Origin of the sequence: Ilyomonas limi, assembly GCF_005233845.1 — a bacterium.
In the GTDB taxonomy this organism is placed as follows: Bacteria; Bacteroidota; Bacteroidia; order Chitinophagales; family Chitinophagaceae; genus Ilyomonas; species Ilyomonas limi.
Genome location: NZ_SZQL01000017.1, coordinates 1 through 57,671, shown reverse-complemented (window position 1 = coordinate 57,671; position 57,671 = coordinate 1). Strand labels below are relative to the sequence as shown.

At 41.0% G+C, this 57,671-nt stretch carries 52 protein-coding genes (1 of these 52 running past the window's edge); 22 read left to right on the top strand and 30 right to left on the bottom strand.

Features of this window, described 5'->3' with window-relative positions; all coding sequences use genetic code 11:
• Together FC093_RS18555 and FC093_RS18550 are read right to left on the bottom strand one after the other, a co-directional pair.
• Positions 1-1,125: the 5' portion of a cation:proton antiporter gene (locus FC093_RS18555; RefSeq protein ID WP_137263308.1), read on the bottom strand. Its footprint begins 1,044 nt before the window's first position; only the first 1,125 of its 2,169 coding nucleotides appear in the window; it begins with the start codon at positions 1,123-1,125; its stop codon lies off the left edge, out of view.
• A 9-nt stretch (positions 1,126-1,134) separates the two neighbouring features.
• Complete coding sequence (locus FC093_RS18550) at positions 1,135-1,725, bottom strand: hypothetical protein (RefSeq protein WP_137263307.1); 591 nt, start codon at positions 1,723-1,725, stop codon at positions 1,135-1,137.
• Positions 1,726-2,177: 452 nt separating this feature from the next.
• On the opposite strand from FC093_RS18550, the gene FC093_RS18545 reads away from it, so the two are divergent.
• Entirely contained in the window at positions 2,178-2,825 is a 648-nt protein-coding gene (locus FC093_RS18545; RefSeq protein WP_137263306.1) for an HAD family hydrolase, read from the top strand.
• A 187-nt stretch (positions 2,826-3,012) separates the two neighbouring features.
• Here the strand turns inward: FC093_RS18545 and bglX are convergent, their stop codons facing one another.
• The 11 genes from bglX to FC093_RS18490 all read right to left on the bottom strand — a co-directional run bounded on the left by bglX (position 3,013) and on the right by FC093_RS18490 (position 14,397).
• Positions 3,013-5,295, bottom strand: a complete 2,283-nt coding sequence (bglX, locus tag FC093_RS18540) for a beta-glucosidase BglX (protein ID WP_137263305.1) — start codon at positions 5,293-5,295, stop codon at positions 3,013-3,015.
• A 99-nt stretch (positions 5,296-5,394) separates the two neighbouring features.
• A complete protein-coding gene (locus FC093_RS18535) occupies positions 5,395-6,132 on the bottom strand; it encodes a tyrosine-protein phosphatase (protein WP_137263347.1) in 738 nt (245 codons plus the stop codon).
• 162 nt (positions 6,133-6,294) lie between these two features.
• Positions 6,295-7,311 (bottom strand): Gfo/Idh/MocA family protein, encoded by a 1,017-nt coding sequence (locus FC093_RS18530; protein WP_137263304.1) that lies wholly within the window; start codon positions 7,309-7,311, stop codon positions 6,295-6,297.
• A gap of 153 nt (positions 7,312-7,464) precedes the next feature.
• A complete protein-coding gene (locus FC093_RS18525) occupies positions 7,465-8,169 on the bottom strand; it encodes an acylneuraminate cytidylyltransferase family protein (RefSeq protein WP_137263303.1) in 705 nt (234 codons plus the stop codon).
• A gap of 91 nt (positions 8,170-8,260) precedes the next feature.
• Entirely contained in the window at positions 8,261-8,767 is a 507-nt protein-coding gene (locus tag FC093_RS18520; RefSeq protein WP_137263302.1) for a UpxY family transcription antiterminator, read from the bottom strand.
• A gap of 376 nt (positions 8,768-9,143) precedes the next feature.
• On the bottom strand, positions 9,144-9,809 hold the full coding sequence (rsmI, locus tag FC093_RS18515; protein WP_137263301.1) for a 16S rRNA (cytidine(1402)-2'-O)-methyltransferase: 666 nt from the start codon (positions 9,807-9,809) through the stop codon (positions 9,144-9,146).
• 180 nt (positions 9,810-9,989) lie between these two features.
• On the bottom strand, positions 9,990-10,238 hold the full coding sequence (purS, locus tag FC093_RS18510) for a phosphoribosylformylglycinamidine synthase subunit PurS (RefSeq protein WP_137263300.1): 249 nt from the start codon (positions 10,236-10,238) through the stop codon (positions 9,990-9,992).
• Complete coding sequence (locus tag FC093_RS18505; RefSeq protein ID WP_137263299.1) at positions 10,235-11,002, bottom strand: CDP-alcohol phosphatidyltransferase family protein; 768 nt, start codon at positions 11,000-11,002, stop codon at positions 10,235-10,237. The genes purS and FC093_RS18505 overlap by 4 nt, the downstream gene beginning before the upstream one ends.
• A complete protein-coding gene (locus tag FC093_RS18500; RefSeq protein ID WP_137263298.1) occupies positions 11,002-12,291 on the bottom strand; it encodes an aminopeptidase P family protein in 1,290 nt (429 codons plus the stop codon). Before FC093_RS18500 ends, FC093_RS18505 begins: the two co-directional genes overlap by 1 nt.
• Positions 12,292-12,598: 307 nt before the next feature.
• The gene (pepT, locus tag FC093_RS18495) at positions 12,599-13,846 is read right to left on the bottom strand and encodes a peptidase T (protein ID WP_137263297.1); all 1,248 of its coding nucleotides are present in this window, start codon (positions 13,844-13,846) and stop codon (positions 12,599-12,601) included.
• A gap of 92 nt (positions 13,847-13,938) precedes the next feature.
• The gene (locus FC093_RS18490) at positions 13,939-14,397 is read right to left on the bottom strand and encodes an FKBP-type peptidyl-prolyl cis-trans isomerase (RefSeq protein WP_137263296.1); all 459 of its coding nucleotides are present in this window, start codon (positions 14,395-14,397) and stop codon (positions 13,939-13,941) included.
• Positions 14,398-14,476: 79 nt separating this feature from the next.
• On the opposite strand from FC093_RS18490, the gene FC093_RS18485 reads away from it, so the two are divergent.
• Together FC093_RS18485 and fmt are read left to right on the top strand one after the other, a co-directional pair.
• Positions 14,477-15,730 carry an exo-beta-N-acetylmuramidase NamZ family protein gene (locus tag FC093_RS18485; protein WP_137263295.1) on the top strand — a complete coding sequence of 418 codons (1,254 nt, stop codon included), beginning with the start codon at positions 14,477-14,479 and terminating at the stop codon, positions 15,728-15,730.
• Positions 15,731-15,856: 126 nt separating this feature from the next.
• The gene (gene fmt / locus FC093_RS18480) at positions 15,857-16,831 is read left to right on the top strand and encodes a methionyl-tRNA formyltransferase (RefSeq protein WP_240743361.1); all 975 of its coding nucleotides are present in this window, start codon (positions 15,857-15,859) and stop codon (positions 16,829-16,831) included.
• A gap of 87 nt (positions 16,832-16,918) precedes the next feature.
• Here the strand turns inward: fmt and FC093_RS18475 are convergent, their stop codons facing one another.
• Positions 16,919-17,950: a LysM peptidoglycan-binding domain-containing protein gene (locus tag FC093_RS18475; protein ID WP_137263294.1), complete on the bottom strand. Its 1,032-nt coding sequence runs from the start codon at positions 17,948-17,950 to the stop codon at positions 16,919-16,921.
• A gap of 37 nt (positions 17,951-17,987) precedes the next feature.
• The gene (locus FC093_RS18470; protein WP_137263293.1) at positions 17,988-19,379 is read right to left on the bottom strand and encodes a methyltransferase RsmF C-terminal domain-like protein; all 1,392 of its coding nucleotides are present in this window, start codon (positions 19,377-19,379) and stop codon (positions 17,988-17,990) included.
• 165 nt (positions 19,380-19,544) lie between these two features.
• Here FC093_RS18470 and FC093_RS18465 point away from each other — a divergent pair, with 165 nt between their 5' ends.
• Positions 19,545-20,051: a pyridoxamine 5'-phosphate oxidase family protein gene (locus FC093_RS18465; RefSeq protein ID WP_137263292.1), complete on the top strand. Its 507-nt coding sequence runs from the start codon at positions 19,545-19,547 to the stop codon at positions 20,049-20,051.
• A gap of 332 nt (positions 20,052-20,383) precedes the next feature.
• On the opposite strand, the gene FC093_RS18460 is transcribed toward FC093_RS18465, so the two are convergent.
• Positions 20,384-20,803, bottom strand: a complete 420-nt coding sequence (locus FC093_RS18460) for an acyl-CoA thioesterase (protein ID WP_137263291.1) — start codon at positions 20,801-20,803, stop codon at positions 20,384-20,386.
• A 174-nt stretch (positions 20,804-20,977) separates the two neighbouring features.
• Positions 20,978-21,418 (bottom strand): YybH family protein, encoded by a 441-nt coding sequence (locus tag FC093_RS18455; protein ID WP_170971149.1) that lies wholly within the window; start codon positions 21,416-21,418, stop codon positions 20,978-20,980.
• Between the two features lie 312 nt (positions 21,419-21,730).
• On the opposite strand from FC093_RS18455, the gene FC093_RS18450 reads away from it, so the two are divergent.
• The 3 genes from FC093_RS18450 to FC093_RS18440 all read left to right on the top strand — a co-directional run bounded on the left by FC093_RS18450 (position 21,731) and on the right by FC093_RS18440 (position 26,425).
• Positions 21,731-23,272 (top strand): sulfatase family protein, encoded by a 1,542-nt coding sequence (locus tag FC093_RS18450; RefSeq protein ID WP_137263289.1) that lies wholly within the window; start codon positions 21,731-21,733, stop codon positions 23,270-23,272.
• Positions 23,273-23,506: 234 nt separating this feature from the next.
• On the top strand, positions 23,507-24,172 hold the full coding sequence (locus FC093_RS18445; RefSeq protein WP_137263288.1) for a flavin reductase family protein: 666 nt from the start codon (positions 23,507-23,509) through the stop codon (positions 24,170-24,172).
• A gap of 399 nt (positions 24,173-24,571) precedes the next feature.
• Positions 24,572-26,425, top strand: coding sequence for a hypothetical protein (locus tag FC093_RS18440; RefSeq protein WP_137263287.1), 1,854 nt, complete (start codon positions 24,572-24,574; stop codon positions 26,423-26,425).
• A 175-nt stretch (positions 26,426-26,600) separates the two neighbouring features.
• On the opposite strand, the gene FC093_RS18435 is transcribed toward FC093_RS18440, so the two are convergent.
• Positions 26,601-26,762, bottom strand: a complete 162-nt coding sequence (locus FC093_RS18435; RefSeq protein ID WP_206106620.1) for a hexameric tyrosine-coordinated heme protein — start codon at positions 26,760-26,762, stop codon at positions 26,601-26,603.
• Positions 26,763-27,143: 381 nt separating this feature from the next.
• The gene (locus FC093_RS18430; RefSeq protein WP_137263286.1) at positions 27,144-27,725 is read right to left on the bottom strand and encodes a hypothetical protein; all 582 of its coding nucleotides are present in this window, start codon (positions 27,723-27,725) and stop codon (positions 27,144-27,146) included.
• A gap of 187 nt (positions 27,726-27,912) precedes the next feature.
• On the opposite strand from FC093_RS18430, the gene FC093_RS18425 reads away from it, so the two are divergent.
• Both FC093_RS18425 and FC093_RS18420 read left to right on the top strand, forming a co-directional pair.
• Positions 27,913-28,617 (top strand): GNAT family N-acetyltransferase, encoded by a 705-nt coding sequence (locus tag FC093_RS18425; protein WP_137263285.1) that lies wholly within the window; start codon positions 27,913-27,915, stop codon positions 28,615-28,617.
• A 304-nt stretch (positions 28,618-28,921) separates the two neighbouring features.
• Positions 28,922-29,470: a hypothetical protein gene (locus FC093_RS18420; RefSeq protein WP_137263284.1), complete on the top strand. Its 549-nt coding sequence runs from the start codon at positions 28,922-28,924 to the stop codon at positions 29,468-29,470.
• Between the two features lie 242 nt (positions 29,471-29,712).
• On the opposite strand, the gene FC093_RS18415 is transcribed toward FC093_RS18420, so the two are convergent.
• Positions 29,713-30,600 carry a dienelactone hydrolase family protein gene (locus FC093_RS18415; RefSeq protein WP_137263283.1) on the bottom strand — a complete coding sequence of 296 codons (888 nt, stop codon included), beginning with the start codon at positions 30,598-30,600 and terminating at the stop codon, positions 29,713-29,715.
• A gap of 151 nt (positions 30,601-30,751) precedes the next feature.
• Positions 30,752-31,654, bottom strand: coding sequence for a subclass B3 metallo-beta-lactamase (gene bla / locus FC093_RS18410; protein WP_137263282.1), 903 nt, complete (start codon positions 31,652-31,654; stop codon positions 30,752-30,754).
• 369 nt (positions 31,655-32,023) lie between these two features.
• Here bla and FC093_RS18405 point away from each other — a divergent pair, with 369 nt between their 5' ends.
• The gene (locus tag FC093_RS18405) at positions 32,024-33,307 is read left to right on the top strand and encodes a Gfo/Idh/MocA family protein (RefSeq protein ID WP_137263281.1); all 1,284 of its coding nucleotides are present in this window, start codon (positions 32,024-32,026) and stop codon (positions 33,305-33,307) included.
• Between the two features lie 251 nt (positions 33,308-33,558).
• Here FC093_RS18405 and FC093_RS18400 read toward each other — a convergent pair whose 3' ends face one another.
• On the bottom strand, positions 33,559-33,972 hold the full coding sequence (locus FC093_RS18400) for a hypothetical protein (RefSeq protein ID WP_137263280.1): 414 nt from the start codon (positions 33,970-33,972) through the stop codon (positions 33,559-33,561).
• Positions 33,973-34,437: 465 nt separating this feature from the next.
• Between FC093_RS18400 and FC093_RS18395 the strand changes: the two genes are divergently transcribed.
• The 7 genes from FC093_RS18395 (at position 34,438) to FC093_RS18365 (ending at position 43,396) form a co-directional block, all read left to right on the top strand.
• Positions 34,438-36,129 (top strand): T9SS type A sorting domain-containing protein, encoded by a 1,692-nt coding sequence (locus FC093_RS18395; RefSeq protein WP_137263279.1) that lies wholly within the window; start codon positions 34,438-34,440, stop codon positions 36,127-36,129.
• Between the two features lie 802 nt (positions 36,130-36,931).
• Positions 36,932-38,146, top strand: a complete 1,215-nt coding sequence (locus FC093_RS18390; RefSeq protein WP_137263278.1) for a DUF3179 domain-containing (seleno)protein — start codon at positions 36,932-36,934, stop codon at positions 38,144-38,146.
• Positions 38,147-38,384: 238 nt separating this feature from the next.
• Positions 38,385-39,272 (top strand): Rieske 2Fe-2S domain-containing protein, encoded by an 888-nt coding sequence (locus FC093_RS18385; RefSeq protein WP_137263277.1) that lies wholly within the window; start codon positions 38,385-38,387, stop codon positions 39,270-39,272.
• A gap of 298 nt (positions 39,273-39,570) precedes the next feature.
• Positions 39,571-41,403 carry a glycoside hydrolase family 15 protein gene (locus FC093_RS18380; protein ID WP_137263276.1) on the top strand — a complete coding sequence of 611 codons (1,833 nt, stop codon included), beginning with the start codon at positions 39,571-39,573 and terminating at the stop codon, positions 41,401-41,403.
• Positions 41,400-41,873: a hypothetical protein gene (locus tag FC093_RS18375; RefSeq protein ID WP_137263275.1), complete on the top strand. Its 474-nt coding sequence runs from the start codon at positions 41,400-41,402 to the stop codon at positions 41,871-41,873. The genes FC093_RS18380 and FC093_RS18375 overlap by 4 nt, the downstream gene beginning before the upstream one ends.
• Positions 41,874-42,093: 220 nt before the next feature.
• Entirely contained in the window at positions 42,094-42,360 is a 267-nt protein-coding gene (locus FC093_RS18370) for a hypothetical protein (RefSeq protein WP_137263274.1), read from the top strand.
• Between the two features lie 739 nt (positions 42,361-43,099).
• A complete protein-coding gene (locus FC093_RS18365; RefSeq protein ID WP_137263273.1) occupies positions 43,100-43,396 on the top strand; it encodes a T9SS type A sorting domain-containing protein in 297 nt (98 codons plus the stop codon).
• 103 nt (positions 43,397-43,499) lie between these two features.
• Here FC093_RS18365 and msrA read toward each other — a convergent pair whose 3' ends face one another.
• Positions 43,500-44,006 (bottom strand): peptide-methionine (S)-S-oxide reductase MsrA, encoded by a 507-nt coding sequence (gene msrA / locus FC093_RS18360; RefSeq protein WP_137263272.1) that lies wholly within the window; start codon positions 44,004-44,006, stop codon positions 43,500-43,502.
• Between the two features lie 440 nt (positions 44,007-44,446).
• Between msrA and FC093_RS18355 the strand changes: the two genes are divergently transcribed.
• From FC093_RS18355 to FC093_RS18345, 4 genes are all read left to right on the top strand, one after another.
• Positions 44,447-44,743: a hypothetical protein gene (locus FC093_RS18355; RefSeq protein WP_137263271.1), complete on the top strand. Its 297-nt coding sequence runs from the start codon at positions 44,447-44,449 to the stop codon at positions 44,741-44,743.
• Between the two features lie 241 nt (positions 44,744-44,984).
• The gene (locus FC093_RS24125; protein WP_206106619.1) at positions 44,985-45,197 is read left to right on the top strand and encodes a hypothetical protein; all 213 of its coding nucleotides are present in this window, start codon (positions 44,985-44,987) and stop codon (positions 45,195-45,197) included.
• Entirely contained in the window at positions 45,181-45,375 is a 195-nt protein-coding gene (locus FC093_RS24120) for a hypothetical protein (RefSeq protein WP_206106618.1), read from the top strand. The genes FC093_RS24125 and FC093_RS24120 overlap by 17 nt, the downstream gene beginning before the upstream one ends.
• Positions 45,376-45,625: 250 nt before the next feature.
• A complete protein-coding gene (locus FC093_RS18345; protein WP_137263270.1) occupies positions 45,626-48,235 on the top strand; it encodes a PKD domain-containing protein in 2,610 nt (869 codons plus the stop codon).
• 232 nt (positions 48,236-48,467) lie between these two features.
• On the opposite strand, the gene FC093_RS18340 is transcribed toward FC093_RS18345, so the two are convergent.
• The 7 genes from FC093_RS18340 to FC093_RS18310 all read right to left on the bottom strand — a co-directional run bounded on the left by FC093_RS18340 (position 48,468) and on the right by FC093_RS18310 (position 57,091).
• Positions 48,468-49,379, bottom strand: a complete 912-nt coding sequence (locus FC093_RS18340) for an alkaline phosphatase family protein (RefSeq protein ID WP_137263269.1) — start codon at positions 49,377-49,379, stop codon at positions 48,468-48,470.
• A 434-nt stretch (positions 49,380-49,813) separates the two neighbouring features.
• A complete protein-coding gene (locus FC093_RS18335; protein WP_137263268.1) occupies positions 49,814-51,055 on the bottom strand; it encodes a serine hydrolase domain-containing protein in 1,242 nt (413 codons plus the stop codon).
• A gap of 98 nt (positions 51,056-51,153) precedes the next feature.
• Positions 51,154-51,912 (bottom strand): hypothetical protein, encoded by a 759-nt coding sequence (locus FC093_RS18330; protein ID WP_137263267.1) that lies wholly within the window; start codon positions 51,910-51,912, stop codon positions 51,154-51,156.
• 467 nt (positions 51,913-52,379) lie between these two features.
• Positions 52,380-53,603 carry a hypothetical protein gene (locus FC093_RS18325; protein WP_137263266.1) on the bottom strand — a complete coding sequence of 408 codons (1,224 nt, stop codon included), beginning with the start codon at positions 53,601-53,603 and terminating at the stop codon, positions 52,380-52,382.
• Positions 53,604-53,886: 283 nt separating this feature from the next.
• The gene (locus tag FC093_RS18320) at positions 53,887-55,071 is read right to left on the bottom strand and encodes a hypothetical protein (protein WP_137263265.1); all 1,185 of its coding nucleotides are present in this window, start codon (positions 55,069-55,071) and stop codon (positions 53,887-53,889) included.
• Positions 55,072-56,197: 1,126 nt separating this feature from the next.
• On the bottom strand, positions 56,198-56,635 hold the full coding sequence (locus tag FC093_RS18315) for a carboxymuconolactone decarboxylase family protein (protein ID WP_137263264.1): 438 nt from the start codon (positions 56,633-56,635) through the stop codon (positions 56,198-56,200).
• A 93-nt stretch (positions 56,636-56,728) separates the two neighbouring features.
• Positions 56,729-57,091: a nuclear transport factor 2-like protein gene (locus FC093_RS18310; RefSeq protein ID WP_137263263.1), complete on the bottom strand. Its 363-nt coding sequence runs from the start codon at positions 57,089-57,091 to the stop codon at positions 56,729-56,731.
• A 176-nt stretch (positions 57,092-57,267) separates the two neighbouring features.
• Here FC093_RS18310 and FC093_RS18305 point away from each other — a divergent pair, with 176 nt between their 5' ends.
• On the top strand, positions 57,268-57,564 hold the full coding sequence (locus FC093_RS18305; protein WP_170971148.1) for an NAD(P)H-dependent oxidoreductase: 297 nt from the start codon (positions 57,268-57,270) through the stop codon (positions 57,562-57,564).
• Positions 57,565-57,671: the final 107 nt, after the last annotated feature.

Genomic DNA, 57,671 nt, shown 5'->3' with positions numbered 1-57,671 from the left:
ATTCAGTAGCCTGATAGGATCGCCATTGGGCGCTTCGCCAATGATAATATTGTAGCCTACCAGTATAATTGCCAGCGTAGCCGCAGCATGGGAGGTGCTTAATCCAAAAATCATATTGCCTTCTGCCGGTAGTAGTTTGAATGCTTTTTGGGTAATGCGGGCTGCCACATATTTTGTGCTGATGGCTACTACTACAATCACGCCCGCTACGCGCAGTGCTCCCCATCCTTTTACCAGCACCGTTACATCTACCAGCATACCTACACTGATGAGAAAAAAAGGAATAAATAAAGCATTACCTACAAAGTCTATACGGTTCATCAGCGGCGAAGTGTGCGGTACAAACCTGTTTAACACCAGCCCCGAAAAAAAAGCGCCAATAATGGCTTCTATACCTGCGGCTTCGGCTAAAAAAGCAGAAAGAAAAACAATAGCCAGCACAAAAATGTATTGCGATACCGCATCATCAAATTTCTTGAAAAACCAGCGGATGATATATGGAAAAACAAGAAAAACAATAAGTACAAAAACCAGGGTAGATATGCCCAATGTAATCCAGAACGAAGAAGTAACTTCTTCTTTGGTCATGCCCGAAACGGCTGCTAATATTAATAAAGCAAAAATATCGGTTATCATCGTTCCGCCAATGGTAAGCGTAACGGCTCTGTTTTTGGTAATGCCAAAGCGGCTGGCAATAGGATACGAAATAAGCGTGTGTGTAGAAAACATACTTGCCAGCAGGATAGACGACAAAAGGCCATAGCCCAATATATAATAGCTTGCCAACGTGCCAAATGTGAGCGGCAGCAAAAAAGTAGTAATGCCAAATACGATAATTTTATTTCTGTTTTTTTTAAACTCGGTGAGATCTATTTCCAGTCCGGCTAAAAACATGATATACAGCAAGCCTACTGTTCCAAACAATACAATACTGCTATCTCTGCGTAACAGGTTTAAGCCATACGGTCCCACAATTACGCCTGCCAGTATCAATCCTATTATATGTGGCACCTTTATTTTATTAAATAAAATAGGAGCAAACAGTATAATAAACAATACGAGCGAAAATATTATAACAGGATTGCGCAATGGCAAATCAAAATTCAAATCGGCTAATAATACCATGCAAAAAATTTATTTGGATGATGACTTTTGTTTGCTCAATTGCAGGCTATATATAATTCTGCAATCATTCTCCCGCACTATTTCCCGCTGACCTTCCATTGTATCGTTGCCGGTCAGCGTGAGACGTATAGTCATTTTGGTTGCTGGTTCTGTGGGGGCATCTGTTATGTTTTCAGTAAGCGTGAGCATATTACCGTCGTAGCTGCCGGTATATACTCTTACCAGTTTATCGCTGGCAATTGCTTTTGCAACAATAAAACTGCTATCGTAACCAATATTCCAGGTTTCTGTTTTTGTATCGCCCACCGCCGAGCCGGGACAAGTTGTTTCGGTGCAGGTCATCTTCACATTCCACTCGCCAATAAGCTGTTGGTTGTACACCAATGCCGTATCGGTTTTTGTTTTAACGCTGTCCAGCTTTTGCTTTAGCTCCAGCACCTCTTCCTCTCTTAAAGCCAGCGATTTTTCTCTTAACGAGAGTTGTTGCTCTCTTTGCGCCAGCTCGTCTTCTTTCTTCTGTACCGCTTCTTCACGGGCTCTCAAGCCACAACCCGAACAAAACAATACAACCATTAAATACATTGTAATAACTCTTATCATCTGCTACCGGTTTATTTAATAAAAATACAGATCAGCACCAGGGCGTATTTGTAGAATACCGAATATTTCAAAGTTAAGTAAATGAATTTGTTACGATGCTCAATGGATAATGCAGAATGTAAACAATTCAGGCTTTTGCGCTATCAAATTTTATCTGCTGCTCTTACATAGTCACACTCTACAGCCTTATTTTCTATCTTTTTAATAAGATTGTAAGGTCTTTTGCCTGTAACCTACAATTGCATCTTTAGATAATAGATAAAATCAATGCGACTGTTTGAAATGTACTCCAAAAAAATAAGCCTTTAACAGTGTGCTAATAAAGCTTTACCTTTTTACTACCTGCATCTGTTTTGTAACTAATCCCTTTTTGTTTATGTTGCCAAAAAATAACTTACAAGTACAGCACTTTTTATCCATTGCATCTATAAACAACCATTATTATAAAACAAATGCCTACAATAAAAGCAGTCATTTTTGACCTTGATGGAACATTGGCAAACACCTTACCACTTTGTATTGAAGCATTTCGCCAATCAATAGAGCCATTAATAAAACATACAATTACTGATGCTGAAATCATCGCCACTTTCGGACCTTCTGAAGAGGGAACTATTATGGCTTTAGCTCCCGGGCATTACGATAAGGGCATAGCAGATTACTTACATCATTACGAAAGTTTGCACGAGATGTGTCCACTGCCATTTGATGGTATTAAAGAAGTATTGAAAATGTTGCAAGGTAAAGGTGTGCGTATTGCCATGGTTACGGGCAAAGGCAAACACAGCACTGCTATTTCTTTAAAACATTTTGAGTTGACACCTTTCTTTGAAATAATTGAAACCGGCTCACCCGCAGGACCACAAAAGGCAAATGGTATCCAATTAATTCTGGAGGCATTTAAAGAAGTACAAAAAGAGGAAGCATTGTATGTTGGTGATGCGCCCAGCGATATTATTGCAAGCAGAAAAGCAGGCATTCCGGTAGTTGCGGCAGCGTGGGCCGAAACTACAGCGCCCGAAAGCTTAAAAGCATTACAGCCGGATGAATTGTTTTATACGGTAAAGGACTTTAGCAACTGGTTGTTTGAGAGGATATAAATCGGGTTATATAAAGTGTAATAAAAGCGCATGAAAAAGGCTCAGAACTTTTGAAGGTTCTGAGCCTTTTATTTTCTAAAACACTTGGTGCTTGCGAGTGTTCTTCGCGCCTATATGGTTTCAAAAAGTCTGATTCTATTTCACAATGTACATTTAGTTCTAAGCATCCTACTTGCAGCTTACTTAATTATTTATCCCAGTTCACCATTGCCGATTTTACGTCGCGCGAATTTGGTCCGATATGGATAATAAATGTACCTGGTTCAAAAACATACTTCAAATCGCTGTTGTAAAACTTCAAATCGTCAGAGGTAATATTAAATATTACCTGTTTACTTTCGCCGGGTTGCAGCATTATTTTTTGAAAACCCTTTAATTTCTTCACCGGCTGCGTTACACTTGCTACCGGGTCGCCAATGTACAGTTGCACTGTTTCTTCGCCGGCAACAGCACCGGTATTGGTAACCGTAACGGTTGCTTTTAATGTTTGATTACCGCTTATAGTATTGCTATCGAGGCTTACATCAGAATAGCTGAAAGTGGTATAACTTAAGCCATAACCAAAAGGATACAACGGATCGTTGGTTACATCCAGATAATCGCTTTTAAACTTGGTGCCTTGTCCTTCTATGTAGGGGCGACCTGTGTTTTTGTGGTTGTAATAAATGGGAATTTGCCCCACATTGCGCGGAAAAGTCATGGTTATTTTTCCCGAAGGATTGTAGTTGCCAAACAACACATCGGCAATGCCGTTGCCTGCTTCAGTGCCGCCAAACCACGCATCCACAATGGCAGCTACATGTTCGTCTTCCCAGGTTAATGTCATTGGCCTGCCATTCATTAATACCACCACCACTGGTTTACCGGTAGCTACCAGAGCTTTTAATAACGTTTGCTGGCTTTCGGGCAAGCTAATATCAGTCATGCTCGATGATTCGCCGGTCATATCGGCAGCTTCGCCCAAAGCTGCAACTATTACATCAGCGTTTTTAGCTATGTTTACCGCCTCATCCAGCATTTCCTGCGGCGTGCGCTGGTCTATGCTTATTTCTTCGCCAAAAGCATTCACTCTTTTTGCAAATGCTGTATCATCCGAAATGTTGGTACCTTTTGCATAAATAATATTCACGCTGTCACCACCCACATATCTCATACCACTGTCGATAGTTACCGATTTTTGCCAATCGCCCGACACGCTCCAGGTGCCCAGCATATTACGCTGGCTTTGGGCTAAGGGACCAATTAATGCGATAGTGCCGCTTTTCTTTAAGGGTAAAACACCGTTGGTATTTTTTAATAATACACAGGCATGGGCGGCATAATTTCTGGCAGCAGCCCGGTTTTCATCGGTCATTATATCGCGCAATACGCGGCTTTCATCCAAAAACCGATAGGGATTGGCAAATAAGCCAAGGTCGTATTTTGCCTCCAGTATCCTACGGCAAGCCACATTTATTTGCTGCTCTGTTACTTTGCCTTCTTTCAGCGATTGTTTCAATGTGGTGAGGAAACCTTCGCTTACCATGTCCATATCCAGGCCTGCTTTTAAAGCTAAGGCCGATACGGTTTGCAAATCGCCTGATCCATGTGCAATCATTTCGCTTACGGCAGTATAATCTGACACAACAATACCCTTAAAACCCCACTGCTTACGCAGTAAATCGGTGAGCAGCCATTTATTTGCCGTTGCGGGTATGCCATCTATTTCATTAAAAGAGCTCATCACACTGCCTACACCGGCATCCACAGCAGCTTTGTATGGCGGCAGGTAGTATTCATACATTTTAATACGGCTCATATCCACTGTGTTGTAATCCCGGCCGGCTTCGGCAGCGCCATATAGTGCAAAATGCTTTACGCAGGCCATCAGGTGTATGGCGCTGTCGTAATTACTGCCCTGATAGCCGCGCACCATAGCGGCTGCAATTTTGCTGCCCAGATAAGGGTCTTCGCCGCTGCCTTCTGCCACACGTCCCCAGCGTGGGTCGCGGGCAATATCTACCATTGGCGAAAAAGCCCAGTTGAGCCCATCAGCAGTAGCTTCTTTGGCGGCAATGGCTGCACTTTGTTCTATCAGTGCAGTATCCCAGCTACAGGATAAACCCAATGGTATTGGAAAAATAGTACGATGGCCATGAATCACATCGAGCCCGAAGAGTAAGGGAATATGCAAACGGCTGTTTTTTACAGCAATATCCTGTGCCTGCCGCACAGCCGTAGGACCGGTAATGCCAAATAAACCGCCTACCAAACCGTTGCGGATTTTATCATCCACATCCTGGCTCACTACCGAGCCGGTAACAGCGCCGCCGGGCGTTACCAGATTGAGCTGACCTATCTTTTCATCAATGGTCATTTTACTCATCAGGTTATTGATGAAAGCTGTTTTATTAGTCACATGAGGCGGCTGACTATTCGCATACGAAAAACAAGCAGTGCAGAGCAAGAGTGTAACTATTTTTCTTTTCATCAGCGGAGCAATTTTGTTTATACAAATGTATGCTGCGCAAAGCGAAATGAATGCAAGGCGGAACTACGGGCATTAAAAAGAAGTGCTACCCGTAACTGTTTACAGGAGTGTTTTGTTAAGCAAATTGGCTCCGGTTAAAAGGGTGTGAAAACTTTTTTTAGCTGCCAATTCCTGCAAGGCATTGAGGTGGTTGGTATGGTGCATATCGGTGCCGGCAAACTGTATCATATCTTGCTTAATCAGTTTTTCAGCAACGATTTTTACACCCTTTCCATAATAGCCCAACAGCGAAAGCAAATTGACCTGCAATACAGCACCGAGGTCTATAAGGCGCTGGTATTTTGCAAAATCGTTATGATAATAGAGGTAACGCTCGGGATGTGCAATAATGGGTTTTAAACCCTTCATATTCAGTTCAAAAATCACCTGCTCCATGTTGGGGGATGGCGCAATATAACTCATCTCGATAAGGATGTATTTATCGCAAAGCGTGAGTAGTTGGTCTCCTCTTTTAATACTGTTTTCAAAGTCTATATCCACCATATATTCTGCTGCGGCGTCAATTTGCACTGGTATGTTTTGCTCCCGCAAAGCCCTTTTTACTTCTTCCAGACGCGGCAAAATAGTTGCCGGGCTGTTGGGATGCAGGTCTGCAATAATATGTGGTGTGCAGATGAACTTTTGATAACCCAAGCCGTGCAATTCTTTGATGAAGGCAATGGTTTCATCCATTGTTTTTAAACCATCATCTAAGCCTGGCAGCAGATGCGAGTGCATGTCGGCGCCAATAAAGGATAAATCGGGTGCTACTTTGGAAGACCGGAAGAGGGATAGCATATCCGCAAACATACATAAATGAAGCGAGAGGGGTTGTTAATTGTAATGGCTGGTAGAAATAGGAGAGTATATTTTAACTGAATTTAAAGGCTATCCTTCTGCAGGAGTAAAGTCGTTCTGGGGCAACAGGCTTAATAAATCTGCTGTAGTATAAAGTACTTATTATATATTCAAAAGATTAGCCGCATATATTCTTTCAATAATTTCCACGGTCTTTAAACCTTCATGGGCATTGGTGCTGATAGCAGCGCCGTTTTGCAATACATCCAATACATTCTGATATACTTTATCATGGTTGCTCATGCTACCCTTGTAAGTACCGTAATCATTAGCTTTGCCATGTTCATTTACCACAGGTAAAACATAATCCTGAATGTTTTGATATTGAATAATATTGAGGTATTGTCCACCAATTTTTATGGTTCCTTTTTCTCCGAACAAGGTAAATGAGCCTTCCATATTTTCTTTATAAGTATTAACTGTATAATTTAATGTGCCTATGGCGCCACTTTGCATGTGCAGGATGACTGCACCGGTATCTTCAAAAGCAATGCCCGATGGGTGTGCCCGGTTTTGTAAATAGGATTGCACTTCTTTTACATCGCCAAGCAGCCAGTAGAGTATATCAATAAAATGGCTGAATTGTGTAAATAATGTGCCACCGTCCAGGTCTCTCGTGCCATGCCAGCTATTGCGGTAATACGCTTCATCTCTATTCCAAAAGCAATTTATTTGAAAGCTTAAAATAGTGCCAAGCGCATTTTGCATTAAAGCTTTCTTTACTTCGGCAACGGCTTTGTTAAAACGGTTTTGTTTTACAATAAATAAGTACTTATTGTATTGTTCGCTTGCTGCAATCATTTGTTTACCGTCCGGCATATGTATTGCCATTGGCTTCTCACATACTACATGATGGCCAGCTTTTAAACACTCAATTGTTTGGGGTGCATGTAAACCATTAGGCGTGCAAATAGCTATTACCTCTACTGCTGGTTCATTTACTAATAATTCTTCTAAAGAGAAGTACTTATTTACATGGTATTGATTACCCAAGGCTGTTGCCTTAGCAATATCAATATCACAAACGGCAGCAAGCTTTGCAAAGTTATTTATGTGCAATGCATGTCGTTGACCAATATTGCCGCATCCAACGATAGCAAAGGAAATGTTTGAAGTCATGTTTTATACTGAGAAATATATGCTTGGTTTAGCAAAGACTTTGCGACGACAAAATCATTAGAGCTTTAGTTTTTAGCCACTGTCATTTGCGTAAGGTATTTCAATAATTGATCAATACAACGTAATATCTAAGTTAAAAATAGCTACCGTATGCTATTCAAAAGATGGATGGCGGCTGAGTAAAAATTTTATCAATTCATAGTCTGTTTCTTCATCAATATCCAACGCTCTTTTGCTATGTATCTCATATACCCTGCATACTGCCTGACTCCAGTGCGAGTAGTTGTATAATGCTGACTTTTTTATTACAAATGCAGCATTCGAAAGGCTGAATACTGTAGGTGCATCCTGCCACCTAACAACGGGTTCATCCAATTTCTTCACTATTTCAACATAGCCTTTCTTTGTTAATTCTACCATGTTTAAATACGGATTCCTTCGGGAATGATAGCCGGTAATTACGACATCTGTTTCGGGGTGCTGCAAAGCCATTTTAACAGCACCATCTATATCTGCTGCCGTTTTAAACGGAACGGTGACATCCATATCCACGATATAGCTGACTTCTTTCCCAAATTCCTTTTCATATTTTTCTAAAACATGTAATAATACCGGCCACTTAGATGACCCCTCCATTGCCAATGGAGCTGGAAGCATAAAAGGGACTTTTGCATGGCATTGGATAGCTGTTGCTGCAATGTCCTCACTACCGGTAGATACAATTACATCATCCAGCATACTGCATTGATGCGTAGTCTCTATAGTATAAGCAATGAGTGGCTTATCATTCAGCAGCAACGCACTTTTATCTGCCATGTCTTTGTTGTTGCCTATGCAGCATATTGTTCCTAAAATCATTATGTAAGCTTTAATGTTCAAACTGCAAGTCACAAGCAGTACGTACTAAATTATATTAATTCAGCACCTGTTGCTCAAAGTTTTTTCTATGCTAAACGGATTTTACATGCTGCACCGGAAATTCTACGACCATTACCTGTCCTAAACTTTCCAGTCTTACATACAATGTTTTTTTACCACTCTTTATAATGGTTCCCGTATTTTGTATAAAAACACCTTGTGTGATCTGTACTTTTATATCTTCTTCCAGCGACTCCCACGATTGCGTAGTAATAGCTGCTTCTCCTTCCTGAAGGTACGATTTGATGAGCTGAATTTCTTCGTCTTTAATGATGGCCGGCTTGCCTAAATAATGTACATAGTTGAGTACACCATCGGTCTGTAATACTTCAATGCGCTGCCGCCCGGTAACATGCACAAACACATACGATGTAAAAAGCGGTTGCAGTATTGTTTTCTTTCTGTCGCTCCATTGCCGCACTACTTTTTGCAGGGGGCACCAGCTTTCAATAAATTTCTTTTGCAGCAATGTATCTACTCTTTTCTCCGATCTTGGGCGGGTGTACACAGCATACCAGTGTTTTTCATTCTCAGCCATAAATCATTTATTTACAAAGCTTCGCTATGAGGACAATCTTTGTTTACTGCGAATAACATGCTGAATCGCTTTGCTTTTTATGTATTTTAAAAATAACCTAACTGGCAATCTTTCTTTTGTTTATTACCATAATAGTATTTTTAAAGTAACAGCCTTAACTGTATTCATAGCTAAAATCTTTCCATTATTCCTTTTGCTACAATTACTGGTAGCACAAGTGAATTTTGCTGGTATAAAGTGTTGATAATTTAGTATGGTTTTGTAGTAATGTTTTTGCCGCGGGATTAATAGGGAAAGACCGACGTATTTTTTTATCAATATATGATGGTTTTAGGTGAACGGATGGTTGGATATAGTTGCCGTATTTTTTACTACATTATGCTTTTCCTTGCACCACTATTACGATCTCGCCTTTTACATCTTTTTGTTTAAAATAATCATGCACTTCCTGTAAGGTGCCCCTTTTATTTTCTTCAAATAGTTTCGTCAACTCTCGGCTGATGCTGCATTGCCGTTCTGCCCCAAAATAAGTAATCAATTCCGCTAATGTTTTTACAAGACGTATAGGGCTTTCGTACAAAACCATCGTGCGCTCTTCTTCAGCCAGTTTGGTAAGCAAAGTATGCCGCCCTTTTTTAAGGGGTAAAAAGCCTTCAAACACAAAACGATTAATTGGCAATCCGCTATTGACCAATGCCGGCACGAATGCAGTAGCGCCAGGCAAACATTCAACTTTAATGTCGTTTTTTATACATTCCCGTACCAATAAAAAAGCCGGATCAGAAATGCCAGGTGTACCCGCATCGGTGATAAGTGCAAAATGTTTTCCTCCTGACAACTGGTCAATCAAATGTTGTAAAATTTTGTGTTCGTTATGTTGATGATACGGGGAAAGCGGTTTTTGTATGTTGTAATGCTGCAGCAATTTGGAAGAAGTACGCGTGTCCTCGCACAATATTACATCGGCACTTTGCAATACCTCGATAGCACGTAAGGTAATGTCTTTTAAGTTGCCAAGCGGTGTAGGAACAAGATGCAGCATTAATGTGTGATTTGATTTAATTTTCGGGAAATGGCTCTTTTTGAAATACCTTTTATCTGCTCAGGTTCGTGTCTCCACGAGGCTTATTAAGTGCCTTTCAGCAAAACAAAATAATAGTTTGTATTTCAAAAACAGGTTCGTGAAGACACGAACATGGGCGAAAAAATTTATTTCAGATTATCAATTCACCATTTCAATTTCGTAAAATTCCATTACCGGATTGGCGAGCAGTTTTTTGGCAGCATCTTCTGCTACATTTCGGGCTTCACTTTCAGTGTTGGCGTCTATCTGCAACGTTATGTGCTTGCCAATGCGTACGTCCTGCACGCCTTGCAAACCCAGATTTTGCAAACTACCCATCACGGCTTTGCCTTGTGGGTCAAGTAAATCTTTCAGCGGCATTACTTTTATCTGTACGTTATACTTCATGGATTATTTTTTGGTTTAAAAAGCAAAGATAAAATGACGTAAGCAATAAAGCTAAGCGGCACTGCCAGCCATCCGAATAAAAAGCCACAAACTATGGCAACGATAGCGACAATAATGAACGGTGTGAAAGCCTTAACAGATGCATTTTTGAACTTCAACGCCAGCATGGGCAAAGTAGAAACCATCAGGTAACTAACAATGATAACCACCGCATACCAAAACCATTGATTTAAAAATAAATTGATAATAGCAGGTGTATTACTATAAAACCAAATTAACGGAAACGAGGCAATGAGCAAGCCTGCAGCAGGAATGGGAACGCCTTTAAATCCGGTACTTTGCGAAGTATCCAGGTTAAATCTTGCTAAACGGTAAGCGCCTGCACACGGCACAATAAAAGCCGGTAACAGCCAGGCTGTACTTACATCCAACCCATTGGGCTGTTGCGAAAAACTTAAGCGTAAAAACTCGTAAATAATTAAGCCCGGTGCCACGCCAAAACTTACCACATCGCACAACGAGTCTAACTGTGCACCCAAAGCGGAGGAGGCTTTGAATAAACGTGCTACAAAACCATCCAAAAAATCTATTATGGCTGCACAGCCAATAAACACCGACGCCCAATAAATATTTTCGGGTAAAATCACCAGGCTCTGACCGGTTTCATCGGTAGTAAATGTCAATCCGGATTGCAGTACGCACACAATAGCCATGCATCCGAAAACAAGGTTGAGCAGCGTCAGAATATTAGGTACTTGCTTCATTATTTTTTCATTAACGCTTCTATCTCTTCGGCCGTTATTGGGATATTTTTCATCAAGTCTTTATTACCATTTTCGGTTATCCACACGTTGTTTTCTATGCGAATGCCGATACCTTCTTCTTCAATATAAATACCGGGTTCTACGGTGAGCAACATGCCCGGCTGCAACGGTTCTGTTTTAGTGCCCAAATCATGCACATCAATACCCAAATGGTGCGATATACCATGATATAAATACCTGCGGTACGCACGGTTGTCTTTGTCTTCGTTCTTTACCTCTTCTTCGCCAATCAATCCAAGTTTAATAAACTGACTGGTAGCTTCATCGCCTGCTTTTTCATGATATTCCAGCAGCGTAATACCCGGTTTGAGAATGGATTTGCAATAGTTGTGCAGATGCAGGCAAGCATTATATACTTCTTTCTGGCGCGTTGTAAATTTGCCATTTACCGGCACGGTACGCGTGAGGTCGGCCGCATAGCCGCCATACAAAGCACCAAAATCCATCAGCACCAGCTCGCCATTTTTACATTCTTCATTATTAAATATATAATGCAAGGTCCGGGCACGGTCACCACTGGCAATGATGCTGCCATAAGCTTCGCCACGGGCGCGGTTGCGCAAAAATTCATGCATGATTTCCGCTTCAATTTCATATTCCATTACCCCAGGTTTAATGAATTGCAGCAACCGGCGAAATGCTTTTTCTGTAATGTCAATTGCCTGTTGCACTACTTCAATTTCTTCAGGGGTTTTTATAGCACGAAGCTTACGCAAAATTTTTGCACTGCGCTCAAACTGATGCAGCGGATATTGTTGTTGTATTTCGTGGATGTAGCGGTAGTCACGCGTTTGTATCGGGCTGCTTTTCCGGTCGTTTTCATTCGTATTTAAGTAAATAATATCTGCCGAATGAATCCACATTTGCAGCAATGCAGGTAACGCATCCAGCCATACAATTTTTTCAATGCCCGAAATGGTTTTCCCTTCTTCTGCACGCAGGCGTTTACCGTCCCATTTTTCTTTCATTTCATTCGGACGTACCAACACCAAGACTTCACGATATTTTGGATCGGGATTACCGGGATATAAAATCACCATCGTATCTTCCTGCTCAATGCCCGAAAGCCAGTATAAATCGCTGTTTTGCAAAAAACGGTAGAGCGCGTCACCATTAGATGGCATTTCATCATTGCTGTTGAAAATGGCAATGCTGTGAGGCTTCATTTCCTGTACAAAACGCTGCCGGTTTTTGGTAAACAACGTATTGCTTATTGGTAAGTGTTTCATATTGTAAAGCAAAAAGATAAGATTGTAAAAATAAGCGCTAAAGAGATTGGATGAGTGCTGCCAGGATTTTCATGTGAAAGTATTGTGTTATGAATGAAAACCCAGCAGATAAAGTATGATAAACAAAAGCTGTTTTTTACCGCAGAGGAAAAGGAGTTGAGGCAGAGTTTCACAGAGGTATTCACCACTTTAGTATGGGAATAAATAAGCTGTTTTTTGAACTGCAAAGACTCGAAAAAAGTTACATTAGGCATTCTTCTTATCTTCCGGATACCCTTCGTGTCCTTGCGACTTAGTGGTTTAAAAACTAACTCTTTTCCTCCCAAATCTGCACCAGATACACTAATGTCATCACAGCTTTTTCCATGTCCTTCACACCAATCCATTCGTGCCGGCTATGGATGGCTTGCATACCGGTAAATAAATTGGGACAAGGCAAACCCATAAAGCTCAACCGGCTGCCATCGGTACCACCGCGAATGAGTTCTTTTTTGGGTTGCAAACCGGCACGTTGTATTGCTTCTTCGGCATATGTAATTAGTTGGGGATGTTGACTGACTATTTCTTTCATGTTGCGGTATTGCTCTGTTACCTCAAACTGCATTGTAGCTCTTGAATATTTTGCAACAATGTTATTGGCAATATTTTTTAACCGCTCTTCGTGCTGTTGTAGATTTGCTGTTTCAAAATCACGGACAATAAAGTCAAGGGTTGCCTGCTCGGCCGCTCCGCCAATCGCAACCGGATGTACAAAGCCCTGGCGTTGTTCCGTTGTTTCCGGGCTCCATTCATTATCAGGCAAAGCCGCTAATATTTCACCCACTATTTTCAGTGCATTCACCATTTTTCCCTTTGCATAGCCGGGATGTGCTATCACGCCATTTACTGTAATGCGTGCGCTATCAGCGCTAAAAGTTTCATCTTCTATCGTGCCCTTTTCACCGCCATCGAGGGTGTAAGCAAAGTCGGCATTTATTTTATTTAAATCAATATTATTGGTGCCTTTTCCTACTTCTTCGTCAGGCGTAAATACTATTTTTATTTCTCCATGTTTTACCTCGGGATGCTCTGATAAAAAGTTGGCCATATCCATTATTTCGGCAACACCGCTTTTATCATCGGCACCCAATAGAGTCAATCCGCTGGCAGTAATAATATCGCCTCCAATATGTTCTTTTAAATAAGGATAGTCTTTTATCGAAATCACCTGAGAATTATCATCGGGCAATATGATGTCTTTACCAATATATTGCTTGTGCAGTATAGGTTTCACATTTGTACCACTGCAGTCTGGCGCAGTGTCTATGTGGCTGCAAAAGCAAACCACCGGCACTTGTTTATGGGTGTTGGAAGGAATGGTTGCATATACATAACCATACACATCCAACTCCACATCGGCAACTCCCATTTGCGTTAATTCTTCCACCAGTAAACGACCTAAAGTCTTTTGCTTTTCGGTAGTAGGCGCAGTAGTGCTGTTAGGGTCACTTTGCGTATCTATTTGCACATAACGTGTAAACCGCTCTGCAGCAGTAAAATGATATTGAGAAAACATGAACGATAGTAAATTGCTCACACCTGCCTGTCGGCAGAAAGGCAGGTGTGAGAAAAGTAGTAATGTGAATAAATGATGAAAAAATCTTTGAATTACGGCATAATAATTTTCGACTTGCCTTGTCCATTTATAGATACCAGTTCCAAATCAAAAATCAAATCTTTACCTGCCAACTGATGATTGGCATCCAGCAGTACTACATCATCTTTCACTTCAGTAATCACTACAGGAATTACCTGTCCCTGGCCATCGCTCATGTTTAAAGTCATGCCTTCTTCGGGCGTAATATCTGCCGGGAAGCGGTCGCGCGGAAACTCCATAATCATGTGTTCGTGTCTTGGACCGTATGCTTCAACCGCAGGTATATGAATGGTTTTCTTTTCACCCGGTTCCATACCGGTTACACCTGTATCAAAACCCGGTATTACTTGTCCGCTACCTACTTCAAACTCGAGCGGCTGACGTCCTTCACTGCTGTCGAAAACAGTTCCATCTTCCAGGCGGCCACGATAATGTATTTGTACGGTATCTCCTTTTTTTACCTGTTCCATAATTGGTGTTTTTATAAGTTTTAAAACGCGAAAGATAAAGTTATCCTTTTTTGTAAGCAACTATTTTTAATTTCGGCAAATGATATACAAAAGATTGCTCCTGCTCCTGCTTTCAAGTGTTTTGCTCACAACTGCTTTTTGTCAAACCGCTACAAAAGCAGATACGGCCATACTGCCGGGTGCTTATCGCACAGATGTGTATTTGCCATATTTAACAGGCAAAAAAGTAGGCATATTCGCCAATCAAACTTCAACCATCGGGCAAACGCACCTGGTAGATACTTTGCAAAAGCTGGGTGTAAACATTGTAAAAATATTTGCACCCGAGCACGGCTTCAGAGGTACTGCCGGTGCGGGTGAACATCTGAATAATGACACGGACAAACAAACCGGTATTCCTATTGTTTCTTTATATGGAAAAAAGGTAAAGCCAACGACTGCTGATTTAAAAGACGTAGATGTGCTGGTATTTGATTTACAGGATGTAGGTGTTCGCTTTTACACGTATCTTTCTTCGTTACAGTATTTTATGGAAGGTGCTTTTGAAAATGGCAAACCGTTATTTGTTTTAGACCGGCCAAATCCCAATGGTTTTTATGTGGATGGGCCCGTGCTGGAGCCTGCTTATAAAAGCTTTATAGGTATGCAGCCAATACCCGTTGTATATGGCATGACGATAGGCGAGTATGCACGAATGATAGCCGGTGAAAAATGGCTGAGCGAAACTGCCAATAAAGTGTACACTTCTTATGAACATGCTAAAGCAACTAAGGATACACCTATTCATTTTATAGTAATAAAATGTGCCAATTATACCCATGCCAGCCGGTACCAATTACCTGTAGCACCGTCGCCTAATTTGCCAACTATGCACGCTGTATATATGTATCCATCCACTTGTTTTTTTGAAGGCACCAATCTGAGCGAAGGTCGCGGTACTGCACATCCGTTTGAATATTTCGGGCATCCATCTTTGCCCGACAATTTGTTCCATTTTACACCGCAAAGCACCACTGCTGCCAAAGATCCAAAGCTCAAAAACCAATTGTGTTACGGGTGGGATATTACTGATGCAGCCCTGCTCCCGCAATTGCAACTGAAATGGTTGCTGCAGGCGTACCAGCTTTTTCCCGATAAAGACAGTTTTTTTATTCAGCCAAAAAGTAAGCAGCCTGCTGATTATTTTTTTAATAAGCTAACTGGAAACAGCACTTTAATGCAGCAAATCATTAGTGGCAAAACCGAAGCGCAAATACGCGCAAGCTGGCAGCCGCAATTAGATGCGTTTAAAAAAATAAGAAAGAAGTATTTGTTGTATGAGGATGAGAGATAAGAGATTTGAGTTACAAAGGCTCAGAGAAAATATGTTATACAAAGTGTCTTTTATATTCTTTGTATCGTTTTTTAGTTCTTTCTGTATTCGCGGTTCAAATTCTTTGATAGCGTTTACATTTGCGCTATGAACTATCAGGATTTGCGGATTGTATTTATGGGTACGCCAGCTTTTGCAGTCGCGTCTTTAGATGCACTGGTACAGGCGGGTTGTAATATTGTTGGCGTGATAACAGCGCCCGACAAGCCAGCCGGCAGAGGCATGAAACTAACTGAAAGTGCTGTAAAAAAATATGCAATGGAAAAAGGCTTGCATATTTTGCAACCGGAGAAACTGAAAAATCCTGCTTTCCTGGAAGCGCTACAAAATCTCCATGCCGATTTGCAGATAGTGGTTGCATTTAGAATGTTGCCCGAAGTAGTGTGGAATATGCCACCTATGGGAACCATTAACCTGCATGGTTCTTTGCTGCCGGCGTATCGCGGTGCGGCACCTATCAATTGGGCAATCATCAATGGTGAAAAAGAAACGGGGGTGACTACTTTTAAATTACAACATCAGATTGATACCGGTAATATTTTATTGCAGGAAAAAATACTGATAAACGATGATGAAACAGCTGGTGAACTGCATGATGTAATGAAAGAAGTTGGCGCGAAGCTGTTGATAAAAACGATAAAGGGATTGGCTGAAAACAGTATTAAAGAAGTGTTGCAGCAAAATGAAAACATAAGTAAAGCCCAACAACATGCACCTAAAATCTTTACCGAGACCTGCAAAATAGATTGGACAAAACCGGCAGATGAAATCTATAATCTAACCCGCGGATTATCGCCGTTTCCTGCTGCATTTACTTTTTTACAAAATAAGTTGTTGAAAATATATAAAGCGAAGAAAGAAATTTGTTTGCATAATGCTGAACCGGGGAGTTGCAAATCGGATGGAAAAACCTACTTGAAATTTGCCTGTGCTGATGGATATATATATGCGCTGGATGTGCAAATGGAAGGCAAAAAACGTATGTTGATAGAAGACTTTTTGAGAGGTTTTAGATTGAACCCCGAAGGCTCAAAGGACGATAAGCAATGTGAAGAAAAATAAAAACTTGAAGAGAGTTATGCCAAAGAAAAAGGTTCCGGATTTTTAATGAATTCGGAACCTTTTTCTTTGCGCTTCAGCGGTAAAAAACTATTGAAAATAAGTAACCGTAACATTAAATTTTTCATCCGAAATATTCAATGCAGCAGCAGTTGCTGTGCTAATACGAAAATCCAAACCATCATTTTCTTTTTGCGTGCCTAAGCTCCATAATACTTTTGCATACACCACATTATTATCATTAGTAACTTTTACAATAGAACCTGGTGGCGCATCATTCATCAGTATATAAAATTTCTTATCTGCCCAGCCACTTGCTGATTTAAAAGTCATGGCAGCGCCGGTTTTGGTTTGCTCGCTTCTGCCTTCTACATTTTGTTTGAACTGGGCGGTAAAAAAGCCCTCTTTAGGCGCTACTGTGGTGCTCGCAAAAGCCGGTTGTGCCACTTGTGAAGTAGTATTACTGCTTGTTGTTATTGGCGTATTGCTTTGTTTTTGCACGGGTGTTGCCGGTAAAGAAGTCGCATTATCAGCCGGAGCAGTATTTGTAACCGGCGTTTGTTTTGGTTGAACAGGAGGTGCTTGCTGCGTATTAGTTGCCGGCTGCTGTGCAGTAGTTGCAGGTGCCGTTTCTGCTCTTGTTTTTGCCGGAGCAGATGGTGGTGGTGTACCATCGCTTATCTGCAATACTTGTCCAACCTTTATTTCACCTGCATTGGTAAGATGGTTTAAAGACATCAGCTTTTCTACAGAGACATTGTATGTTTTACTGATGCGATACAACGACTCACCACTTTGCACCGTATGTGTAAGTGCTTCTTTGTTGGTTGTTGATACAGCAGCAGTTTGTGTTTTTGCCGGCGTAGTCGTAGCTCGCTGTACTGGTTCGGAGGTTGCCGGAATTTTTATTTTCTCACCAATTTTCAGTTTACTGTCTGCATGCATATCATTGAGGCGCATAATATCGCCTACAGTGGTGTGATACTCTTTTGCCAGCCCGCTTAAACTTTCGCCGGCGGCAATGGTATGAAGTGTGTAAGCGGCGGTTTGTGCCTGCACCGATGCACCTAAAAACAACATAAATAATACAGTATATACTGCACGAAAAATCCCTTGTTTCATAACGTCAAAAGAAGTAATTTTTTAGAACGGGATAAAGTTAATTTTTTAAAATTCTCCACTCGGCGGGATAGTAATTATTTATACGGTTCGGTAAAACTTTCATCCAGCCCAATGGTAATCCACAATAAGCTGCCAGTTGCCAGCCTTTAGTTAAAGTGTGTGTATCTATGGCTATATCTTTCTTTTGCAAATATTGAATAGCCTGTTCTTTAGTAAAGCTTGTTTTTGTTAACTGCTCACTTAATATAGTGCTTAACGCTAAAGCAGGATGCGGTATTATGTCCTTCCCCTTTATATTGCCCAGCAGCGTGCCCGCACTTTTGATGTACAGTTGTTTTTGCAAAAAAGCAACATCCTGATGCCATGCTTCAGGTATGGCTATTGCAGTTTCTTTTTGTTTAAATAAATACAATTGTTCCGCCTTGTACAGCCAGGGCAGCCACAAACTTTCTTCTGCTTTGGATAAAGCAGGCAATTTGTTGCTTGGTGCAAAAAAATGTTCCCCATCCAATTTAATAAATGCAGCTATGAAAAAGCCTTCCCCTTTTACTTTATCAGGATAGAAACGGTAACCACGTGCATTATGTTCTGGTGAAATCGTTTCTATAATATTCCACTCTTCAGACAGTTGGAGCGATATGGGTGAAAGTTGAAAATTATCCATCATCCAGTCCAGTATGGCTTCATCTTCCTGCGGTGAGTAAGAGCAGGTAGAATAAATAAGCAATCCGTTTTGTTTTAAACAGGCATACGCATCGGCTATAATCCGCTGCTGGCGCTGGCTGCATAGTACAACGGCTTCTTCGCTCCATTCACTGATCGCATCAGCATCTTTCCTGAACAAGCCACTGCCACTGCATGGTGCATCTATCACCATTACATCAAAATAATTTTGTAACCGCTGAAAATGGCTTGGATCATTATTCGTAACAACAACATTGGGATAACCCCACTTGGTTATATTTTCTACCAAAATATTTGCCCGAGATTTAATCACTTCATTGGCTACTACCAAACCATCTTTAAAATAAGAAGCGAGCAAGGTACTCTTTCCACCGGGTGCAGCGCAAAGGTCCAGCACTTTTAAACTTGAAGCCTGGCTGCCAAGGGTTTGTTGCAATACCTGCCACAGAAACATGCTGCTGGCTTCCTGCACATAATACAATCCTGCATGAAAAAGCGGGTCAAAAGTAAAAGAAGGCCGCTCGCTTAGGTATTGACCGTATGGACACCAGGGAACAGCATCGGCTATTGGTAGTTGTAAGTCATTAACTGAATATTGCTTACTAAACCTGGAATATTTAGCAGGATTGAAACGGATGGATGTTACTTTTTCTGCTGATACATGAGCTTGAATAAATGCAGCTTCATCAAAGCCGTTGACGCTTTGCAAAGATTGAATAAGTGAATGTGGCAGTACCTGGGGCAAACTTATTGTATTTAGCAAAGCGCCAAAACTACTGCATTATAAATAAACTGTTATTGCCTGATTAATTCAGTGACTCATCCTCATAAGCAGCAAGATTAACCCACCCGTTTATTAAATAATAAATTACTGGCACATATTTAGAAGATACACCAAAAAATATTTTTTATGGGAGATAAACAAAACCTTTCTAATCAGGATGCTGTTAAGAAAATGAAAGACCTGGCGGAGGAAGTAAAAATATGTATGTTTTGCACTTACGATGCACAACAGGTAATGCAAACAGCCCCCATGAGTGCAAACCAAATAGATGATGATGGCACCTTTTGGTTTTTAAGTGCTAAGGATAGTACACGCAACAGGGATATACAAGCTAATAGCACTACCGACCTGATTTTTGCCCAGCCGAGTAAAGAAAACTATTTATCGGTACATGGTAAAAGTGAAATAGTGTACGATAAGCAAAAGATAGCTGATTTGTGGAATCCTATTGTAAAAACATGGTTTACCGGGGGTAAAGATGATCCCAACATCAGCATCATTAAGTTTACGCCCGATGAAGCGTATTACTGGGATACAAAGCATGGAAAAATGGTATCTTTCTTAAAGATTGTAGCAGGCGCTGTTTTGGGCAAAACTATGGACGATGGCATTCAGGGCAAATTGAAAGTATGAGAGAAGTATAGCAATTCGCAACTAAAAGCAGGAGCGGGGCACAGGCATGATAACAGATTGCATTTGCCCCATATTTTTATTTAATTTAGCGTAGCCTGTTATTCCTGTATTTATACTAAACAACAATCGTTATGGGAAATATACGACCAGACTACGGGTTTTACGCACTCATTATTGTCATCATTGCAGTGCTTGTTTTTATGCGCTGGAAGAAACGCCGTGATGAAAGGAGAAGGAGACAGTAAAAGATGTACAATTGCTAATGAAAGCTTTGTTGTAACAGGGCTTCCAATGGAGGGCCCAAGGGTACATAAGAGCTGCTATTTATTATTTCAAATAGAATACTTCTCCATCATTGCTGCGGTTATAGTAGCACTTCTTCCTGTTTTTATATCAATCATTACATAGTCAAACCAACCATCGCAGCACAGTTTGTTAGTCTTTTTATTTACAATATCAAATTCTACCCTGCATCCTGTTGCTTGTAATGTAACGATGCCGGTTGTTACCAAAAAAGTATCGCCTAACGTTAGTGGACGCTTGTAATCCATATAAGCTGTTTTCACTACCCAGCCATATCCTTGCTGCAAAAATTCCTCCATAGACATGCCGTAGTATTGTTGCATTTGCTCATACCGGGCAGCCAGTACATAATCAAAGTAAATGCTGTTATGCACATGGTTAAACATATCAATATCATCCGGGCGTACCCTGAGCTCTGTAGTAAAACGGCTATATTTATTTTGTTCCATTCAAACCTTTTTGGAAAATGACAGGATAAAATTGTTACTGCTATTGTTAACATTTTTCATCAGCTAATCGGCATTTGTGGATGAAGAACAGCAGCAACCGGAGACTTAAAATTATATACTTACAAATGAAGGCAAGCAAAATTGAAATTCTGTTAAAATGAAATAATAACACGGCTAAAACGGGGTGGTAACGATGTGTTTTATCTTCCAGCCTTCGCCATCTATCCATTTCCATTTACACGTAAAGTTACCCATTGCTTTTGCGGTATCATTCTTTGTATCTACGTTGCGCTGGATATACGTGCCTTGTTGCAATGCAGAATCGCCACGAATTTGGATATTATTGGTAACAGAAGATTGCTCAATGACTTTGAACCTGGTAATCTGCGACAAAAATTGCCGGATGTTTTCTCTGCCAGTTGCTGCGTTGCCTAGTTTACCATCCGGCGTAAAAGCCTGTGCAATAGCTGCAGGGTCTTGTTTTACTATCAACGAATCGTAGTTGTTCATAGCTTGCTCTATCTCCTCCTTTGTATGCTGCCGCCGGGTGCACGATAAAACAAAAAGTATAAGTAATGAAAAACAACAGAGAGAACGGCTTATGTTCAATTTCATAATAAATAGTTTTATGCGTTTGCAGCGAGGTATGCAATATAATGGTTGCATCTGTTTTACTAAAGTATTTCCTGCATTTGCAGTAAGGATGTTTATTCTTTCAACCTCCTGTACCTGATATGTTAGATTGTTGCATAGTAAAGAATAATATATTTATCCGGTTATTACGCTTATAAAATTGGATAATATTGATGTAACCAAATGCCTTGTGACTACCACAATGTGCCTTAGCTTGCGCATTATAAGAGAAGAAAATTAGGACAGCAGGATAACGGATCTTTCTCAGTTACAAAATCAGTAAATAACTACAACATGAAGTTCCATTTCTTAGTGATGTTTGTATGTACTACATTGTTTGTTGCAGCACAGCAAAAACCTAATATTGTCATTATTATCTCAGACGACCATGCCTATCAGGCTATCAGTGCGTATGGGAGCAAACTGACCAAAACGCCCAATATTGACCGCATTGCGCACGAAGGTGTTTTATTCAAAAAAGCTTATGTTACCAACTCTATTTGCGGACCAAGCCGCGCCGTATTATTGACTGGTAAATACAGCAATAAAAACGGGTTTAAGGACAACGAAAACTCCAGCTTTGATGGCAGCCAGAATACATTTATTAAAGAGCTGCGTAAAAGCGGTTATCTCACTGCGTGGATCGGTAAATGGCATCTCGAAACGCAGCCGCAGGGTTTTGATTACTGGCAAATATTACCCGGACAGGGACAATATTACAATCCCGATTTTTTAACAATGGATGGCGGACAAAAAAAGACAGCAGGATATGTAACCAATGTTATAGAAGATGTAGCTGAAGACTGGCTGAACCAACGCGATACTGCTAAGCCTTTTTGCCTTGTTATTGGTCATAAAGCTACGCACCGCGTCTGGCTGCCCGATACCAGTGATATGGGTATGTTTGATTCCATCAACTTTCCGCTGCCAGGCAACTTTTATGATAATTACGCAGGCAGGGAAGCAGCCAAAGTGCAGGATATGACCATTGCCAATACTATGATCATGGGGTATGACCTTAAAATGTTTTCTACCGAAAAGGAGGAAAATGGAGATGGAAATATTAAACGCATGAACCCGGCACAACGTGCGAAATTCGATGCGTATTATCAACCTATTTACCAGGATTTTAAAGCCCGTCATCTTACCGGCAATGCACTTTCCGAATGGAAATATCAGCGGTATATGCGGGATTATTTAAGTACTGCTGCTTCGCTCGACCGCAATATTGGGCGCACATTGGATTACCTTGATAAACATAACCTAACTAACAATACAATTGTTATTTATATATCCGATCAGGGATTTTATTTGGGCGAACATGGCTGGTTCGATAAGCGCTGGATGTACGAAGAATCGTTTCGCACACCCCTGATGATGCGCTATCCCGGTGTAGTTCAATCAGGTATGGTCAACAGCGAATTTGTAATGAATGTGGATGTTGCACCTACATTGCTGGATGCAGCCGGCGTAGCCATACCAAAGGACATGCAGGGCGAATCGTTTTTGCCGTTGCTAACAGATGTAAATGCCAAAGGGCGCGAGGCCATGTATTATCATTATTATGAAAACGGTGAACACAAAGTATCGCCGCATTTTGGTATTAAAACAAAACAGTACAAGCTCATTCGTTTTTACAAAAGGGTAAATAGTTGGGAACTGTACGACCTGAAAAAAGACCCTAATGAAATGCACAATATTTTCAACCAAAAAAAATATGAAAAAATAGAAAGTGACTTGCATCATCAGCTATTACAATTAATAAATAAATATGATGACGATGATGCCCGGCAGGTACTAAAAATTAAATTAGCAATGGAGCCGCAAAGCTTTTAGTATATTTTTATTGAATATCTTTCTGTGGCTTTTGTGGCTCGGGTAATGAAAATTGCGGAAGCACACCTCGACATATAACTACAATTTGGAGTATGCATTTTCAACTACTTCCAAATGGTGGTTCTTCCCATATTATGTATGTTTTGCAGTATTGCTTAACCTTGAAGAACAAGAGCAAGATTCGGGTTGTATAGCGTATAACTAAAAAGCAATTTTGTTCTAAATATTTTTCTTATGCACAAAATTGTTCAACCCGCTATTTTGTATTTTGGAACACCGGTAATTTTAATAAGCACTATTAACCAGGATGGCTCGTATAATCTTGCCCCGATATCTTCGGCGTTCTGGCTTGGTTGGCGCTGCATGATAGGTATAAGTGCCTTTTCAAAAACAACTGAGAATATTATTCGCACGCGTGAATGTGTGCTTAACCTGCCTTCGGAAGAACAAGTGGCGTCAGTAAACTACCTTGCACGTACAACAGGTTCCAACCCTGTGCCCGAAGGGAAAAGGTTGAAAGGTTACAGGTACGAACCAGACAAATTTGATGTTGCCGGTGTTACGGCTACGACTGCCACTAAGGTAAAAGCGCCGCTGGTGCAGGAATGTCCTGTGCAACTGGAGGCAAAGCTGATTGCGATACACAAGCTTGCAGCAGATGATGTTTTGCAAAACGGTCGCATATTAACGATGGAATTGAAAATTGTTTGCGTACATACAGCACCATCTATTTTAATGGATGGATGCACAAACAGGATAGATCCGGATAAATGGCGACCGCTTATTATGAGCTTTCAAAAATTTTATGGTCTTAGTAACCAAATCCATTATTCAACGTTGGCAGAGATACCAGAAAATTTATACACAACGCCTGATATTGAGGAAGCTAAAATGGTATAAATTATAAGTAAAGCCTTTTCTTCTCTGCACGGCATCCTTTCGTTCCCATAAAGTCTCATGCGGTGTAACAAAAGCCTTGAAATGAAGAACCCATGAGAAATAAAAGTCAGATAGTTTGCTTTTCAAAATTTAATGTTTTCAACTTACAATGCCATAGCTGTTGCAATTTCCATTAGCGCTTCGTGCAATTAGCTAAAGAAGAAGACATAGCGGGAAGAATATACGCCTGAGCGTTTTTCTTTACTAATAAAGGTGAAAGCCGTTTGATTATTATCGCAGCATCTGCAAAAAGGATTAATGTGGCATAACAGAAACGAACCTAATACAACACATCATATAAAGAAAAATTTGGAAGTAAGCTCAAAATGAAGCTTTTTTGCAAAAGCAACCGAAACCATTATGATGAGATCTCTTTTCTTTAGCCTTGCCGCATTTTTTTTCCTGTTGTTTACTGTGTTGTCCTGTCAAAAGGAAAGCTCTTTTGAAAGCGACGCGTCCATGGGTTCCTTACAATCAGATTCAACGGGTGAGTGTCTGCCATCAGCCATAAACGGTATTTATATAGCAGATTCCGCGCTTGTTGATACTGCAAATTATATTACTCTGCAGGCAGAGATTACCAAAGCAGGTAAGTATACCATTTCTTCTGATACTGTTAATGGCATTTATTTCAGAAGTGTGGGTCACGTAAATACATTAGGACTTGTTACATTCCAGGCAGCAGGGCACGGAACGCCCATTGCTACCGGCACATTCATACTACATGTAACGTATGGTACTACCACCTGTGCCAAAGAAATCACCGTAATCAGCAGCGGCACTCCCGGCAACACCACTTCGGTATATACCGTAGCTGATGCAAACGGAAACTGCCCCACACCGGAATTTGGCGGAACTTATCAGGCTGGTGTTGCATTAGATGCATCCAATACGCTTGCCTTTGATGTACAGGTAACCACACCGGGTACTTATGCTTTCAACATAGCCACTGATAATGGTATTGCTTTTACAGGCAATGGTACCTTTGCTACTACTGGTACGCAGCATATAGTTTTGCAGGGATTGGGTACACCGCAAACGGAGGGCGATATAACGGTGACAGTAGGAACCTGCGATTTTACACTAACAATTACCCCCAACAATTTGCCCGATGCCGTTTTTGCGTTGAACTGTGGCACTGCAAAACTGAGCGGAACTTACATGGCAGGCACACCAATGACTACGCAAAACACGGTAACTGTTTCTGCAACTGTTACTAAAGCAGGTAAGTATTCATTGTCAACAACGGCTGCTAACGGGGTAACTTTTACCGGAACCGGAACGTTTGCTGCTGCCTCCTCCACGCCGCAAACAGTTACTTTAACAGCCACCGGAACACCCGTGGCAGCGGAAACAACGACTTTCAATCTTTCAGGCAATGGTGTTACTTGTTCTTTTCCGGTAACCTTTGAGGCTGCGCCTGTTGCTGCCGTATTTACTTTAGGTGGCGCGCCAAACGCCTGTACCAACACAACGATAAATGGCATTTATACTTCGGGAGCTGTCTTAAACAGTGCTAATAGTGTAGATATTACAGTGGATGTGACTTCGGTTGGCACATATATCATTGCTACCACTGAAGTGAATGGAATGAGCTTTTCAGCGTCAGGGTCCTTTACTAAAACAGGCTTGCAAACTGTAACATTACAAGCCAGCGGTACACCCGCAGTCAGTGGCACCTTCACTTTTACGCCGATTGTCGGCACGTCTTCCTGCTCTTTTGAAGTGAACGTGGTGGATGTGCCTGTTGTAGCCGGAACTTATACCTGTAAAATAGATGGCGTGTTTACCGCTTTCAACAACAGAGCGAAAGCTACAAACGAACCGGATTTGAGTGGTGCTCAGCAATTGTATCTTGATGGTTTTACTGCACCTGCCAACGGAGAAAACATTCCTGAACTGCAGATATTTATTACAAAAACAGATGGAAGCAGTGTAACTGCCGGCACTTACGATGAAAAGCATTATATACCACCTGGTACTTATCGCATAGAAGTAGATTATAAGGCAGTAAATGCAGATCATTCTGTTACTATCTGGAATACCAGCAGTAATTTTCTTACCACCAATCCGCCTTTTACAATTATTGTTACCAGCATTACTGCTACCCGTGTAAAAGGAACCTTCAGTGGCAAGCTTACGAATATAGTAGAAGGAAGCACAGGCACAAAAACAATAACAGAAGGTGTATTTGATTTACCAATTGTGGATTAAATATTCTTTTGTGCGATGTACGTTGGCTGGTAAAAATTATGAAAGGACATATTTCTACTTTGCAAAGTCTTCCATCGGAAGACCTTGCAAAGTAGCTACTTATGGGTAGCCCAACCAACCTATATTCGGTTTTGAAGAATTCTCCAATTACTAAAATGCGATTATAGTAGTTTAGTTATTTTCTCCAATAATTATTTGCAGCAGCTATTGTAGCAAATTCAACCGCAACAGTCTGACTAATAACAATCAGCATGGCAGCGTCTTCAGAATATACAGCTCTCAGCCTTTCCCGTACGGCCGCATCTGGTTGTGTAGCTTTAATGGTTAGTCTTGCCATTTTATAGCCAGTTGTCTTCCTCCTTCGGGAGAGGCTTTTAAAAGAGAATTGTCGGGAACTAATTGAGTTGTTTCTGGCATAGGTTTAATTTTGTTTTATTGTGAAGGAATATATTAAATAGCTTTAAACCGGTGATGAATTTTTTACAAAGGCTTCCTCAATAGAATTTTTAAAGCGACAATATGATCAAAACAGTATGATTAAAATAGTCAATTTTCTTTTTATTCTTGTTTTTCATATCACAGCCAATGCGCAGCATACAATGCGGTTAGGCCATTCTGATTCGGCTGGTGCTTTTTAAGATATTGAACCGGGGCACCATTGTTGGAATTTACACTATAGTTTCTGTTAATTGTATTCCCTTTTGAAAAACAACCAAACTTATCCTTTTATATATGCTTTACTCAAATCTTCGATATTCACTTTCTTTAATTTATCGTAGTCGGTATCTTTTATTGTTTTATAAAGCGCATACGTTTTACCATTCCATCTATACACCGGAAATTCCATACCTGGACCGCCAATTAATAAATCCGGATAGCCTTGATTAGAGGTCGCCAATACATCCGGAACAGTACCCGGAAAATTCAGATGCGGTGTATAACTTCCTGCCGTACTTGGTATAAACAGCACAATGCTGGAGCCGGTATTACCTGAGGTAAAAGCGTTGCCGTAAGATATAAAAATCTCCTCTTTACCGTCCTTGTTTATATCGGTTGGCAATACGGTTGCCGCAAACGGATAATCTTTGCTCTCCTTATCCTGTGCAAAAGGCTGTTCTTCATTTCCCGATAAAACAAAGCCGAGTTTTTCAGCAATACTGTTTTGCGCTGTTACAGTTAGTTTTGTTTGTATGTTTTTGAATAAGGCGGCAGCAACGGGAGTTAATTTATTTTCCTGTTGTGCAAACATTTGAGAGCAATAGCTCAGTAATAAGAGTGGAATAATAAACAGGTATTTCATAGCAGGTAGGTTTATGAATAAGGTAATGGCTGTAATTTACATAAAAGAATTGTACGCTTCTTTAAATCGTTTCTTATGTTCTTGGGTACACTGCGTTACTATCCCGAAAAACGTGAAAGAAATACACCATCCTGTTTTGTAATATTGTGGCCTTTTTTACAAACCAGTCGGCTTCCTATTAAAAATCATGACACCTGTATTGGATAATCCTGTCTGGCACGCATTAATTTCGGGCAATAAAGCTTTAGCGTTGGGTACAGATACTGTAAAAGTTTTTCCAAAAGAAATTTCTCCTATTGTAGGGTTACAAGAGTACACTACAGCCAATTTCAATATACTGTATGATATAACTTCTTTTGATCGGACTATTGTTCTCTTTTCGGCAGAAGACCAGGTCATTCCTGATTCCTGGAGGGTTTTGCACCGTATAAGTGGCTTGCAGATGGTGTATGCCGGCTCACCTCTGCCGGAGCTCCGGGATGATGAAGAAATTATATCCTTAACAGATGAACATATTTCGCAGATGCTGCTGTTAACTAAACTTACCAATCCTGGTCCTTTTGCTGCACGAACTATTGATTTCGGTTATTATCAAGGTATTTTAAAAGACGGTGAGTTGGTAGCTATGGCAGGGCAGCGTTTACATCTATACAACTATGCAGAAATTAGTGCGGTTTGTACCCATCCTCATCATACAGGAAAGGGTTATGCAAGGCAACTGCTCTTGCGCCAGATGTACCGCATGTTGGCAGCAGGAAACACTCCTTTTCTGCATGTAAGAAATGAGAACAGCAGGGCAATCAATGTGTATAAAAACATAGGATTTGAAACAAGGAAGGAAATGTACTTTTTTGTTTTAAAGAAAAATGATAACGCAAATGCCAGCCTGTAAGTAAGTGTATAAGATACGGTGAACAGTTCCGGATACAGCGGGTAATAAAAACATAGCTATAAATAAAAGCAGATTGAAATCCTGCTATATTTTACGCCGGTATGTGCCTTGAAGAATATGCCAACAGGCCGTTAAAAACAACCTGATAGGCATCACAGCATCTGCTTAGACAAAAATACCAAAGTACTAACAGAGGACCAGCAATTCATATTATAAAAAGCTCACTTCATGCAAGTATCACTTTAATTAGCCTTACAGCCGTTGTAAGTTTGCCTTTAATAACTAAACCCAAATCATTAAACCCATGAAAAAGAACATTCTTTTAGCTACTTTGTTATTGGTAGCGCTCTTTACAGGTACAGGCTGTAAAAAAGACCATACTCCTCCCGACATCCATTTTGATACGCCAGCCACGCCACCACCAACCGGTTTGCAAGGCACCTGGGCAAGCGGCTTTGCATCAATGCTCGAGCTATACGATGTGTACACCGGTAAAGTAGTAGGCCCGGCATGGAAAAGCGGTAAAGTTTTTTCATTTACTGCAGATGGCAAAAACGCAGAATTTTACTACACTATGGAGACTCAGTATATGCAGTCGGCCACCAAAGCTATAGGCACAATAGCATTTGATGAAGGCTCAACAGCAACAGAAGGGTCTTTTGTGTTTTATGCTGCCTGGGCACATTACAACGGATGGGGTACAACCACAGTAAACAGAGATGCTACTGAGGAAGAACTTTCCAATAATCTTACAGGCAGATATGCTTATAAAATGGATGGACAATGGCTTAGAATCTCGCCCGGTGAACCGCCTGCCGATCCGTATGCGAGCAGCTTCGAACCAATTAATTAACCTCTAACTTCTTACCGGTGCAGGCACACAGGTGCAGTAATGAATGCTGCATACTTGTGCCTGCACCGGTAATTATACCATTTTTAAATTGAGTTGTGGGGATTAATAAGATTACGCAACTAATTTATTTCTGTTGATTAGCCGAACTATCTACTTTGAAATGGTATAAGTTGATGATATAAATTTATTATGTATTCGTGCCTTCGTGGCACATTCTTAATTTATTTCAAATAGCGCTCTTCTTATTTCAGTTTTTCATTAAAAAAATCAATGGTACGTTGCCAGGCAAGTTCTGCAGCCGCTTTGTCGTAGCGGGGTGTCGTATCGTTATGAAAGCCATGGTTTACGTTGGGATATATGTAAGCAGTATATGTTTTGTTATTCGCTTTTAGAGCCGCCTCGTATGCCGGCCAACCTTCATTAACACGTGTATCCAATGCTGCATAGTGCAGGAGGAGCGGAGCTTGTATTTTAGGTACATCTTCGCTCGCCGGCTGACCGCCATAAAATGGAACAGCCGCCGATAAATCGGGGATTCGTACTGCCATCATATTGGCAATCCAACCGCCAAAGCAAAAACCTACCACACCCACTTTACCATTGCAATCTTTATGATTTTTAAGATAGTCGTATGCAGCTATGAAATCTTCCAGCATCTCATTTCTGTCCCGTTTACTTTGCAACTCCCTACCCTGATCGTCATTGCCGGGATAGCCACCTAATGGTGTTAATGCATCGGGAGCAATCGAAATAAATCCTGCCAGCGCGGCTCTTCTTGCTACGTCTTCAATGTGCGGATTTAATCCCCGGTTTTCATGAACCACTACTATGCCGCCAAGTTTTCCTTTCGCATCTGCAGGCATTGACAACAAGGCTTTGATAGTTCCACCGCCTTTAGGAGAAGGATAATTAACGTATGTTGATTGTAAACGGGGATCATCGTCTTTAATCTGGATGGCGCCCTGGTAATCAGGCATCAGAAAACTCATCAACGACGTTACCGTAATTCCTCCCACTGCATAGGCAGAAAGCTGTTGCACGAAGTTGCGCCTGTTAATGCGGTTATGTGCATAATCATCATACAGGTCAAATACTTCTTGTTTGATGTCTTCTTTTCTGATTTGGTTCATGTTGGTTTGTATGGGTGTTGAAATCAAATTTAAATCATTCCACGCTAATAAGTTTCTTTTTTGTAAAGCCTGCAAATTGTTGCAGCTATTTCATTCTATAGCTTTAGTGCTCCATTTAGGAGAAATTGCTATGGTGGGAAAGTTTTTATTTTTACTTCGTTACGCCAGCTTGCGTGCTATCTGCTGCCAGCTTCTCTTCATATTGCTGTTGTAGTTCGTTGAGTGCAGCATCATAGCCTTGCCTGTCTATAAAAGCCGCAGGCTGGTAGGCATCGCCGGGATGGTGTTTATCGTGCAGCTTAAACTGACTCGCATGCGATGCAAGCCATATATCAAACGAAATATCTTTCATTGCTTTTAATGTATAGGCATAGTCTTTTGCAATGTCTGGATAACTGGTTACCTCTGCAAATTTTTTCTCTGTAACAATTGTAGGCATGTTGGCGATAAGTATTTTATAAGATTGTTGATCATCTTTTACCGTAAACAAAAAACTACAAGAACCTTTGGTGTGGCCGGGATGGTGCAACATCATCAATTGCATATCTCCCAATTGGATGGTATCACCATTGTGCAATAAGCGATCTGCCCGTACAGGTTCAAAAGTGCTGCCATTGCCACCCAGTGCATAATCGGAGCTGCCGCCATCGGCCAATACAGCAGCATCTTTTTCATCCACCATCAATTGCGCACCGGTCGTCTTTTTAATAGCTGCCATAGCAGCTACATGATCGTAATGCGCTTGCGTGGTTAAGAGTATTTTAATGTCGGAAAACTTAAACCCAAGTGTCTCTATATTACTTTTTATCTGCTGTGCCGAAGCTGCAAGTCCGGTATTGATAAGTATATTTCCTTTTGGTGTTGTAATGAGGTAACATGCCAGGTCGTACGTGCCTACATAATATAGATTACCTGCGATTTTAAATGGAGGGTAAGGCTTCGACCATGTTGCATTGGTTACTCTTGGCTCTTCTACTCCTTGTGCTGCGACTGAAAAAGATGTGAATACAAATATTCCGGAAAGAGCAATTGTTGGTAATAGATGTTTAAACATATATTGGTGTAATTGAATGATAGCTGTAGTTCAAATGTATTGGTTTAGGGAATACACTTAGCTAAGTGATTCAGAACTTTGTAGTAATGGTTCATATGGCAAGTTTAATGGTGTGGACGCTTCTTCGCCACACTATCTCTTTGCATAACATTTATAGATTGAATACAGTGCATTACGCAGGAAGCATAAGACAATGAAGCGGCTACTCCTTTAAACCTTAATATGATTATCAACATAATTATAAACACTACCATACCTTTTGGATCTCTTTATATGTGCCGTAAAATGAAGTATCGTGGAGAAGAAAATATACAACTTTATCAGGTTTTTTATAACTTACCAACCTAAATAAAAATTCAACGATTGCTCATGAGTAACACATTAAACAGGAGACATTTTATAAAGCAGGGTGGCGCCGCTGCATTAAGTTTTGCATTCCTTCCGGCACTGGGTCGTACTATAGCGCCAAGCGATAAAGTAAGAGTAGCCCATATAGGTCTTGGCGGAATGGGCAACAACCACATGAAATGGTTTGCTGCTTTACCGGAGGCAGAGATTGTTGCGTTATGCGACGTGGATGAGGATCATTTAAACAGCACGTTTAAAACGCTGCAAACACTACAGCCCGGCACAAAAGCAGACCTGTATGGCGATTTCAGGCGTGTGCTTGACCGTAAAGACATTGATGCTATTACCTGTGCTACGCCCGACCACTGGCATGCGCAAATTGCCACCATGGCTTTCCAGGCAGGCAAAGATGTATATGGCGAAAAACCGCTTTCGTACGATATTGGCGAAGGGCAAATGATGCTTCGCAACCTGGATAAGCATAAACGGATTTTCCAGATGGGTACGCAAATTCATGCAGGCGATAACTACCATCGTGTGGTAGAAATCATCCGCTCGGGCGCAATAGGTAAAGTGCATACAGTGCGCTTGTGGAAAACAGGGCTTCCACCCGATTTAGGTCCGGCCCAAATACAAACTCCTCCAAAAACACTCAACTGGGATATGTGGCTCGGGCCTGCTCCTTATGCTGAATATACACCACAACGATGCCATTTTACTTACAGATACTTTCTGGACTATTCGGGCGGTGTGTTTGCAGATTTTTGGTGCCATATTGCCGATATTATGTACTGGTCTTTAGAACCTAAAAATCTGAAAACAGTGAGTGCAACAGGAGAGGCACCCAAGGGCATCAACGATGCGCCACTGTGGCTGGACGTGGACTACGAATTTGATGACCTTAATGTACACTGGACACATGTGCCACCCGATGTTCCCGGCGCTGCAGACCGTGGCATAGGCGCTTTTTTTGAAGGCGATAAGGGAACGCTGATTTGTGATTATGATACGCGTGAAATACGTATAGACGGCAAGGTATTGAATGATATACCCGAAGTGCCGAAAACCATTGTACGCTCACCGGGGCACCAGCAGAACTTTATTGATGCAGTTAAATCGCGCAAGCAGCCTGAATCGAACCTTGCTTATGCCCGCAAACTCACGCTGCCTATGCACCTTGGAATCATTTCTTATCGCTTAAACAGAAAGCTGAATTGGGATAGTGAAAAGGAGCGTTTTGTGAATGATAAAGAAGCCAATCAATATTTGCACCGGGAGTACCGAAAGGAATGGAAATTGGTTTGAGTGCTTGATATTATATTTATACATTCATATTTTATAAAGCCCTTGAGTTTATCTCAAAGGGCTTTTTTATTTTGTTTGCATGTGATATTTTTATCAGACTTTTTTGCTTAAAGTCTGTTTGAAAATATAAAGCGTATCGAGATAAATGTAGTTGTATCTAAAAGGCAGGTTTATAATCTGCCTTTTAGATACTTATGGTACATTGAAGTAATGCTTTGAAGAATACTGAAAATTAGCTTTCTAACAAATATTTATTTAGCTGCTATCAGAAACTCACATCTTGATTCATCATCAGGTGTATATGAACTATAATTCTTTAAAACAACCTTCATTGTACGTGTATATGATGGTGTAAACACAACAACTGGTTCATCATCTGAGCCGCTATCATTCATATAAGTAGTGCCATCACTATATTGCACTTCTATATCCAAATCATTTACGTTTTCATCTTCACTAAAGCCATAAATGGCATAAGTGGTATTTGCATAAAAAGTCTTGTAATAATACACCGTTTCTCCTTGTGCTATATATCCATAAATATCTTTCACAATGGTGTATTTATGGTCTTCCAGAATTTGCTTGATAACATAATATTTATCCGCGTTTGTAAAGCTGCTAACTAAGCAAAGGGAAGCAAGTAAAAGCATGGTTAGGGTTTTCATAAGAGGGAATTTTAGGTGTTGAGAAAATTTGTTGTGATAGCAAAAGCTATGGTTATTTTTTAATTAACGTTTGCTGTTTCAAATATATAATCCTTTAATTACGCTCTTCAACGTGAAAAACACCATACTGCATCACGCCTTTTTCACATGTCTGGGGTAGCTTCAGGCAGTAATGCAGGTACTGCCCGGAATTGATAATTAAAAGTGATTTATTTTAAAGGGAAGTTCTTACGGTATGTCCGCGGCTTATATCACCTACTCTATAGAAGGAGATACTGCGAAGAAAAATGTGCATTTTTCAATCTCAAAATCAATTCTTATTCGATTACTTTTTATTTAAAATAAATAGTGTTATCTTACATAATTAAACTAACTTATAGCTGCCCTGTTTTTGTGATCCTGCAAATGCCTGCTCTGAGTTTTACAACCCCGCTAAATCTTTTCTTCAACCAAAAATAAAATACCATGAAACACAAATTACTTATGCCACTTTGTACAGCGGCTTTCATTTGTTTACATGCATTTGGTCAGCCTGCCATTACCAACCAGGTTGTATCGGGGAGCAGTTCCTATGATGATTTACAAAGTATGTATCTGACAAACGATAAGGGGTTGATTGCAGGTGGTTATTCGGCTTCAAACATTTCAGGAGACAAAACGGAAGATAGCAGGGGAGGTTATGATTATTGGATAGTAAAGTATAACAGGCATGGAAAAATTCAATGGGATAAAACAATTGGTGGAAGTGCTGCTGATTATTTATCCTCTATTCATCAAACGAAGGATAGTGGTTATATTTTGGGAGGGAGTTCCTTGTCTGATAAGTCGGGTGAAAAAACGCAAAACAGCAGAGGGTTGGAAGATTTTTGGATAGTAAAACTGAACAGAAGCGGAAAAATAGAATGGGATAAAACCATTGGAGGAAGTAATTATGATTATTTATCGTCTGTTGAGCAAACAAAGGACGGGGGATATATTTTGGGCGGTACGTCTATCTCCGACAGATCGGGTGAAAAAACACAAAACAGCAGGGGTAGCAATGACTATTGGGTATTGAAAATAGACAAAGCGGGTAACATTCAATGGCAAAGAACTATTGGTGGAAGCGGTGTAGATGGATTGACCGCTATTCACCAAACTAAAGACGGTGGTTATATTATAAGCGGGCAATCCAACTCCAATGCGTCGGGCGAAAAAACAGAAAATAATAAATGCAATTGCACCGATGTCACTTATTCATATGATTATTGGATTGTAAAGCTGAACGGTAATGGACAAATTCAATGGGATAAAACGATCGGTGGGGGTGATACCGGTGGATTTACCGGTAATGATGGGTATAATACCATTCAACAGACCCGTGATGGTGGTTATATTGTAGGCGGTCTTTCCAATTCAAATGCAACCGGCGACAAAACCGAGAACAGCAAAGGCAACTATGATTATTGGATAGTAAAACTGGATACTAAAGGTAACAAACAATGGGATAAAACGATCGGCGGAAGTAGCCTGGATGGTAACGATAATCTAAGCATTCAGCAAACCAGTGACGGAGGCTACATTATGGCTTCAGAGTCCTGGTCCAATAAATCCGGAGATAAAACAGAAGATAATAAGTGCCCGGGGGCGTGTGGTGATGAATTTGGTGATCCTTACTTTGATTATTGGGTAGTAAAAACAGATAGTATAGGTAATATTCAATGGGATAAAACCATTGGTGGAAGGGAAAATGATATATGTGAGGTGGTAAAAGAAGTGCGGCCAAATGTTTATGTAGTAGGCGGATCTTCTAATTCAACAATTTCCGGAGATAAAACGATCCCCTCAAAGGGATACGATGATTACTGGATTGTAAAATTAAAATATACCAGCACGAGCACAAGTCCTATTGCTTCTGTAAACCAGAAGAAAGTAATGTTTACAGCAAGCAGCGACAGTAAGTTTTCTGCTTATCCCAATCCTGCAAAAGATATAATTCACATACAGAATGGTGGCAGGTCAGCAACATTTACCCTTACTAACCAATCGGGCAAAATATTGTTGACGCAAAAAGTTAATGGAAATAGCTCCATCAATATTACGCACTTGCCTTCGGGCGTTTATTTTCTTAAAGACAACTCTACAGGAATAACACAAAAAATTGTTGTTATTAAATAGCAACAATCGGCATGAGTTCCGTCGTAGCTGCTCTTCTCCGCATGTCTTTTCTTAGCTTATGCACAGGAGCTAAGGGACGTGCGGAATGGGGAGCACAGGAGGTACTGCCGGAGTATTTTTAGTTGCTACACATCATTTTTAGTGGTTATTATCTTTGATTATTTCAGCCTTAACTATTGCTGTTGCATGCTGACCTATAATGGTTACATTTTTGTTTATACTCATTTCAGCCGCACATTGTTTCTTCCTGCACTATTCACTTATCGTTACCACCTATGATATTTTCCTGTTCACCGCTGTGCATTCCTATTTTACCGATGCAGATTTGTGATAGCCCTGTAATAAGCTACTTTGCTCTTTAGATGGGCTTTTCTTTGCTTTCGTAACGTAGTGCCTGCTGTGAATAGTGGATAACTTGTCTTTCTGCAATTGAATAACTGTTGTGGTGAATGAGTGTAGATTTTCTACAAATAGTAAAGAAGTTCTACCGCAAAGCTTAAGTAAGATTTGGCGGCAAGAGCTTGTTTCTAAAAGTGTAATAAATGCTTTTAGGTTTTCAAAGATGAATAGTGGTGCTTTCTCTGTGGAATGGGTTTTTGTATAGCGCTTGAGGATTGTTGGTGAAAAGGACATTAAAAGCAGTGAAAATTAAAATAAGGATGATGGTAAAGCTGCCATAATTTAAAGTGCTATACTATCATAAAAAACCTGCTAAATGGAACACTTCGCTGGGCTTTGAAAATTGATATAAAGAGAAACATTGTTTACATAGCATTACAATTAGTTTATATCCATTTAAAATATGCGAGTTTTCTTTTTGGTGGCGGGGCTGCTGTTACTATTCGGTACAGAAGTATGGGGTGTATATTCTCTGATGCCTTTTACAGACATTCAGGAGAAAGAGACCACAGCTATTACTTATTTCTTTCATCATAACATTCTATGGTTACGTGTGCTTGCATTAGTGCTGATAGCTTACCCTGTATATTATATTGTGAGGTATAAAAAAATATGGCAGAAGCTTTTACTATTGCCGGTATTTGCAGGGTATGTAATAGTATTTTATTATTTTAACTATTACATGGCACCTGCACAAATATATCAACCTGTACAGGTAAAAACATTTGCACCAAAAAACAGGAATAAAATAAGCAGCGATAAACTTGTAATAGGCGTAGCGATGAATGGTATTGCCAAAGCATACCCAATACAAATTGTAGGCTACCACCACCAGGTGGCAGATACTATTGGCGGAACACCTGTTCTTATCACCTATTGCACTTTGTGCAGGTCTGCACGGGTGTACAATGCTGTAGTAGAAGGTAAGCCCGCTAATTTTGTGTTAATGGGGCTGAATAACTTTAATTCTGTGTTTGAAGATAAAGCAACAAAAAGCTGGTGGCAGCAGGAAACAGGAGTAGCCATAGCAGGCCCGATGAAAGATAAAAAGCTTGAAGAAATTCCATCGCGCCAGGTCACGTTATCCAGTTGGTTCAAAGAATATCCGGAGGCTGTGATAATGCAACCAGACTCCAACTACTTAGCTGCCTACGGTTTAGCAAATAATGACAGAGCGTACTTCAGGCTTAAATATATGCAGGCAAATGCTGAAGAATACAAATCAAAATCTTTGGTAATAGGGGTATTGTACAATGGATATGCAAAAGCATATGATTGGGAGGCGCTAACCGCCACAAGATTTTTAGAAGATTCTTTACCTGATGTATCTGTATTACTAACGCTTGAAACAGATAATGCATCTTTTCATTTATGGAATAGAAAGGTAAAAGGCTATGTTTTACATTTTGAAAGAATTGGGAATACAGGCAACATAAGAGATGTAAACACACAATCTACGTGGAATATGCAAGGTGCCTGCATTGACGGCGCTTTACAAGGTACGCAGTTGGAGGAGTTGCAATCTTATTTAGAAACATGGAAATCGTGGAACGCTTTTCACCCGAGAACGGAAATGTATAAGGATAAGGAAGCTGAAACCTCTTTCATTCGGTTGTAGGCATACTTATTCCCACTCGCTGGCTTTGCCACCAGTGCCTTCTGCCCTGGTTAGTGCTTTCACAAATCAATTCTTTTGTTAGCTAAACAGCTACACTTCCCCACCATATATTCTTCTACAGTTTATATACAAAATGAGCATTGCCTGCAAGGATGCCGTGGCATAGTTTGTGGAAGTATAAAGCTTTATCCATTAATCTATTGCGATTTGATTTTATTAAACCAAGGAGGAAAAACGAATGAGCCAGGAAACAGTAATCAACGCGCTCACACAACAGGAGTGGCTGGATAAGGTGGGCGATGCGGTTCAACCCGCTATTATCAAAACTTTTGAAGCCGGCGGTAAAACCGGCCAGGAAATTAAGGACTTTTTGCATGGAGTTTGGCTTGGCCACCCGCTTCATCCTGTATTAACAGATGTTCCCGTTGGGGCATGGACGGCCGCTGCTGTTTTAGACAGCCTTGAATTGCTCGGCGGAAAAAAATATAAAGCAGGAGCAGATGCAGCTATTGCCGTAGGGCTCGTAGGTGCGGCCGGGTCAGCCATTACCGGGCTGACTGACTGGACCGGCACATCCGGAAAAAGTCGCAAAATTGGCTTGATGCATGCCCTGTTGAACGTTACTGCGACTACTTTATATACCACCTCGTATTTCCTACGCAAACAAAAAGGTTCCCGTAAAACAGCAATTGGGTTGGCAATGCTTGGTTATGGCGTGGCATCGCTGGCGGCTTATCTGGGTGGACATCTTGTTTATGGAGAGCAGATTGGCGTTGACCACACTGCTACAGCAGCAGAATATCCGGAGGATTTTATTGCCGTGCTGCCCGAAAACGAATTGGCAGAAAATACAATGCGCTGTGTAAATGCTGGCGAAGTGCCGGTGCTGCTGGCACGGAAAAACGGCGAAATATATGCTATTGCACATACTTGTTCGCACCTGGGCGGTCCGCTTTCTGAAGGCGATTTGCTGGACGATGGCAATGTACGCTGTCCCTGGCATGGCTCCGTTTTTTCTCTGCAGGATGGCAGCGTGGTAGATGGGCCCGCTACAGCCCCGCAACCTAAGTTTGAAGTGCGGGTGAATAATGGTCAAATAGAAGTAAGATTATTGAAAAATGTGTGAGTGCACATCATAAAGCGGTTACCGATGCACCATACTTATTCACTTGTTGATAACCAGTGATATGTTTTCATAATGCCTCAGATATAGAAAAATCATTTGCTGTTATCTGCATTCCAGCAATAGAACTGTTGCTTGTAGTCTTGGAAGTAAATCTCAGGGCTTAAACAGGCAACCCGAAAAATATCTTTTCGTATTAACAGGCAATGTGCCCGATTTAAGAATGAGCATCTGTTATAGCAGTTTCCGCTTATAAGCGTAAAGACTTTAACTTAATAAAAATCCAGCTAAACTTTCCGGTATGCCCAATAAGCTTTCTGATTATGCACTCATTGGTAATGCACGGTCAGCGGCTTTAGTGAGTAACAAAGGTTCCATTGATTGGTGTTGCCTTCCGGAATTTGATTCACCCGCCATTTTTGCTGCTCTTTTAGATGAAGAACAGGGCGGGCATTTCTCCATTAATCCTAATACAGATCACTACATTTCCACGCAGGCATATATTGCGGATACCAATGTGGTTGAGACTATTTTTGAAACTGAAAGCGGTAAGGTACGGTTAATGGATGCTTTTGCAGTGAACAGCGAAGAAGAGAAAAAACATGCACTTTTTGCGGACCATGAAATACTACGCGTAGCAGAAAGCGTTTCAGGAACAGTGCAGATGAAAATGGAATTTGTACCCCGCCTATTTTATGGAAGGGAATTGCCGCATTTGAAAGATCGGCAAAAATTAGGAATACATTTCAGTTGGAAAGGAAACGCTTTTACTCTTTTGAGTACGCTGGAAGGGGCGCAGCTAAAACTAAGTTCGGGGAAAGATAAAGTAAACGCCGAATTTTCGTTGCAGCCCGGGGAGCGGGTTATTTTTTCCTTTAGCTACGCTGGCCAAAGTCCTGCTATTATTCCGGAAGTAAAAGTTACCGGTTGGAGCCGCATGCAAAACACCGTTACGTATTGGAAAAATTGGATGTGCAATTTCCGGTATTCAGGTGTATATGAAAAAGAAGTCCGGCGAAGTGTGCTGGTACTAAAACTGCTGACCCACGCACCCTCCGGCGCTATTATTGCCGCCCCAACCGCTTCCTTGCCCGAAGAAGTGGGTGGAGTGAGAAATTGGGACTACCGCTATTGCTGGCTGCGAGATGCTTCCTTTACCATCCGGGTATTGGTAAAGCTCGGGTTTGAAGAAGAGGCGCATGCCTTTATGAACTGGATTTTACACGCTACACAACTCACCCGGCCAAAGGTTCAGGTGGTTTATTCTGTTTATGGACGGGCATCCATTAAAGAAAAAACACTTGGCTGGCTAAAAGGCTATAAAAACTCCAGGCCGGTACGTATAGGCAATGAAGCAGGCGGGCAATTTCAGTTGGACGTGTATGGCGAAGTGTTGGATGCTTTTTACACCTATGCTCCGCTTGTTGAAGACTTTGACCGGGACACCCGTAAATTTCTGATAGGACTGGGCGAAACCATTTGCAAAATATGGGAGCAGCCTGATAATGGTATCTGGGAAATACGTACTTCCTTAATCCATCATACCCACTCAAAAGTGATGGCCTGGGTTGGTTTGAACCGACTGATACAACTCTCCGAAAAATTCCAATGGAACGAAGTACCTCTTGAAAAATTCAGTCTTATAGCATCTTGTATTCGCGACAAAATAGAGCGTCAGGGTTATAACAGCAACTTGAAATCTTACACCCGTGAATTGAACGGAAAGGAATTAGATGCCAGTTTATTGACTCTTTCACTCGTAGGATATTGTAATCCTGCTTCACCAGGGACGCTATCTACCACTCAGTTGATACATGAGCAGTTATCAAAAAATAATTTGATCTACCGTTATCTTAATGTAGATGATGGCATAGCAGGAACAGAAGGCACTTTCGGCATTTGTTATTTCTGGCTTGCTGAAAACCTGGCAAAATCAGGGGTACTGGAAAAAGCGAAGGAGGCATTTGAGACAATGTTGCGGCATGTCGGTTCTACCGGACTTTTTTCAGAAGAAATAGATCCTGAAACGCACGAATTACTTGGGAACTACCCCCAAGGCTTTACTCATATTGGCTTAATAAATGCCGCACTTGCTATCACAGAAGCATCTCAAAAAAAAGTATCAACTGTATGAATATTGGCAATCTGATTTTATGGGGTTTTGCCGCTACTGTTATCCTCACCACGTTAATGGCTGTATCAAGACCTTTAGGGTTAACGCGTATAGATTTCCCTTTTATGCTGGGAACTATGTTTACTTCCAACCGCAATAAAGCACCGTGGATTGGCTTCCTTGTTCATTTAATAATGGGGTGGATTTTTGCTTTTATTTATGGCGCTGCCTTTGAGAGTTCGGGCTTGCATACGTGGTGGTTTGGGCTGGCTATCGGTTTTGTGCACGGCGCTTTTGTATTGTCTGTGGGGTTAGAAATCCTGGGCTATTACCATCCAAGAATGGCTAGCCCCTTCCAGGGACCAACGCCCACTAAACAACTGGAACCCCCAGGATTTTTTGCTATGAACTATGGCAAGGGGACGCCTATTGCGACACTGCTTGGCCATTTAGTTTATGGTGGCATTTTAGGTATGTTTTATAATACATAAACCTGTTAATGGCTTATTTAAAAACATGCAATGGGAGGAGGAAATAGTAAAGTGTAAAAATGTTTTATTAGTTAATGAAGTGCACCGGCAGACCTGGAGAAGAAACTACAGTTCCGAATTTGACTTTGTTTATTGCTGCATGGACATTCATTTGCTAACTTTAATAAAATCATTAACTGCTATGTTTATTGAATGAAACGTATTTCATTTAAAGTTCGGAATGGCGAAAGATGCGATTTCTTTATGGAGAGAATACCTGCAGAAGATCCAGAGCATAAACAAATCAATCCATGCACGATTGCTCACTGATATTACCGGCCGCAACTATACCATTGTTTTGGAATTAAGCTATACAAATTATGCAGATCTTGAACCTGCCAAATGCCTGCTGACCAGGCAGGACGGATGGAAGGAGTTTTACCAGCAATTTATTCCGCTGTGCGAATTTTCAGAAAGAACACAATATAAACTGGAGATAGATTTTTAAACCTTATTGTATAAAGAGGATTAGGTATTTACTATTACGCTCTGCTTAGCGTAGTCCCCGGTTATTAGTATTCAAAACCTTAACTTTTAGTCTGGCGGGAAAATGCGCTTTATTGTGGTCACCACCGCATAGTACTACAGTGGTTTAGATGATATCAGTTTCCGGCTCTTATTCAGATTAGGGCTTTGCGATTTTATGGTCTTTTCATTAGTTGATCTCCTTGTATGCCAATAGCATTAGGCTCTTCACAGGTGTTAGCAACAGGGCACCTCGAAGCAGGGGGATAAAGGTGATTTTTCAAAATCATTCAATTATTACAATGGTTTAAACAGGGTATTTAAAAACCTGACCTTTACTCGTACATATTGATTGTCAGAATAATACAGGCTGTATATCCACTTAAAACAGCTAATAGCCGGCCATACTTATTGTAAGTGTTTGCATATATACATGCCCTATAAATTTGCTGCGCGAATTAAAAGACGATGATTGTCTTTATTGCACGAAACTCTAAACCAATCAAATAACCTGACTTTGCCGGTACCTCCCGCTTCAATAACTGCATATACAAGTTGTTATCCATTGCCTAAACCTATTTGTCACCAAAACCTATAAAATATGAAACACAGTTTCACACTTCTTACTCTTTTTCTATGCATGTTATTCCATCTTGCCCAAGCTGCCGAAACAGAGCCTGACAATACGAAGGCTGAAATACTACTTCGTTAATTGCCAAAAAATGGCTGCACCGGCAACAACAGACGAAGCCGCAGATGCAGTAATCACTACTTATCCCAACCCTGCAAACACGCAGTTTACTATTCAGCTAAATGGCAGCAGAGTGCAGGGGTTGGCATCACTGTGGTTGAGAGATATGAATGGCAGTGTAGTCTGGAACAAACAGCAGGTGCAGGCAGATGCATTAAGAAGCATGCTGGTAGATGTAAGTAAGCTCGCCCAGGGCATGTATATGCTGCAAATAGTAGATGGAAATAACGAAACAATTACCGTAAAGAAGATTATAGTTGCGAGATAGCATATCTAACAGATGCGTTTAACAATAAGACCTGCTACATAACAGCAGGTCTTATTGTTTTTCTCTAGTAATGCTATTGGCACCATCCGGCAAAAAAGGTATATTATGCTTTACTTAATTGAGGTAATTGCCAGTCGGGTCTTACAAAATGACAGGTATATCCATTAGGATGCTTTTGCAAATAATTCTGATGCTCTTCTTCTGCATCCCAAAAGTCGGATGCCGGAGCTACTTCGGTTACAATAGGTCCCGGCCAAATGCCTGAGGCATTCATTTCATTGATTAGCTCTTTTGCTGTTTTCTTTTGTTCTTCACTGAGATAAAAGATGGCGGAACGGTAGGAAGTACCAATATCGTTTCCTTGCCTGTTTTTCGTAGTAGGATTATGAATCTGGAAGAAGAATTCCAGCAGCTTGCGGTACGATAACTGTTCCGGATCAAAAGTGATGGCTATTGCTTCGGCGTGGGTACCGTGATTACGGTAAGTGGCGTTTTTTACATCTCCGCCTGTATAGCCAACAACGGTTGATGTTACACCCGGAAGTGCTCTTATCAGTTCTTCCACTCCCCAGAAACAACCACCGGCTAATATTGCTTTTTCGCTTGACATAAGTAACTGTATTTTTATTGAAGTTAAGAAAATAAACGTAAAGCCAATAGTAGTGTGTTAGTGCCGTATTGTTTGCCGAGAATAATTAAAGATAAAAGGGTAGGTTAGAAGAAGATAAGAATTCAAGTGCCACAAACAGTTGGGCAAATGAAATAGGCACAACATTAATTGAGGTACTTCTAACAGCACTTTACGCCTTTGCTTTTGGCGTACTTAAACTTACTTGCAAACTTTTTGGATAGAACCTCTATCCACTATTTCCTTTATGCCTTTTGTTGCAGCAGTTGCTTCCAAAGAAGGCCACTATGTTACGTAGCATTAAATTCGTTATTACAAAAATGCAATGGACTTCTAAAAAGTATATAATTTTGTAAGACCAACATACTGCTGGTACCCTTTATTATAGTAAACCTTATTTCTTCACTTTAAAACTACTTGCTATGTACGTCGTACGCGATATATTCCATCTTAAATTCGGGCATTACCGCGATGCCAAAGCATTAATGGATGATATAATGCAAAAGGGATTATTGAAAGACATGAAACAGCCGCGGGTGCTCACGGATTTTACGGGTGATGCATACAGATTGATATTAGAAGCTTCGTTTGATACCCTGGACGAATATGAAAAGTCACTAACAGGTAACCTGAGTCAAAATGATTGGCAGCAATGGTATATGAAATTTAAAGAACATGTTGAAAGAAGCTACCGGGAGATTTTGAAACAGGTGATGTAGTATTTGATAGCCTGAGGCTGCATGCTAAGTTGCTTTGCAAATTCAACAGATAAACTGGTATGTTTTTACCAGCATTTTATCTTAACAGATTTTGCAAAAAAGTATTGTATTATTGAGTAGATAATGGAGGCTTTGTCTCTAATCCTGAAAGTGAGCCTTTGCTTGTCGGAGTCTTCCAACTACGTCGTTCTGTCGGCGAATCCCCGGATTCGAATATACTATCTTTTGCTTATTTTGTTGTATGAGCCAAGGCTATCAGACATACGACCAAAATCAGGCATACTATCTCACTTTCCAAATTGTAAAATGGGTAGATGTTTTTACCAGAAGCGAATACAAACAAATTGTTGTAAACAGCTTCGATTGCTGCCAAAAGCACAAAAGGTTGGAACTATATGTATATGCCATTATCACCAATCATATTCACTTAGTTACCTGTGAAAGAGCCTTTTAGATTATCTGATATTATTCGTGATTTTAAGAAATTTACAGCCAACCAATTACTGCCTTTATTGCAACTGCCACAGGAAAGCCGCTTTACACCTGTTTTTACACAACAGAAGCTGAACTATACCCATAACAATCCGGTAAAGGCAGGCATTGTAGAAAAGCCGGAAGATTACTTGTTATAGCAGTGCCAGAAATTATGCAGGATTGAAGAGTGTGCCGGAGATAGATTTGTTATAAGTGTGTTTGCGCAAATCGGGAGATTACGCCGGGCAGGGTGCTACAGGACTATATAACAGCATACTCGGAAAGGTGGATACAAAACGGAGGCGCAACCTTTGCCTTTGTTGGTACGTTATATATTACTGCCGGGAAAATAGCTGTTGCACATCTCGCCGTAGCATTAGCATTATATCATCCTTTCTGCCTGTTTGTATGAAAAAATATGTCTTATTATATCTCTCCTTTTTTTGGGTACACACTGCCATAGCAGATCATATCACGGGGGGCGAGATATATTATTCTCTTACTGGCATTTCGGGCGGACAATATCAATACAGCATTACCCTTAAGCTCTTTATGGTGTGCAATACCGAAAGACAATTTAATAATCCAACTTATGTTTCATTTTTCAATAAGGGCACTGGTGAAAGAGTAAAGGATGTGAGTGTTAACCTTGCTAGAACAGAACTCTTAAGTTATACGCCCGGTGGACCTTGTATATCCAATCCGCCAACGGTTTGCTACCGCGTAGGCTATTACAATTTCAGTATCACGCTGCCAGCGTCTGAGGATGGGTATATTTTATCCTCGCAGGTTATATACCGGGTAGATGGAATGAAAAACCTCCTTGCAGGTTACGACCAGGTTGGCGCAACCTATACTGCCGAAATACCGGGCAATGCTTTAGTGCCGGATGCTCCTGCAAATAACAGCGCACAATTTACCGGTGACGACCTTGTAGTAATATGCGCCAACAATTCATTCTCCTACAGTTTTGCTGCAAAAGATAAGGACAACGATCAACTCAGTTATTCTTTTTGCAACGCTTACCGGGAAACATCAGGTGGTTTTAGTGAAGGAGGCACTCCCACTGGTCCGCCCCCTTACACTTCCCTGCCATACGGGCAGGGGTACAACGGATCATTACCGCTAGGTGCTAATGTATCTATCAATCCGGCTACAGGATTGCTTAGCGGTGTTGCGCCTGCCGAAGGTACTTACGTAATAAGCGTTTGTGTAGCGGAAATAAGGAACAATACAGTAATCGCAACACAACGGAAGGATATACAGATCACCATCACCTCGTGCAGTATTGCAGCAGCCACACTGTTGCCGGAGTATAACCTGTGTGGTGATACAAAGAACATTTCGATCAGGAATATGTCTAATAGCCCGTTGATAAAAACTTTCGACTGGCAGTTTACAAATGCCGCGGGTGCTATTGTTTATACAACCACCCAGCAACAGGCAAACTATACTTTTCCCGATACCGGCATATATAAGGTAAAACTCATCATCAATAAAAGTGATGCATGTTCAGATTCTGCCGTATCAATGGTAAGAGTGTATCCCGGCTTTGTACCCGGTTTCCGGTTTAATGGTATCTGCTTAAATAAGCCCACCCAATTCACCGACACTTCTGTTTCGGTGTATGGCAATGTAAATTCCTGGAACTGGGATTTTGGGGATAATAACAGTCTGGCAGATGCCTCCGGTTTACAGCATCCTGCATATACCTACACTACAGCCGGAACTAAAAACGTAAGACTCATAACAAGCGACAGCAAAGGCTGTACAGATACCGTATTCGGCAATGTTACTATTGTTGATAAACCTCCGCTTGCAACTGCATTTAAAGACACCCTGATCTGCAAGAGGGATTCAGTGCAGCTATTTACAACAGGCAGTGGCAACTACACCTGGTCGCCCAATATCTTCATCACCGCAACAAATATTGCCTCGCCCATAGTTTCGCCACCAGTTACCACCACTTATTATGTTGATTTAAATGATAACGGCTGTCTGAATCGGGATTCCTTAACTATACATGTTGTTGATCAGGTTGCATTACAGGCGATGGGAGACACCACCATCTGCAGTGGTGATACCATCACATTAGGTATTATTTCCAACGGTTTAAAATATTCGTGGACACCTGCATCGTCGTTAATCAATGCCGGTATAAAAAATCCACTTGCGGTTACTTCAGCTACTACAACCTACGAAGTGCTTGCCCAAATAGGGAGTTGCAGTGCAAAAGAAAATATCACGATATCAACAATAGATTATCCGGTTGCCATAGCTGGCAACGATACCATGATCTGTTTTCAGACAGGGGCTGAACTGCATGGCATTACCGACGGGAGTTCTTTCACATGGTCGCCTTCAGCAACGTTACAATATGCCAGCACGCTCCATCCGGTAGCATATCCTGCTTCCACAACGGCTTATGTGTTGAGCGCCTGGAATACAAAAGGCTGCCCTAAGCCGGGCAGGGATACCGTAACGGTTACAGTGCTTCCGCCAATACATGCATTTGCGGGGAATGACACAGCCATAGTAGCGGGACAAACACTACAGCTCAATGCAAGCGGTGGAATAAAATATAACTGGCTTCCCGCAACAGGATTGTCTGATGCCGGTATTGCCAACCCGCTTGCCTTGTATTCGTCTCCTTCAGAGGGCATACGGTATAAGGTGTATGTGTACAACGAAGCAGGCTGTGTGGACTCTGCTTCGCTTACCGTTAAGGTGTTTGGCACATTACCCACCGTATTTGTGCCCACCGGCTTTACACCAAACGGCGATGGAAGAAATGACGTACTGAAACCTATTGCAGTGGGCATGCAGCGCATGGAATTGTTCAATATTTACAATCGCTGGGGACAGCTCCTTTTCAGTACTGCTGCTAATGGAAAAGGCTGGGATGGAACAGTCAGCGGGCAAAAACAAAGCGCCGGTACTTATATATGGATGCTGAAAGCGGTTGATTATACCGGTGCACAGTATATGCAAAGGGGAACAGTGGTACTGATAAGGTGAACAGGTGCCATTGCTAATGATACTGTTGAACTTTTTACACTGCACATTACAGTATTTGCCTCATTATCCCCACCAGTAAATCTGGTTATTACTCTTCCATTACTTCCAAAAGAAGAGTCCAATACGCATCTCTTTCTTTCCTGCCATATTTCTGCCTTAAGCCCCAAAGCGTAAACTGTGAAACGTAGCGGAGAAGCGCACAGACTGATCATATTTTTACTTCGCTTGTTCCCTACTTCCAGCAGGAAGTGATGGTCGTAGCATTGGCTGCATTACCGGCATATGAGAGGCCATACATATTCTCAATGGTGCGAAGTACATTATAATGATTGATTTTGGTTATATACTGTCCTCTTTTTACCATACTACCACAAAATATAGTTACAATATGATTGCTATGGTTTTTATCATCCTCATCAAAAGTGAGTATAAAAAGGCTGTTATGTGTTTTTGCCCACTGGATATAGCCATCCATATTATTTCTTAACCAGCTATCTCCTCTGTTAATTGTGCCATCGTGCATATCGTTATTTTGATCTGGAATCACCAGGCTTACAGTAGGTAATGTGCTATAATCTGCAGGGAATGCGGTGAATGGTTGATTGGTGGCAGCAGGAATCTGATTAACACCGGTCCCCATCCAGTTTGCAGCGGGGTTATGCTTGCGTCTATATGCGTTGTAACTATCGCCATTGTATCCAATACTTGGCAGTCCATCCGAATAGGTAGCGTAAGTATGGCGAGCATCAATCAATTGCCTTCCCAGGTTAGCAGTAGTAAAAGGATCATTAGCCGGATTATTGTCGTCTGTAACTCCCTGATTTGATCCGGAATACAGATCTAAATAATTGGGTTGGCTCGGGTGCGTAACGGCATGTGATCTTTTGAAATTGGCTGCAAATGGATCATTTGCAAGTGCATTGATGTATGGTGCATTTAACGATCCTATAATTTGAGAATAGGCATGATTTTCCTCCACTACAATAACAATATGATCTGGTTTGGGTAATGTTTTAGTAGCATTCGCTTGTAAAGCGTCACTTGGTAATGAAGCAGTTGGTGATTCACTTTCTTTATTACATGCCATAATAAAAAACATTAACGCAAACAGGCCGGGAAAACCAATAGAAATTCTACATTTCATAGATGATGTTTTAAGGTGTTAAAATATAGGGGTGTTAAAACAAGAATATACAAATGCAGTTGCCAGAAAAGTAGATTATAATTGCCTGTTCGTTAAGTAATGATTGCTATTCTTTAATTCGTAAGGAGAAGACCTGACAAGTGTTTTTTTACAACTGGCGCTCTTGAAAAATATCGTCAAGATTCAATAAAAATAATGCCAATAAAACGTACATCGGTTATAGGTTTAGGTGTTATTTACTTATACAAACAAAATATACTGATGTGCCGGGAGCTTAATTAAAGTAAATGAATAGTAATAAAAGTTGGTTAGCTGAATGTATGATAAATAAGAAAATAGTACGGCTTGCTCAACTACCGCAATGTTCCAAGGCTTACGTGCAGTTGGCTGTTAATGAAAACGTTGTTGAGAAAGAAATGTTTAGCCAATGACAATTATGGTTTTCCGGGGTATCCTAAAGCGTTCCTTGCTGCATACGCTGCATCATAAATAGCATTAAAGGGCAGCAGGAAGGAAGTGGTGCCATTTCGCAAGTCCCACATGGTAACCATTGATACAATGGAGATATCATTCGCAGGATCATACGCCATTAGAGAGAGGTAGCCAATTCTTGCGCCATTATGCCCATATCCCAGGTTGATACGATAGTTACACCCAAGTGCATAAGCAGAATCATAAGGTGTCTTGTCTGTTTGCATCAATTGCACGGTGGACGGCTGCAGCACATTTTCGCCTCTCATCAGCGAACGGATATACGTATTCAGCGCATTCATAGTTCCATAGCCGTTACCTTCCCCAACCTGTGCACTCATGTTATAGTTATCAAACTGTTGTATGCCACCCGGAAGGAGATAAGCACCTGCTACATGGGGATCGGGCATCGCATTATCTGTTGCTAATACAGGAAAATGAATCTCATCAATAGGCACAGGACTGTTGCCTCCTACAATATAATCCTGCATATAGTCGTCATACGTTTTGTCTGCGCCAGCTTTAAAACTGTAAACCCTTGCAATAATTTTTGCGAGTATGGAATATCCTGTGTTGCTGTAATGATAGCCATTGCCCGGAGTGAAATAAACAAGATTTTTATTTTGTGCGAGCACATTTACCATTTCATCGGTGGTGAACTGGTGCATTGAATCCAATGCCATTACATAGTCTGTATAAGTTTCACCGTTATATCCCGGCACAGTATCATTATCCACATCAAATACGCCGGCACTATGCTGGAGTAACTGCTCAATGGTAATATCATTTTTATAGCGAAAATCCCAATCCGGAGTAGCGGGCACATAGGGGGTGTCGCTTCCAGGAATGGTATCAGTAATTTTTGCTTTATAATCGAGCCAGCCATCTTCATACATGTTAAGGATGGCTGCCGAAGTAAAATTTTTAGTAGTGCTGGCAAATCTATAATACGTATCAGCGGTAAGTGGCTGATTGCCGGCCGCAGCGGAACTTACAAATATCTTTTCTGTGGGTGTTTGGATAATAACATTGATATATGGATAATCAATGCTCATCTTTTCCGATAATGCAAGCCGAACACTATCTACAGCGGCCTGTACTTTTTGCTGGTGATCATCATCGGAAGCGGGCGAATCATTTTTTGCGCAGGATAGCGTTTGTATAGCAGAAGTAAGAAAAATGGTGTAAAGAATAAATTTTCTCATATTAATCATTATTGTTCGCTCTTTAGAAACATATGTATAGCTGCAAACGGGGAATATACCGCAACTGCTGCAGTAAAACTTTAAACCTACTAAAATAGTTAAAGATGATCATATATCCACTGCGCAAGTTCTTCAATCTTTTCATCAATTAATTCTTCTGCCGGGTCGAAAGGGGTTCCATCGGCGTATCTTGCAATTGTTCCTGGGCCATGTTCATGTTCCTGATCAATGGAGTCCCGCCACTTCTCTGCATGTTCCTGCCACTCCTTTGTGACTACCAGGCCGGGCTCGTCAAGCCAGACGTTCCAAGACAGTACATTGCTTGGCAGTAGCATATTACCCGAAGCGAGATTGAAAAAATCCATGATAAGCTGGTTAAAATCATCAACGAGCGCATCATTTGTCGTTTTGATCGGGCCTATTTCCACATCTATATTTGCTACTGCCCATGCTACATCCTTGTGAATGGCAAAGTCAGGACTTGTAAATCGGGTGGTTTGACCACTGCGGAGTGGAAAAACAGGCTGGTCCGGATTTCCGGGTTTATGTGTGCTCACCTTAATTGAATCTGCTTTAGTGGCGGGAAAAGGAAGACCACTATTTTGAAAAGCGTCCCACAAGCCCCAGATGGCAGCATCCTGGAGTCCGCTCGGGCTAAACCATATCTTCCCTTCTACGGTCATATCTGCTGCCAGCTGTTTGGTATCCTCATCCACCCAACCCCTTTGCCCGGTAACAGAAACTTCTACATTCATGCAGCCATAATTAGTAGAACAAACCCCTTGCTGGGGACATATAATAGCATATATTCTCCCGGTGTTGGTGTATCCAACCCTTGAAATGTCGGGGGCGAACATCTGGAAACACCTTTTAGGATCGGGGTTCCCCATCTGGCTCTCCCAACTAAACTCTGGCCACAGCGCTGCCTGCTGGCGCTGGAGTAATTTAATGTTTGCCATATTATCCAGCAGCGGCAACGATGAAAGATCCGGATCAGGATAGGCAAACGCGGGGTTTGACTGCGCAAATCCACCTTTCCAATCCGTATCTGTCTCACCAAGTCCGTCACCGTTGTCTGACTTATGACATCCTGTGATAAACGATGGTAATAAAACTACCCCGGCCGTGGTAATAACTGAATCGCGTATTAGTTTCCTTCGGCTTAGTTTTTCGAGTATTTCTTTTGAACGCCTGGCAGGATCTGTCATAAAAGGTGTATTAAAATAGGTAAGAAAATAGGTTAGCTTTAATAAGAAACAATTCTAATTAAAGGCTGGTGAATGAACCTACACAACTTCTGAATAACAGTAAGTTCTTCTGTCGTCTATTGTTTTAAAGAGGGTAGTTGCCCGCATTGCCAATCCCAATCCCATTCAGCAGCCGGCTGAAGATCACCCCCCGGTTGTTTAACAGCATCTCCAACATCTAACCAATTAAAATCATGTTCGTGATCATAAAGCAGGGTTGGCTTTGTTTTGTGGAATTGTTTAAATACGTAATCGCGGCGAAACAAACCGTCTGGGTTTATGATATGACCGGGTGAGTCATCCATGAATAATATATTACAAGCCTCATCCGGAAATACATTGCCCCCGATACCTAATTGCCAGGAACACAACTCAAAATATCTATAATGGCCGGGGTCAACATCATAAACTCTACCCCGCATGTATCGTCCTTGGTTGCCCTCCGAAGGCGCAAAGAACTTTTGCTGTTCATATTCCTGGAGGTTAGCAGGGGTATCGCCATTATATACGTATACCCACCACCTGGCAGGAAAGGGGCCGTAATCGCAACATTTTACTATAACTAGGTTCCAAAGTAATTTTTTGAATTGAATAAATGCAGCGGTCTGTAATGTATTATAATCCTCACCAAGATCGGGGAAATATGAGCTCGCCAAATCTCCAATGGTATAAGTTTTACCTTGTAGATTAGGATCATATTGAAATACAAAAGTATCGTTCCACCCGTCTTGCAGGTTCTGGTAATTATTAGCCGGGTCTACCAGTAAACTTAGTTGCTGCTCTATTGCCAGTTGCATTGCATTATGTCCAAAATCAAAATCTGCAAATGTGGCGTCTAAATTGTCGGGTGGTGCTTTCCCTGGACCCCAGTCGTGCAGAAATGCAGATAAACACGCAAATGCAGGCACCGCGGCGGCGCCATCACTTGCAATGCAGGCTGCGGCAGCCAATGCAAAACCTATGTCAATAAAAATGTCTGCAATAAAATTGTCCCACCCACCTGTGTCTTTGGTAGCTTTTAAAGCAAGAAATACCACATTTTCATATTCAATACACAAAGGGTACAGGTCAACAACCCATGCACGTAAACGCCTTAAGTTATCTGCAGCCTGTTGTAGTTGCGCTGGTGTAAATGGAGCGTCTCCTACGCCTCCTCTGGGAGCATCATTATCCTTGCTGCATCCTGTAATAAATGAAGGGAGTAAAACAGCACCTGTAGCTGCAATGGCAGAATTGCGTAACAAATACCTTCGACTTACTTTGTTAAGTATATCATCCGGGTTCTTTGTAGGATCTTTCATAAAAAGATGGTTTTAATAAATGAGAAAGTATGTTCGTTTACAAATTCTCTTGGGTTTATAAAAAACAGTTCTCAGTTAAGATTTTTGCCGGTGTTATAGTGCTTTAGGAAGTATAGATATACGAGAAGTATAGGTATACGAAATGCTGCAGTTCCTGTCCGATGCTGAGGCAATTTAGCATTTTTTTCTCGGTATCAATTATTTGTTGTTTCTGATTAATGAAAACAATGTTGTACCCTACCCCGCGAAGCTACAAGCTTTGCCGGGTAGGGGCTTGGTACATCTAATGTGTTAGCTCGGGGAACACCCCGCCTGTGAAGTTCCAGTCAGTACTGCATTCATCGCAGAAATCACCATTTGGCTTGTCTGACAATAACTGCCAATCCGCAATCCAAAAAGGTTTTGTTAAGGCGAATTGTGTAAACACATAATCGCGGGTAAACAACCCATCGGGGTTTATGATATGACCGGGGGTGTCGTCCATAAATAATCTATTAACAGCCTCTTCCGGAAAGTCGCTACCGTTGATGCCCAAACGCCAGGAATGCAGCCTTATAGTCCTATAATCATCGTTCTGATCGTAATAACCACCTCGTAAGTAATGTGCTTTGTTCTGCGGGTACATTTCTGTTTGTGCATATTCAACAACAGATGTATGGGGATAGTTGTCATTAGGTTCATTATATAAATATATATACCAGTCACTTACGTCACCTAAGGTGCAACATTTCATTATCGCCAGATTCCAAACAGATTTTTCAAATGAAATAAGTGCAGCGCTCTGTAATGTATTGTAGTTATCACCAAGATCCGGGAAATACGAAGTCGCCAAATTCCCAATGGTATAAGTGCTGCCATTAAATTCAATAGGCTCTGTCCACGCAGTCGTTAAGTTATTATAATTATTAGTCGGGTCTACCAGGTGACTTAATTGCTGTTCTATTGCCAGTTGCATTTTCACATGTCCAAACTCAAAATCTGCAAACACCTCGTCTAAGTTTTCCGGTACATCCTTCCCAATGCCCCAGTCGTGCAGGATGGAGGATAAAAAGGCGAATGCCGGCACAGCCGGCCCGGCACCTTCGGCAATGGCCGCCGCCGCTGCTAATGCAGTGGCAATGTCAATAAATGCGTCCACAATAAAGTTCGTCCAGTTCGGATTCTCTTTGGTCGATTTTAACGCATGAAATACTGCGTCTTCATATTCAATGCACAAAGGATATAGCTCGGTTATCCATGTACGCATACGTCTTAAATTGTCCGCCGCTTGCTCCAGTTGCTCTGGGGTTAATTGAACGCCTCCTACACTCCCCACGCCTCCTCCAGGAGCATCACCATCCTTACTGCATCCTGTAATAAATGGCGGCAGTAAAACAACACCGGTAGCGGCAATGGCAGCATTGCGTAACAAATACCTTCGGCTTACTTTGTTAAGTATAACTTCTGCGTTCGTGGTAGGATCTGTCATAAAAAGATTGTTTAAATAAATGAGAAAATATGTTCGTGTACAAATTCTTTCAGGTTTATAAAAAACAGTTCTCTGGTAGGATTTATATTCGATGTACTAATGCTTAATGAAGTATAGATATACGAAATGCTGCAGCTCTTTCCGCTGATGCTGAGGCAATTTAGCGTTTTTGCTCAGTTTCAATTATTTATTGTTCCTAATTCGTGAAAACAATGTTGTACGCAGTTCGTTCTTCTACAGTTTCAGGTGTAAGGATTCCTTCTTCTCCTCAGTGTCTCATTACAGCTTCTGTTCTTCAAGGTGTTAGCGATAGTGCACCTTGAAGAACAGATAAAGATGATTCTTCCGAATTATCCAACTGTTTAACTGTTTTAGTCATCGCATCCAAAAAGGTAATCTTTACTTTCCCATTTTGTTTGCCATAGTAGTAATCGGCTGCACTACTATGCTTGTATTCTTCTGCTTCATATACAAGACTAGTACGTACAGGATTGTTATGAATATAAGTGAGCTTTTGCCATGCAAATGGCAGGCTAAAACATAGTTCTGCATGGTTATCTGCTTGCCAGAACTGATAATTGGTTTTGTTTGTTCCTTTGTCTTCAGCTTGTTTAAACAGTCACAGCATCCAATGCTTTCTACTTTCTCTTTCATTATTTGCTATAGCATCAGTAATTCGCCTGGAAGTGAATTTTTAAAATCCCGGCGAATGTCAGATAGGTTGTTATTCTTTGCCTGAAGGAGCACATGGATATGATTGCTCATGATAACGTAACCATACACAATTAATCATTTCTTTTCAATGCAAAAGTTGAGACTATCTTCTACTATATCGCTATAATTTCTCCTTGTAAATACGTCTACCCAGTTAACTACGGTACAGGTAAGAAAGTAAACGGCGCTTTGGTCTGATATGCTATGTGTAAGCCATAGTAGAAAGATAAGCATAGCTCGTAAATACAAAGGCATATTAGGCAACCTGTCTTTATCCTTTACTCAGAGGTGCGCTGACGCTTACAGCTTGAAGAACGTGGAAGTTTAAATGAAAGCTTCCTTTCATCAGGTACTTAAATAAAAGAGGCTGCTTCATACTTTTTGAGGCAGCCTCTTTTATTTGCCTATACTATTATTCGCCTGGTGCAAGTTGGGTTGCTATCCCAATTCTGTTCCATACGTTAATGGTAATGATTGCTAAGATCACTTGGGCTAAATATTTTTCCTCTATTACCTTCGCTGCCTGTTCATAGGTATCATCTTTTACATGATTGCCAATTAAGGTGACTTCTTCAGTCAGCGCTAATATTGCCCTTTCTTCATCTGTAAAAAACGGTGTGTCCCGCCATGCATTCAGCGCATAAATACGTTGTTCGTTTTCCCCTGCTTTACGTGCCTCTTTCGTATGCATATCAATGCAAAATGCACATCCGTTTATTTGCGAAGCCCTGATTTTAATAAGGTCTTTATGCGTTCTTGTTAGTGGTGTGCTTTCAATAAATTTTTCCAGGCCAAGAATGGCACGGTACCCTGCCGGCTCTATCTTGTCAATTTTAATTCGTGTTTTCATTATTAAATATTTATGAGATTTGTTATTTCGATGTAGCATTAATTTAAAAAGCCTTTTCGATTGCGGGAGTATCCTCAAGCATCAAAAAGGCTGTTATTTTACCATTAGTGATGGTAAACCGCTGGCAAAATGGGGTTGAAAATTTTTTACCTGTTTTTTTAACCAGTCTTGAAATTTTCCAAAAGCTGCTGCTTCATTACCATCTATGAACAGGTGCCCGACCTCCAATTGATCCCCGCCATCTACATGAGCATCGAACAATAGTGTAAGCGCTTTTACTATGTCTGATTTAGAAACCAGCTTTCCTGTCCAGGGTAATATGTTTGACTTTGGAAGATACCCGTCAATCTTATCTGAAAAAAAAGAAGCTACTGTCTCCGGGTTTTTCTCTGCAACACTTTTATAAAAGCCGTTTAAAATAGCTTGCGTCTGCTGGTCTGTTGTGGATGAATTCATTTGTATTTATTTCCACAAAATTAGAGCGCTGATAGGGATGATAATTATGCCAATATCGAAATAAAGGATAGCCCAGAGCGCTTAATGCACATGCAGCATCTGGGCTGTAGTCTTTATGAGAGTTGGTATGCAAATACGATCCAGCATACTTATACTTTTGAATGAAAATTACTGAAATGAAAAAGGTATTAGTTATCAATGCAAGCGCAAGAGGACTGAAATCACACAGCAGAAAACTTACCGAAGTATTTGTTAATCACTTAAAAAGTGTCTATAATAGTCCAGTTATTAGTTTTCGTGAATTGGGGAATACCAATGTGCCACACATCAACGAAAAATGGATTAATGCGGCTTTTAAACCCGAAACAAAAAGGTCTGTAGAAGACCAGGAAGCTTTAAAAGTCAGCAATGCTTATATTTCTGAACTACGGGAAGCAGATATTATTGTTCTTGGTTCTGTATTAGCCCCCTAAAAGGCTGGAGATAGTTTTAGAAATAGTTTGACTTATTCAAAAGTCACTAAATTTAAAAATATGAGTATCATCAAACGTAAATGGAGTGAAGCACAGAAGTTGCAGAT

What these genes read in the sequence shown, in the direction of transcription:
- FC093_RS18550 (WP_137263307.1), bottom strand. Translation starts at nt 1,725, where the DNA reads ATGATAAGAGTTATTACAATGTATTTAATGGTTGTATTGTTTTGTTCG.
- FC093_RS18545 (WP_137263306.1), top strand. Translation starts at nt 2,178, where the DNA reads ATGCCTACAATAAAAGCAGTCATTTTTGACCTTGATGGAACATTGGCA.
- bglX (WP_137263305.1), bottom strand. Translation starts at nt 5,295, where the DNA reads ATGAAAAGAAAAATAGTTACACTCTTGCTCTGCACTGCTTGTTTTTCG.
- FC093_RS18535 (WP_137263347.1), bottom strand. Translation starts at nt 6,132, where the DNA reads ATGCTATCCCTCTTCCGGTCTTCCAAAGTAGCACCCGATTTATCCTTT.
- FC093_RS18530 (WP_137263304.1), bottom strand. Translation starts at nt 7,311, where the DNA reads ATGACTTCAAACATTTCCTTTGCTATCGTTGGATGCGGCAATATTGGT.
- FC093_RS18525 (WP_137263303.1), bottom strand. Translation starts at nt 8,169, where the DNA reads ATGATTTTAGGAACAATATGCTGCATAGGCAACAACAAAGACATGGCA.
- FC093_RS18520 (WP_137263302.1), bottom strand. Translation starts at nt 8,767, where the DNA reads ATGGCTGAGAATGAAAAACACTGGTATGCTGTGTACACCCGCCCAAGA.
- rsmI (WP_137263301.1), bottom strand. Translation starts at nt 9,809, where the DNA reads ATGCTGCATCTTGTTCCTACACCGCTTGGCAACTTAAAAGACATTACC.
- purS (WP_137263300.1), bottom strand. Translation starts at nt 10,238, where the DNA reads ATGAAGTATAACGTACAGATAAAAGTAATGCCGCTGAAAGATTTACTT.
- FC093_RS18505 (WP_137263299.1), bottom strand. Translation starts at nt 11,002, where the DNA reads ATGAAGCAAGTACCTAATATTCTGACGCTGCTCAACCTTGTTTTCGGA.
- FC093_RS18500 (WP_137263298.1), bottom strand. Translation starts at nt 12,291, where the DNA reads ATGAAACACTTACCAATAAGCAATACGTTGTTTACCAAAAACCGGCAG.
- pepT (WP_137263297.1), bottom strand. Translation starts at nt 13,846, where the DNA reads ATGTTTTCTCAATATCATTTTACTGCTGCAGAGCGGTTTACACGTTAT.
- FC093_RS18490 (WP_137263296.1), bottom strand. Translation starts at nt 14,397, where the DNA reads ATGGAACAGGTAAAAAAAGGAGATACCGTACAAATACATTATCGTGGC.
- FC093_RS18485 (WP_137263295.1), top strand. Translation starts at nt 14,477, where the DNA reads ATGATATACAAAAGATTGCTCCTGCTCCTGCTTTCAAGTGTTTTGCTC.
- fmt (WP_240743361.1), top strand. Translation starts at nt 15,857, where the DNA reads ATGAACTATCAGGATTTGCGGATTGTATTTATGGGTACGCCAGCTTTT.
- FC093_RS18475 (WP_137263294.1), bottom strand. Translation starts at nt 17,950, where the DNA reads ATGAAACAAGGGATTTTTCGTGCAGTATATACTGTATTATTTATGTTG.
- FC093_RS18465 (WP_137263292.1), top strand. Translation starts at nt 19,545, where the DNA reads ATGGGAGATAAACAAAACCTTTCTAATCAGGATGCTGTTAAGAAAATG.
- FC093_RS18460 (WP_137263291.1), bottom strand. Translation starts at nt 20,803, where the DNA reads ATGGAACAAAATAAATATAGCCGTTTTACTACAGAGCTCAGGGTACGC.
- FC093_RS18455 (WP_170971149.1), bottom strand. Translation starts at nt 21,418, where the DNA reads ATGAAATTGAACATAAGCCGTTCTCTCTGTTGTTTTTCATTACTTATA.
- FC093_RS18450 (WP_137263289.1), top strand. Translation starts at nt 21,731, where the DNA reads ATGAAGTTCCATTTCTTAGTGATGTTTGTATGTACTACATTGTTTGTT.
- FC093_RS18445 (WP_137263288.1), top strand. Translation starts at nt 23,507, where the DNA reads ATGCACAAAATTGTTCAACCCGCTATTTTGTATTTTGGAACACCGGTA.
- FC093_RS18440 (WP_137263287.1), top strand. Translation starts at nt 24,572, where the DNA reads ATGATGAGATCTCTTTTCTTTAGCCTTGCCGCATTTTTTTTCCTGTTG.
- FC093_RS18435 (WP_206106620.1), bottom strand. Translation starts at nt 26,762, where the DNA reads ATGGCAAGACTAACCATTAAAGCTACACAACCAGATGCGGCCGTACGG.
- FC093_RS18430 (WP_137263286.1), bottom strand. Translation starts at nt 27,725, where the DNA reads ATGAAATACCTGTTTATTATTCCACTCTTATTACTGAGCTATTGCTCT.
- FC093_RS18425 (WP_137263285.1), top strand. Translation starts at nt 27,913, where the DNA reads ATGACACCTGTATTGGATAATCCTGTCTGGCACGCATTAATTTCGGGC.
- FC093_RS18420 (WP_137263284.1), top strand. Translation starts at nt 28,922, where the DNA reads ATGAAAAAGAACATTCTTTTAGCTACTTTGTTATTGGTAGCGCTCTTT.
- FC093_RS18415 (WP_137263283.1), bottom strand. Translation starts at nt 30,600, where the DNA reads ATGAACCAAATCAGAAAAGAAGACATCAAACAAGAAGTATTTGACCTG.
- bla (WP_137263282.1), bottom strand. Translation starts at nt 31,654, where the DNA reads ATGTTTAAACATCTATTACCAACAATTGCTCTTTCCGGAATATTTGTA.
- FC093_RS18405 (WP_137263281.1), top strand. Translation starts at nt 32,024, where the DNA reads ATGAGTAACACATTAAACAGGAGACATTTTATAAAGCAGGGTGGCGCC.
- FC093_RS18400 (WP_137263280.1), bottom strand. Translation starts at nt 33,972, where the DNA reads ATGAAAACCCTAACCATGCTTTTACTTGCTTCCCTTTGCTTAGTTAGC.
- FC093_RS18395 (WP_137263279.1), top strand. Translation starts at nt 34,438, where the DNA reads ATGAAACACAAATTACTTATGCCACTTTGTACAGCGGCTTTCATTTGT.
- FC093_RS18390 (WP_137263278.1), top strand. Translation starts at nt 36,932, where the DNA reads ATGCGAGTTTTCTTTTTGGTGGCGGGGCTGCTGTTACTATTCGGTACA.
- FC093_RS18385 (WP_137263277.1), top strand. Translation starts at nt 38,385, where the DNA reads ATGAGCCAGGAAACAGTAATCAACGCGCTCACACAACAGGAGTGGCTG.
- FC093_RS18380 (WP_137263276.1), top strand. Translation starts at nt 39,571, where the DNA reads ATGCCCAATAAGCTTTCTGATTATGCACTCATTGGTAATGCACGGTCA.
- FC093_RS18375 (WP_137263275.1), top strand. Translation starts at nt 41,400, where the DNA reads ATGAATATTGGCAATCTGATTTTATGGGGTTTTGCCGCTACTGTTATC.
- FC093_RS18370 (WP_137263274.1), top strand. Translation starts at nt 42,094, where the DNA reads ATGGCGAAAGATGCGATTTCTTTATGGAGAGAATACCTGCAGAAGATC.
- FC093_RS18365 (WP_137263273.1), top strand. Translation starts at nt 43,100, where the DNA reads ATGGCTGCACCGGCAACAACAGACGAAGCCGCAGATGCAGTAATCACT.
- msrA (WP_137263272.1), bottom strand. Translation starts at nt 44,006, where the DNA reads ATGTCAAGCGAAAAAGCAATATTAGCCGGTGGTTGTTTCTGGGGAGTG.
- FC093_RS18355 (WP_137263271.1), top strand. Translation starts at nt 44,447, where the DNA reads ATGTACGTCGTACGCGATATATTCCATCTTAAATTCGGGCATTACCGC.
- FC093_RS24125 (WP_206106619.1), top strand. Translation starts at nt 44,985, where the DNA reads ATGAGCCAAGGCTATCAGACATACGACCAAAATCAGGCATACTATCTC.
- FC093_RS18345 (WP_137263270.1), top strand. Translation starts at nt 45,626, where the DNA reads ATGAAAAAATATGTCTTATTATATCTCTCCTTTTTTTGGGTACACACT.
- FC093_RS18340 (WP_137263269.1), bottom strand. Translation starts at nt 49,379, where the DNA reads ATGAAATGTAGAATTTCTATTGGTTTTCCCGGCCTGTTTGCGTTAATG.
- FC093_RS18335 (WP_137263268.1), bottom strand. Translation starts at nt 51,055, where the DNA reads ATGAGAAAATTTATTCTTTACACCATTTTTCTTACTTCTGCTATACAA.
- FC093_RS18330 (WP_137263267.1), bottom strand. Translation starts at nt 51,912, where the DNA reads ATGTTCGCCCCCGACATTTCAAGGGTTGGATACACCAACACCGGGAGA.
- FC093_RS18325 (WP_137263266.1), bottom strand. Translation starts at nt 53,603, where the DNA reads ATGAAAGATCCTACAAAGAACCCGGATGATATACTTAACAAAGTAAGT.
- FC093_RS18320 (WP_137263265.1), bottom strand. Translation starts at nt 55,071, where the DNA reads ATGACAGATCCTACCACGAACGCAGAAGTTATACTTAACAAAGTAAGC.
- FC093_RS18315 (WP_137263264.1), bottom strand. Translation starts at nt 56,635, where the DNA reads ATGAAAACACGAATTAAAATTGACAAGATAGAGCCGGCAGGGTACCGT.
- FC093_RS18310 (WP_137263263.1), bottom strand. Translation starts at nt 57,091, where the DNA reads ATGAATTCATCCACAACAGACCAGCAGACGCAAGCTATTTTAAACGGC.
- FC093_RS18305 (WP_170971148.1), top strand. Translation starts at nt 57,268, where the DNA reads ATGAAAAAGGTATTAGTTATCAATGCAAGCGCAAGAGGACTGAAATCA.